55 protein-coding genes and 1 other RNA gene (2 of these 56 running past the window's edge) are annotated in these 57,176 nt (G+C 55.8%); 31 read left to right on the forward strand and 25 right to left on the reverse strand.

The annotated features are described in order from the left end of the window. The 4 genes from endA to metK form a co-directional block, all read right to left on the reverse strand. Positions 1 to 240, reverse strand: the beginning of a protein-coding gene (endA, locus tag RT197_RS06240) for a deoxyribonuclease I (protein ID WP_312948402.1). 468 nt of this gene lie to the left of the window's left edge; 240 of the gene's 708 nt are visible here — the first part of the coding sequence; its start codon is at positions 238 to 240; its stop codon lies off the left edge, out of view. An 88-nt stretch (positions 241 to 328) separates the two neighbouring features. Next, entirely contained in the window at positions 329 to 835 is a 507-nt protein-coding gene (locus RT197_RS06245; RefSeq protein ID WP_312948404.1) for a SprT family zinc-dependent metalloprotease, read from the reverse strand. Positions 836 to 910: 75 nt separating this feature from the next. Beyond that, complete coding sequence (gene galP / locus RT197_RS06250) at positions 911 to 2,305, reverse strand: galactose/proton symporter (protein WP_312948406.1); 1,395 nt, start codon at positions 2,303 to 2,305, stop codon at positions 911 to 913. 401 nt (positions 2,306 to 2,706) lie between these two features. Beyond that, positions 2,707 to 3,858: a methionine adenosyltransferase gene (metK, locus tag RT197_RS06255; protein WP_312948408.1), complete on the reverse strand. Its 1,152-nt coding sequence runs from the start codon at positions 3,856 to 3,858 to the stop codon at positions 2,707 to 2,709. A gap of 649 nt (positions 3,859 to 4,507) precedes the next feature. Between metK and yqgB the strand changes: the two genes are divergently transcribed. Beyond that, the gene (gene yqgB / locus RT197_RS06265; RefSeq protein ID WP_312948410.1) at positions 4,508 to 4,654 is read left to right on the forward strand and encodes an acid stress response protein YqgB; all 147 of its coding nucleotides are present in this window, start codon (positions 4,508 to 4,510) and stop codon (positions 4,652 to 4,654) included. Then, positions 4,647 to 6,623: a biosynthetic arginine decarboxylase gene (gene speA / locus RT197_RS06270; protein WP_312948412.1), complete on the forward strand. Its 1,977-nt coding sequence runs from the start codon at positions 4,647 to 4,649 to the stop codon at positions 6,621 to 6,623. The genes yqgB and speA overlap by 8 nt, the downstream gene beginning before the upstream one ends. Positions 6,624 to 6,665: 42 nt before the next feature. Here the strand turns inward: speA and RT197_RS06275 are convergent, their stop codons facing one another. Together RT197_RS06275 and RT197_RS06280 are read right to left on the reverse strand one after the other, a co-directional pair. Next, positions 6,666 to 7,967: a type II toxin-antitoxin system HipA family toxin gene (locus RT197_RS06275; protein WP_312948414.1), complete on the reverse strand. Its 1,302-nt coding sequence runs from the start codon at positions 7,965 to 7,967 to the stop codon at positions 6,666 to 6,668. A gap of 4 nt (positions 7,968 to 7,971) precedes the next feature. Beyond that, positions 7,972 to 8,340 carry a helix-turn-helix transcriptional regulator gene (locus tag RT197_RS06280; protein ID WP_312948416.1) on the reverse strand — a complete coding sequence of 123 codons (369 nt, stop codon included), beginning with the start codon at positions 8,338 to 8,340 and terminating at the stop codon, positions 7,972 to 7,974. 330 nt (positions 8,341 to 8,670) lie between these two features. Between RT197_RS06280 and speB the strand changes: the two genes are divergently transcribed. Continuing rightward, positions 8,671 to 9,591, forward strand: coding sequence for an agmatinase (speB, locus tag RT197_RS06285; RefSeq protein ID WP_312948418.1), 921 nt, complete (start codon positions 8,671 to 8,673; stop codon positions 9,589 to 9,591). Between the two features lie 39 nt (positions 9,592 to 9,630). On the opposite strand, the gene RT197_RS06290 is transcribed toward speB, so the two are convergent. From RT197_RS06290 to RT197_RS06310, 5 genes are all read right to left on the reverse strand, one after another. Further along, a complete protein-coding gene (locus RT197_RS06290; protein WP_312948419.1) occupies positions 9,631 to 12,216 on the reverse strand; it encodes a hypothetical protein in 2,586 nt (861 codons plus the stop codon). Next, entirely contained in the window at positions 12,213 to 12,365 is a 153-nt protein-coding gene (locus RT197_RS06295) for a hypothetical protein (RefSeq protein WP_312948421.1), read from the reverse strand. Before RT197_RS06295 ends, RT197_RS06290 begins: the two co-directional genes overlap by 4 nt. 4 nt (positions 12,366 to 12,369) lie before the next feature. Continuing rightward, complete coding sequence (locus tag RT197_RS06300) at positions 12,370 to 13,584, reverse strand: CehA/McbA family metallohydrolase (protein ID WP_312948423.1); 1,215 nt, start codon at positions 13,582 to 13,584, stop codon at positions 12,370 to 12,372. After that, a complete protein-coding gene (locus RT197_RS06305; protein WP_312948425.1) occupies positions 13,584 to 15,203 on the reverse strand; it encodes a PTS transporter subunit EIIC in 1,620 nt (539 codons plus the stop codon). Before RT197_RS06305 ends, RT197_RS06300 begins: the two co-directional genes overlap by 1 nt. A 305-nt stretch (positions 15,204 to 15,508) precedes the next feature. Next, complete coding sequence (locus tag RT197_RS06310; RefSeq protein WP_312948427.1) at positions 15,509 to 16,267, reverse strand: M48 family metallopeptidase; 759 nt, start codon at positions 16,265 to 16,267, stop codon at positions 15,509 to 15,511. Between the two features lie 283 nt (positions 16,268 to 16,550). On the opposite strand from RT197_RS06310, the gene tkt reads away from it, so the two are divergent. The 7 genes from tkt to RT197_RS06345 all read left to right on the forward strand — a co-directional run bounded on the left by tkt (position 16,551) and on the right by RT197_RS06345 (position 24,248). After that, complete coding sequence (gene tkt / locus RT197_RS06315) at positions 16,551 to 18,542, forward strand: transketolase (protein WP_312948429.1); 1,992 nt, start codon at positions 16,551 to 16,553, stop codon at positions 18,540 to 18,542. Positions 18,543 to 18,848: 306 nt separating this feature from the next. Continuing rightward, on the forward strand, positions 18,849 to 19,292 hold the full coding sequence (cmtB, locus tag RT197_RS06320; RefSeq protein WP_312948431.1) for a PTS mannitol transporter subunit IIA: 444 nt from the start codon (positions 18,849 to 18,851) through the stop codon (positions 19,290 to 19,292). Between the two features lie 27 nt (positions 19,293 to 19,319). After that, entirely contained in the window at positions 19,320 to 20,708 is a 1,389-nt protein-coding gene (gene cmtA / locus RT197_RS06325) for a PTS mannitol transporter subunit IICB (protein ID WP_312948433.1), read from the forward strand. A gap of 14 nt (positions 20,709 to 20,722) precedes the next feature. Then, entirely contained in the window at positions 20,723 to 22,000 is a 1,278-nt protein-coding gene (locus RT197_RS06330; protein ID WP_312948435.1) for a zinc-binding dehydrogenase, read from the forward strand. Next, positions 21,997 to 22,968 carry a class II fructose-bisphosphatase gene (gene glpX, locus RT197_RS06335; protein WP_312948437.1) on the forward strand — a complete coding sequence of 324 codons (972 nt, stop codon included), beginning with the start codon at positions 21,997 to 21,999 and terminating at the stop codon, positions 22,966 to 22,968. Before RT197_RS06330 ends, glpX begins: the two co-directional genes overlap by 4 nt. Positions 22,969 to 22,983: 15 nt before the next feature. Next, the gene (locus tag RT197_RS06340) at positions 22,984 to 23,493 is read left to right on the forward strand and encodes an MltR family transcriptional regulator (protein ID WP_312948439.1); all 510 of its coding nucleotides are present in this window, start codon (positions 22,984 to 22,986) and stop codon (positions 23,491 to 23,493) included. Then, positions 23,490 to 24,248, forward strand: a complete 759-nt coding sequence (locus tag RT197_RS06345) for a nucleoside/nucleotide kinase family protein (RefSeq protein ID WP_312948441.1) — start codon at positions 23,490 to 23,492, stop codon at positions 24,246 to 24,248. The genes RT197_RS06340 and RT197_RS06345 overlap by 4 nt, the downstream gene beginning before the upstream one ends. Here the strand turns inward: RT197_RS06345 and RT197_RS06350 are convergent. Genes RT197_RS06350 through RT197_RS06370 form a run of 5 tightly spaced genes read right to left on the reverse strand, consistent with a single transcriptional unit; the run spans position 24,157 to position 27,244 of the window. Further along, positions 24,157 to 24,840, reverse strand: coding sequence for an ATP-binding cassette domain-containing protein (locus tag RT197_RS06350; RefSeq protein ID WP_312948443.1), 684 nt, complete (start codon positions 24,838 to 24,840; stop codon positions 24,157 to 24,159). The genes RT197_RS06345 and RT197_RS06350 overlap by 92 nt on opposite strands. Continuing rightward, positions 24,834 to 25,511: an ABC transporter ATP-binding protein gene (locus RT197_RS06355; protein WP_312948445.1), complete on the reverse strand. Its 678-nt coding sequence runs from the start codon at positions 25,509 to 25,511 to the stop codon at positions 24,834 to 24,836. Before RT197_RS06355 ends, RT197_RS06350 begins: the two co-directional genes overlap by 7 nt. After that, positions 25,499 to 26,206: an energy-coupling factor transporter transmembrane component T gene (locus tag RT197_RS06360; protein WP_312948447.1), complete on the reverse strand. Its 708-nt coding sequence runs from the start codon at positions 26,204 to 26,206 to the stop codon at positions 25,499 to 25,501. Before RT197_RS06360 ends, RT197_RS06355 begins: the two co-directional genes overlap by 13 nt. After that, positions 26,207 to 26,785, reverse strand: a complete 579-nt coding sequence (locus tag RT197_RS06365; protein WP_312948449.1) for an ECF transporter S component — start codon at positions 26,783 to 26,785, stop codon at positions 26,207 to 26,209. A gap of 24 nt (positions 26,786 to 26,809) precedes the next feature. Then, positions 26,810 to 27,244, reverse strand: a complete 435-nt coding sequence (locus RT197_RS06370; protein WP_312948451.1) for a DNA-binding protein — start codon at positions 27,242 to 27,244, stop codon at positions 26,810 to 26,812. Between the two features lie 378 nt (positions 27,245 to 27,622). On the opposite strand from RT197_RS06370, the gene epd reads away from it, so the two are divergent. From epd to RT197_RS06390, 4 genes are all read left to right on the forward strand, one after another. Next, positions 27,623 to 28,642: an erythrose-4-phosphate dehydrogenase gene (gene epd / locus RT197_RS06375; protein WP_312948453.1), complete on the forward strand. Its 1,020-nt coding sequence runs from the start codon at positions 27,623 to 27,625 to the stop codon at positions 28,640 to 28,642. A gap of 49 nt (positions 28,643 to 28,691) precedes the next feature. Next, the gene (gene pgk, locus RT197_RS06380; protein WP_312948455.1) at positions 28,692 to 29,855 is read left to right on the forward strand and encodes a phosphoglycerate kinase; all 1,164 of its coding nucleotides are present in this window, start codon (positions 28,692 to 28,694) and stop codon (positions 29,853 to 29,855) included. An 86-nt stretch (positions 29,856 to 29,941) separates the two neighbouring features. Then, positions 29,942 to 31,018, forward strand: a complete 1,077-nt coding sequence (gene fbaA, locus RT197_RS06385) for a class II fructose-bisphosphate aldolase (protein ID WP_312948457.1) — start codon at positions 29,942 to 29,944, stop codon at positions 31,016 to 31,018. Between the two features lie 194 nt (positions 31,019 to 31,212). Next, complete coding sequence (locus RT197_RS06390; RefSeq protein WP_312948459.1) at positions 31,213 to 32,091, forward strand: small-conductance mechanosensitive channel MscS; 879 nt, start codon at positions 31,213 to 31,215, stop codon at positions 32,089 to 32,091. 41 nt (positions 32,092 to 32,132) lie between these two features. On the opposite strand, the gene dctP is transcribed toward RT197_RS06390, so the two are convergent. Next, a complete protein-coding gene (gene dctP / locus RT197_RS06395; RefSeq protein ID WP_312948461.1) occupies positions 32,133 to 33,182 on the reverse strand; it encodes a TRAP transporter substrate-binding protein DctP in 1,050 nt (349 codons plus the stop codon). A 207-nt stretch (positions 33,183 to 33,389) separates the two neighbouring features. Here dctP and argO point away from each other — a divergent pair, with 207 nt between their 5' ends. Next, positions 33,390 to 34,025 carry an arginine exporter ArgO gene (argO, locus tag RT197_RS06400; protein ID WP_312948463.1) on the forward strand — a complete coding sequence of 212 codons (636 nt, stop codon included), beginning with the start codon at positions 33,390 to 33,392 and terminating at the stop codon, positions 34,023 to 34,025. A 91-nt stretch (positions 34,026 to 34,116) separates the two neighbouring features. Continuing rightward, positions 34,117 to 34,881 carry an oxidative stress defense protein gene (locus tag RT197_RS06405; RefSeq protein ID WP_312948465.1) on the forward strand — a complete coding sequence of 255 codons (765 nt, stop codon included), beginning with the start codon at positions 34,117 to 34,119 and terminating at the stop codon, positions 34,879 to 34,881. 37 nt (positions 34,882 to 34,918) lie between these two features. Here the strand turns inward: RT197_RS06405 and argP are convergent, their stop codons facing one another. Beyond that, positions 34,919 to 35,812, reverse strand: a complete 894-nt coding sequence (argP, locus tag RT197_RS06410; RefSeq protein ID WP_312948467.1) for a DNA-binding transcriptional regulator ArgP — start codon at positions 35,810 to 35,812, stop codon at positions 34,919 to 34,921. 166 nt (positions 35,813 to 35,978) lie between these two features. On the opposite strand from argP, the gene rpiA reads away from it, so the two are divergent. Continuing rightward, positions 35,979 to 36,638 (forward strand): ribose-5-phosphate isomerase RpiA, encoded by a 660-nt coding sequence (rpiA, locus tag RT197_RS06415; RefSeq protein ID WP_312948469.1) that lies wholly within the window; start codon positions 35,979 to 35,981, stop codon positions 36,636 to 36,638. A 261-nt stretch (positions 36,639 to 36,899) separates the two neighbouring features. Next, positions 36,900 to 38,132, forward strand: coding sequence for a phosphoglycerate dehydrogenase (gene serA / locus RT197_RS06420; RefSeq protein ID WP_312948471.1), 1,233 nt, complete (start codon positions 36,900 to 36,902; stop codon positions 38,130 to 38,132). Between the two features lie 31 nt (positions 38,133 to 38,163). On the opposite strand, the gene RT197_RS06425 is transcribed toward serA, so the two are convergent. The 3 genes from RT197_RS06425 to zapA all read right to left on the reverse strand — a co-directional run bounded on the left by RT197_RS06425 (position 38,164) and on the right by zapA (position 39,331). Then, positions 38,164 to 38,760: a 5-formyltetrahydrofolate cyclo-ligase gene (locus tag RT197_RS06425; RefSeq protein ID WP_312948473.1), complete on the reverse strand. Its 597-nt coding sequence runs from the start codon at positions 38,758 to 38,760 to the stop codon at positions 38,164 to 38,166. A gap of 16 nt (positions 38,761 to 38,776) precedes the next feature. Then, positions 38,777 to 38,960, reverse strand: a non-coding RNA gene (gene ssrS / locus RT197_RS06430) — 6S RNA. Positions 38,961 to 39,001: 41 nt separating this feature from the next. Next, entirely contained in the window at positions 39,002 to 39,331 is a 330-nt protein-coding gene (gene zapA, locus RT197_RS06435) for a cell division protein ZapA (protein ID WP_049838699.1), read from the reverse strand. A 169-nt stretch (positions 39,332 to 39,500) separates the two neighbouring features. Here zapA and RT197_RS06440 point away from each other — a divergent pair, with 169 nt between their 5' ends. From RT197_RS06440 to RT197_RS06475, 8 genes are all read left to right on the forward strand, one after another. Further along, positions 39,501 to 40,079, forward strand: coding sequence for a YecA family protein (locus tag RT197_RS06440; protein WP_312948477.1), 579 nt, complete (start codon positions 39,501 to 39,503; stop codon positions 40,077 to 40,079). A gap of 21 nt (positions 40,080 to 40,100) precedes the next feature. Continuing rightward, positions 40,101 to 41,417 (forward strand): Xaa-Pro aminopeptidase, encoded by a 1,317-nt coding sequence (pepP, locus tag RT197_RS06445; protein WP_312948479.1) that lies wholly within the window; start codon positions 40,101 to 40,103, stop codon positions 41,415 to 41,417. Beyond that, positions 41,414 to 42,586: a 2-octaprenyl-6-methoxyphenyl hydroxylase gene (gene ubiH, locus RT197_RS06450; protein WP_312948481.1), complete on the forward strand. Its 1,173-nt coding sequence runs from the start codon at positions 41,414 to 41,416 to the stop codon at positions 42,584 to 42,586. The genes pepP and ubiH overlap by 4 nt, the downstream gene beginning before the upstream one ends. A gap of 65 nt (positions 42,587 to 42,651) precedes the next feature. Then, complete coding sequence (gene ubiI / locus RT197_RS06455; RefSeq protein WP_312948483.1) at positions 42,652 to 43,854, forward strand: FAD-dependent 2-octaprenylphenol hydroxylase; 1,203 nt, start codon at positions 42,652 to 42,654, stop codon at positions 43,852 to 43,854. A gap of 387 nt (positions 43,855 to 44,241) precedes the next feature. After that, positions 44,242 to 45,336: a glycine cleavage system aminomethyltransferase GcvT gene (gene gcvT, locus RT197_RS06460; protein WP_312948485.1), complete on the forward strand. Its 1,095-nt coding sequence runs from the start codon at positions 44,242 to 44,244 to the stop codon at positions 45,334 to 45,336. A gap of 23 nt (positions 45,337 to 45,359) precedes the next feature. Then, positions 45,360 to 45,749 (forward strand): glycine cleavage system protein GcvH, encoded by a 390-nt coding sequence (gene gcvH, locus RT197_RS06465; RefSeq protein ID WP_312948487.1) that lies wholly within the window; start codon positions 45,360 to 45,362, stop codon positions 45,747 to 45,749. A gap of 135 nt (positions 45,750 to 45,884) precedes the next feature. Next, a complete protein-coding gene (gene gcvP, locus RT197_RS06470) occupies positions 45,885 to 48,758 on the forward strand; it encodes an aminomethyl-transferring glycine dehydrogenase (protein ID WP_312948489.1) in 2,874 nt (957 codons plus the stop codon). Positions 48,759 to 48,830: 72 nt separating this feature from the next. Continuing rightward, positions 48,831 to 49,574 (forward strand): SDR family oxidoreductase, encoded by a 744-nt coding sequence (locus RT197_RS06475; RefSeq protein WP_312948491.1) that lies wholly within the window; start codon positions 48,831 to 48,833, stop codon positions 49,572 to 49,574. Between the two features lie 33 nt (positions 49,575 to 49,607). On the opposite strand, the gene RT197_RS06480 is transcribed toward RT197_RS06475, so the two are convergent. Both RT197_RS06480 and RT197_RS06485 read right to left on the reverse strand, forming a co-directional pair. Continuing rightward, positions 49,608 to 51,041 carry a 6-phospho-beta-glucosidase gene (locus RT197_RS06480; RefSeq protein WP_312948493.1) on the reverse strand — a complete coding sequence of 478 codons (1,434 nt, stop codon included), beginning with the start codon at positions 51,039 to 51,041 and terminating at the stop codon, positions 49,608 to 49,610. 117 nt (positions 51,042 to 51,158) lie between these two features. Continuing rightward, positions 51,159 to 51,887, reverse strand: a complete 729-nt coding sequence (locus tag RT197_RS06485) for a MurR/RpiR family transcriptional regulator (RefSeq protein WP_312948610.1) — start codon at positions 51,885 to 51,887, stop codon at positions 51,159 to 51,161. A 260-nt stretch (positions 51,888 to 52,147) separates the two neighbouring features. Here RT197_RS06485 and trhA point away from each other — a divergent pair, with 260 nt between their 5' ends. Then, positions 52,148 to 52,807, forward strand: coding sequence for a PAQR family membrane homeostasis protein TrhA (gene trhA, locus RT197_RS06490; protein WP_312948495.1), 660 nt, complete (start codon positions 52,148 to 52,150; stop codon positions 52,805 to 52,807). A 213-nt stretch (positions 52,808 to 53,020) separates the two neighbouring features. On the opposite strand, the gene ygfZ is transcribed toward trhA, so the two are convergent. Next, complete coding sequence (gene ygfZ, locus RT197_RS06495; RefSeq protein WP_312948497.1) at positions 53,021 to 54,004, reverse strand: tRNA-modifying protein YgfZ; 984 nt, start codon at positions 54,002 to 54,004, stop codon at positions 53,021 to 53,023. Positions 54,005 to 54,372: 368 nt separating this feature from the next. On the opposite strand from ygfZ, the gene sdhE reads away from it, so the two are divergent. Both sdhE and RT197_RS06505 read left to right on the forward strand, forming a co-directional pair. Then, positions 54,373 to 54,639 carry an FAD assembly factor SdhE gene (gene sdhE / locus RT197_RS06500; protein ID WP_312948499.1) on the forward strand — a complete coding sequence of 89 codons (267 nt, stop codon included), beginning with the start codon at positions 54,373 to 54,375 and terminating at the stop codon, positions 54,637 to 54,639. Then, positions 54,620 to 55,024, forward strand: a complete 405-nt coding sequence (locus RT197_RS06505; RefSeq protein ID WP_312948501.1) for a protein YgfX — start codon at positions 54,620 to 54,622, stop codon at positions 55,022 to 55,024. Before sdhE ends, RT197_RS06505 begins: the two co-directional genes overlap by 20 nt. A gap of 14 nt (positions 55,025 to 55,038) precedes the next feature. Here RT197_RS06505 and fldB read toward each other — a convergent pair whose 3' ends face one another. Beyond that, positions 55,039 to 55,560, reverse strand: a complete 522-nt coding sequence (fldB, locus tag RT197_RS06510) for a flavodoxin FldB (RefSeq protein ID WP_312948503.1) — start codon at positions 55,558 to 55,560, stop codon at positions 55,039 to 55,041. A gap of 101 nt (positions 55,561 to 55,661) precedes the next feature. On the opposite strand from fldB, the gene xerD reads away from it, so the two are divergent. Then, complete coding sequence (gene xerD / locus RT197_RS06515; RefSeq protein ID WP_312948505.1) at positions 55,662 to 56,558, forward strand: site-specific tyrosine recombinase XerD; 897 nt, start codon at positions 55,662 to 55,664, stop codon at positions 56,556 to 56,558. Between the two features lie 24 nt (positions 56,559 to 56,582). Continuing rightward, a protein-coding gene (dsbC, locus tag RT197_RS06520; protein WP_312948507.1) for a bifunctional protein-disulfide isomerase/oxidoreductase DsbC crosses the window boundary here: on the forward strand, positions 56,583 to 57,176 show its 5' portion. It continues 120 nt past the right edge of the window; 594 of the gene's 714 nt are visible here — the first part of the coding sequence; its start codon is at positions 56,583 to 56,585; its stop codon lies beyond the right edge, outside the window.

Genomic DNA, 57,176 nt, shown 5'->3' on the forward strand with positions numbered 1-57,176 from the left:
AACGCGGCTGGCGCGAGCGGCATTTTTACGCGCCTTGTAGCCACAAGATGCCAAATCAACGGTGCCTTTTTTACCTTTCCATGTGATTTTACAGCCACAGTAAAAATCGCCAGGCACATCAGCATTAACCTTTACGCTGGCGTTTTTGCCCTGCGAAAAATTGGTGATACCCACGGCCAATGCGGGGCCGGAAAGCGCTGTCGTCAAAAAAGCGACGGCAAAAGAAAAATTGCGGGACATTACGGACTCCTTGTCAAAATGAACCCGCAAAGTAACGGATGGCGCAGCGTGAAACAATCAGTCAGATCAGAAAACTTCCTGTTGTTACCTAAAGTGATGTTTCAGCGATAAGCGGCTCACCGCATTTGATGCAGCGGTAGGTTACCTCACCGCGCATCACCCGATTGTGACGACGCACGGTGAGTTGATGTTGCTGACATTTGCAGCGGTAGGGAAAGGTGTTGCTGCGCACCGATTCCAGCTCGAATTGATGGGTCCGGCGCGCGGGTACGCCAAGCACGCTTTCCATCATCCACCGCCACTCTTTTCCGTGCGGTGCCACCCGGCCAAAGTGTTTCCAGACCAGCAAATGCGCCAGCTCGTGCGGTACCACCTCGTCAATAAATGCCCGCTGGTTTTCCAGCAGCAGCACCGGATTAAGGCGAATTTCATAACTGTCGAGCCACGCCGTACCCGCCGCCGTGCCGCGCTGCTGATACACCAGCTTCGGCTCCGGGTAGTGGCGGTCGAGTTTAAGATTGGCGCGGGCAAGATTTTCCCGCAGGCTGCGCATCACGGCCTGCTGAATGGCGATGGGGAGACGGGAGGTTTTCATAAAGGCAGAGGATAGAGCGCAGGGCGGGGGAGTGCAATAAGAAGCTTCCTCCCGTGAAGGAGGAAGCGCTAAACCTTAGCTCCGTGAACCAATTTCACGCAGCTTGCGGCCTTTCATCAGATTGCGTTCGATATGTTCCAGCGACACGTGTTTGGTTTCCGGCACCAGCCACAGGGTCAGCAGGATAAACAGCACGTTCAGACCAGCGTAGACCCAGAAGGTGTTCGCGTTGCCCAGGGTGTTGAGCATCGTCAGGAACGTCGCACCGACGATCATATTGGCGATCCAGTTAGTGGCCGTTGAGCAGGTGATACCAAAATCACGGCCTTTCAGCGGCTGGATTTCAGAGCACAGTACCCAAATCAGCGGACCGGCGCTCATCGCAAAGCCAATGATAAACATCAGCAGCATGGCGATCGCGAAATACTGTGCCGACGGTGAGTGAATGCCGATATGCATCATCGTCCCCAGTATGCCCATGCCGACGGCCATGACCAGGAAGCCCAGCGTCAGCGTCGGTTTACGGCCCCAGCGGTCAACCAGACCAATGGCGATAAAGGTCGCCAGCACGTTGGTCAGGCCAACGATAACGGTGCCCCACATCTGTTCCGTGGTGTTGGTATACCCCGCCAGTTCGAAGATTTTTGGCGCGTAATACATGATCACGTTCATGCCGGTGAACTGCTGCATCACCTGAAGCAGTACGCCGAGAAACACCGCGCGGCGGAAGTTGCTGTTCTCTTTAAACAGCGCCCAGCCGCTCTGCTTCACTTTCAGGCTTTCGCGGATTTCTTCCAGTTCGTTTTTCGCTTCGGCGCTGGTATCACGAAGACGAAGCAGCACGCGCTCCGCATCGTGGAAGCGGCGTTTAGCGGCAAACCAGCGCGGGCTGTCGGGCAGGAAGAAAACGCCGATGAGCAGCAGGATCGCCGGGATGATAATCACGCCGAGCATCCAGCGCCACGCGCCGCTGTAGCTGAACGCGGTATCGGAAAGGTACGCGCCCAGAATACCGATGGTGATCATCAGTTGGTACATCGAAATCATACTGCCGCGAATTTTTTCCGGGGCAATTTCAGACAGATAGAGCGGGGCGGTGTATGAGGCAACGCCCACCGCCAGACCCAACAGCACGCGGGAGATAATCAACACTTCCACGTTCGGCGCAGCGGCGGAGAACAGCGAGCCGAGCACGAACAGGATTGCGCCGATCATCAGGCTTTTCTTACGGCCCAGCCTGAAGGAGAGCCAGCCGCTGCCAACGGCACCGACCGCAGCACCAAACATCATTGAGCTGACCACCCACTCCTGGGTGTGCGAACTAATCTGGAATTCATGGGTAATAAAGGGCAATGCGCCCGCGATCACACCAATATCAAGGCCGAACAACAGTCCCGCCAGGGCTGCAAGGAAACAGACAAAAAATGTCATCGCCTTATTAGAACGCCCGTGTTTTTTATGGTTAGGCATGGTGCCCTCCGGTTGGCTAGCTAATTTTGTTGACGTAAGGATAGGTCAGTGTGGAGTATAAAAGTGTTATGAACATCACACTAGTGTAATCGGTTACATTTACATTCATGCCAACTATTAATTATCTTATTGAAAATAAAGGATTTTAACAAAGATAGAATTTAGTGACTTCCTGTAATTCAGACAATGCTGAAGGATGATGTAACAAAACGGCATTCAGAAGGGATGGGTGCTTATTTGTAAAAATTTATTAAGCAATATCAAATGTAATCGCTTCCATTTATCTGTCAGAACCGTTCAGGGTGATGTTTAGTGTTTCATGCGGATGACAGCAACAAGCCAAAAAAAAATCCGGCCATAAGAGGCCGGATTCATTTTTATCCATTAATAGTACAACGTAATTACAGACCGGCGGCATCACGCAACAGTTGCGCTTTGTCGGTTTTTTCCCACGGGAAATGCTCGCGACCAAAGTGACCGTATGCGGCGGTTTCTTTATAGATAGGATGCAGCAGATCCAACATCTGGATCAGGCCATACGGACGCAGATCGAAAAATTCGCGCACCAGCAGGGTGAGCTGCTCGCTGGCGATTTTTTCGGTGCCGAAGGTTTCAACCATGATGGAAGTCGGTTCTGCCACGCCAATCGCGTAGGACACCTGAATTTCACAGCGATCCGCCAGGCCTGCCGCAACGATGTTTTTCGCCACGTAACGCGCCGCGTAAGCCGCTGAACGGTCAACCTTCGAAGGATCTTTACCGGAGAACGCGCCGCCGCCGTGACGAGCCATCCCGCCGTAAGTATCAACGATGATTTTACGTCCGGTCAGACCGCAGTCGCCCATCGGGCCGCCGATCACAAAACGGCCGGTCGGGTTGATGAAGAATTTGGTCGCGCTGTTTAGCCATTCGGTCGGCAGGACCGGCTTGATGATCTCTTCCATTACCGCTTCCTGGAGCGATTTCTGGTCAATATCTTCAGAATGCTGGGTGGACAGTACCACTGCGTCGATACCGACAATTTTGCCCGCATCGTACTGGAACGTGACCTGGCTTTTTGCATCCGGGCGCAGCCACGACAGGGTGCCGTTTTTACGCACTTCAGCCTGACGCTGCACCAGACGGTGAGCGTAAGTCACCGGCGCGGGCATCAGCACGTCGGTTTCATTGGTGGCATAGCCAAACATCAGGCCCTGGTCGCCCGCGCCCTGTTCCAGCGGATCGGCACGGTCAACGCCCTGGTTGATATCCGGGGACTGTTTGCCGATAGCGCTCAGTACCGCGCAGGAGTTAGCGTCAAAGCCCATGTCAGAATGCACATAGCCAATCTCGCGCACCGTATTACGGGTGATCTCTTCAATATCAACCCATGCGCTGGTGGTGATTTCACCGCCCACTAAAACCATGCCGGTTTTTACGTAGGTTTCACAGGCGACGCGCGCTTTCGGATCCTGCTCCAGGATTGCATCCAGCACGGCATCAGAGATTTGGTCAGCGATTTTGTCAGGATGCCCTTCTGAAACGGACTCAGACGTAAAAAGGTGTTTTGCCATTTTTAATTTCACCTAAGGAGAAGTCGGTTAGCTCATACTGCTGTGTGGAGTAGCCATGGCGGAAGTTTCTACCAGGACTTGCAGGTTTATGACACTGGCAGTCTGAGTGTTAATCTGTATAGATGGATTAACATCTGGATGGCTATTTTAGGTCACATCTTCACCCGATTTCCAGTTTTTTTTGAGATATGTCGCATAACCAGCGAAACGTGATGAAAATTTATGCCGCGTTATCCGGCATAACGCTGATTAATGTTTTGCATTTCAGGGATAATCCAGGTATAAATCGCCGCGCGCGGCTCATATAAAAGCGCACGGCAAATTTGCCCGTGTCGCCACTTCCAGCCGGGTTAAAACTTTAGCTTTGGCTTGTCGCTGACCATCATGGGTTGGCGTGGAGGTGATACGAAACAATGAACCATTGGACGCCGCTCATGCAGCCGCACCATTCTGGTGTGAGCTTCTTTTCTGCTATCCGCATCTCAACTATGCAAACCTGCCGATGTTCTACCCATCTCGGTGCTTCTCAGGATTCAAGAGCTGGTTACAGCCGTTGAAATCTGAACAAGGGCGCTCTTGCTAAACAAGAGTTTTCTCGTGGTTTCTCCGAACCGTCACACATAAGTTCGGGTACGTGTTTTACAATGATATGAACAAGAAACCGATCGCTCAGTCGGCGCTTCAGCATTATCTGCTGGGAAATCAGGCTGTTTATGGGTTGTTATCGCACCTTTGGGCTGCGATAGTAGTTTGCTGTTTTACACTTTCGACAAAATTTGAGGTTCGCTATGTCTGACGACATTTCTCCGGTATCGCCTTCGTCAGCAGGCGAACAGGGTGTACTACGTTCCATGCAGGAGGTTGCGATGAGCTCCCAGGAAGCCAGCAAGATGCTGCGCACATACAATATTGCCTGGTGGGGCAATAACTACTACGACGTTAACGAGCTGGGCCATATCACCGTCTGCCCGGACCCGGACGTCCCGGATGCGCGCGTTGATCTCGCCAACCTGGTGAAAACGCGTGAAGCGCAGGGGCAGCGTTTGCCTGCACTGTTCTGCTTCCCGCAGATCCTGCAACACCGTTTACGTTCCATCAACGCCGCGTTCAAGCGCGCGCGTGAATCCTACGGCTATAACGGCGATTATTTCCTCGTTTACCCGATTAAGGTCAACCAGCACCGTCGCGTGATCGAGTCGCTGATCCACTCCGGCGAACCGCTGGGGCTGGAAGCCGGTTCGAAAGCTGAACTGATGGCCGTTCTGGCGCACGCCGGGATGACCCGCAGCGTGATCGTCTGTAACGGCTATAAAGACCGTGAATACATTCGTCTGGCGCTGATCGGCGAAAAGATGGGCCATAAGGTTTATCTGGTCATCGAGAAGATGTCGGAAATCGCCATCGTGCTGGATGAAGCCGAACGTCTGAACGTCATTCCGCGCCTCGGCGTGCGTGCGCGTCTGGCATCGCAAGGCTCCGGCAAATGGCAGTCTTCCGGCGGCGAAAAATCCAAATTCGGCCTTGCGGCAACGCAGGTGCTGCAACTGGTAGAAACGCTGCGCGAAGCCGGGCGTCTCGACAGCCTGCAACTGCTGCATTTCCATCTTGGCTCGCAGATGGCCAATATTCGCGATATCGCGACCGGCGTGCGTGAGTCCGCCCGTTTCTATGTGGAACTGCATAAGCTCGGCGTGAATATCGAGTGCTTTGACGTCGGCGGTGGTCTGGGCGTGGATTATGAAGGTACGCGTTCACAGTCTGACTGTTCCGTAAACTACGGCCTGAATGAATACGCCAATAACATCATCTGGGCGATTGGCGATGCCTGCGAAGAGCATGGCCTGCCGCATCCGACGGTGATCACCGAATCCGGTCGCGCCGTTACTGCGCACCACACGGTGCTGGTGTCTAACATCATCGGCGTTGAGCGCAACGAATACACCGTGCCCGTTGCGCCGACGGAAGATGCACCACGCGCGCTGCAAAGCATGTGGGAAACCTGGCAGGAGATGCACGAGCCGGGCACCCGTCGCTCGCTGCGCGAATGGTTGCACGACAGCCAGATGGATCTGCACGATATCCACACCGGCTATTCTTCCGGCACGTTCAGCCTTCAGGAGCGTGCCTGGGCCGAGCAGCTGTATCTGGGCATGTGCCACGAAGTGCAGAAACAGCTCGACCCAAGCAACCGTGCGCATCGCCCGATCATTGACGAATTGCAGGAGCGGATGGCGGACAAAATGTACGTCAACTTCTCGTTGTTCCAGTCGATGCCGGATGCGTGGGGTATCGATCAACTGTTCCCGGTGCTGCCGCTGGAAGGGTTGGATCAGGTGCCGGAGCGCCGCGCGGTGCTGCTGGATATTACCTGTGACTCCGATGGCGCTATCGATCACTACATCGATGGTGACGGCATTGCCACCACCATGCCGATGCCGGAGTACGATCCTGAGAACCCGCCAATGCTGGGCTTCTTTATGGTCGGCGCGTATCAGGAAATCCTCGGCAACATGCATAACCTGTTCGGTGATACCGAAGCGGTAGACGTGTTCGTCTTCCCGGACGGCAGCGTGGAAGTCGAGCTGTCCGACGAAGGGGACACCGTGGCGGATATGCTGCAATACGTGCAACTGGATCCGAACACGCTGCTGACCCATTTCCGCGATCAGGTGAAACAGACCGATCTGGACGACGCGTTGCAGCAGCAGTTCCTCGAAGAGTTTGAGGCGGGACTGTACGGGTATACGTATCTGGAAGATGAGTAAATAAAATAAAAGGCCGGGCATAGTCAGGATGCCCGGCCTTATTTAAATCGTTAGTATCAGATTCTTGCTAATCTCATCTCTTAGTTCTGGAAATACGTGATTTTCTTCCGCTATTTCAGGCCAGCGGCTAACTTCCTCCAGCGTCTTATCAATAATATTATTCGCATTTTTTACGCTAAGTCGGCTTATCAGCTGGCTTACGGCCAGCAGATTATCGCGCGTAAAATGATCTCGTTTGCCATCGATGGTCATTTGATGTTGATCAACCCACGGCGAGCCGGGTTTATAGCTATAGGCAATATCATAAGCGGGTGCGAGCGCCCAGTCGAAATTATCGTCTACGTAAAATGCCGTGTTTTTTGTATGATCGTCGTGGTTGCGTGCAATAACGTTAAATACCATACGGCGGAATATTTGCTCCTGTTCTTTGACAGAGAGATTAAGCTGCCGCGCGACGGACAACAGTTCTTCGTAGCTGTATTGTCCCGGCTGGCGAAAATCAGCATGATCCATACCGCACAGCGTGAGGACGTGGTATTTCTGATTACCTTCGCGGTCAAAACGACGCGTCATAAAGTGGCTGCGGCCATGCTCGGTAAGGATTTCGCTGGCGGACATATTTATGCCGCAGCGCGTCGCCATCTGATAGTAGCTAAATTCCATCAGGCCAAAGCCTTTCGGATCGCCGAAGGTTTCTTTATCGCTGCGTTGTTCGGTTACGCCGTCAAATTTCAGCAAATAATGTTCAAAGCCTTCCGGGATAGTGACCTGCCCGGACAGAATATGCGTTCTGTCATGATTGACCGCAATCACCGCTTTTGGGCGTGCGCCTCCTGCCGAGGTGCCGACCTGCAAAAGATGTGACATGGCGTCCTGCTCGCTGGCTTCAATATCAACCCTGTCGCGGTCGTTGAGCACCTTTTGCGCCAGTTCGACCAGCGCGGAGAGTTGCAGTTCGTCATCCTTATTTTTAGGTAATTCAATCGTCTCCTGATACTCCAGCGCGCCCATGCCGCGCGTGCCGGTATAGAGAAGCCTGTCGAGCGCACCAAATTGGTTTTTATCTAATCCGCGCCGGGCGAGCCAGTTATTAATCAGCGCATTACCAAAATCATCGGGCAGAGAGTCAGCAAAAACGGCGGGCAGTCCCCGGTAAGTCTCCCTGGCCAGCGCCGGGAACTGATAAACCGCGGGTGAAAGTGGCATATGAAGAGGGGAAAGTGAGAAGCCAGCTGCAATCCACGCGGGATCGTATTCAAAAGCGACCCACGGAGAATCTTCTGTGAATGCTAATGTCCCGACATCAATGCCGGAAAATTGTACTTTGCAAGCCTTTGCGATCACGTCATCACTCTCCTGTCTTAATTTTTTTGCGCTGCTGCATCATGTTTTTGACATGATTGACCCGGCGGTGAATCTCCCTTTTCCCGGCGGGAGACCCCGACGTGACCTGTGCCCACACCTCCGTTGGCCGGATGGTAGGGTCAGGAACCAGTAAGTTCAGATTTTCCAGCAACTGAAGCTCGCGCAGTATGCTAAGAAGTATCAGCACGTTGCAGGAGCCACTTTTAAGTGCGCGATAGGTTTTTGGCGTTATTCCTACACGCTCGGCGATCCGGGCCTGGGTGATCTTCATACTTTTTCGCCGGGCTTCGATTTTACTGAATAGCGCTTCTGCTAAAGCGCTATCGGTCATAGCGGCAGAGAAGTCTTTCATGAGTCATTCCTTACCTAAAAATGCCTTTTAACGGCTATTACAGGTAGTATATTACCCCTGTTGCTGAAATCATATATTCATTTAGAAAAGGGTAATAATTTACCATTAAGTGTGCAATATGGCTATAATTAGGTAATATTTTACCTTTTATATCGAGGGTGCAATTTGATGAGTCCGTGCTACACTTTATCTATTGAATCCGGACGAAATTGCGGTGATAATCCGCGCCAATAAGCAGCATATTTACGAATACAATCCCTCCCTCGTCGGGTTTAACGACGCGGAAGGGATTTTTTTTTGACATAAATTCACTTACCAAGAGGTCAACACATGAGCACCTTAGGTCATCAGTACGATAACTCCCTGGTATCTAACGCCTTTGGTTTCCTGCGCCTGCCGCTGAACTTCCAGCCGTATGACAGCGATGCGGATTGGGTTATCACCGGCGTTCCGTTTGATATGGCGACGTCAGGTCGTGCAGGTGGTCGTCACGGTCCGGCAGCGATTCGTCAGGTGTCCACCAATCTGGCGTGGGAGCATCATCGCTTCCCGTGGAATTTCGACATGCGCGAGCGCCTGAATGTGGTCGACTGCGGCGACCTGGTTTACGCTTTCGGCGACGCGCGCGAGATGAGCGAAAAACTTCAGGCGCACGCCGAGCAGTTACTGGCTGCCGGTAAGCGGATGCTCTCTTTCGGCGGCGACCACTTTGTCACCCTGCCGCTGCTGCGTGCGCACGCCAAACACTTTGGCAAAATGGCGCTGGTGCATTTCGATGCGCATACCGACACCTACGCCAACGGCTGCGAGTTCGACCACGGCACCATGTTCTATACCGCGCCGAAAGAAGGTCTGATCGACCCGAACCACTCGGTGCAGATTGGTATCCGTACTGAGTTCGATAAAGACAACGGTTTTACCGTGCTGGATGCCTGTCAGGTTAATGACCGTACCGTGGACGATATCATCGCCCAGGTGAAACAGATCGTCGGCGATCTGCCGGTGTATCTGACGTTTGATATCGACTGTCTGGATCCGGCATTTGCACCGGGCACCGGCACGCCGGTCATCGGCGGACTGACGTCGGATCGCGCGATCAAACTGGTGCGCGGCCTGAAAGATCTGAACATCGTGGGGATGGATCTGGTGGAAGTGGCTCCGGCTTACGACCAGTCAGAAATCACCGCGCTGGCCGCCGCCACGCTCGCGCTGGAAATGCTGTATATCCAGGCGGCGAAGAAGGGCGAATAAGCCGTGAACAGCAGGAGCGTGGCTCCTGCTGTTGCTTTTTTATCCGGCGGGGGTGACGTTGATCGTCAGATGATCGCAGCTTCCGACCGCGCTTTTCTCCAGCGCTTCGCCCAGCGCGTTACAGACTTTTGAGCGCCAGCCTGGCGGTACGGTAATGACATTTTCGCCGGGATTGTACAGGCGGATCAGCGTCATGCCGTAAAGCACATCCACCCCGCTAATGATCAGCCCCTGCGGGATCTCTTCCAGCAGCCGCCAGCCGTGGATTTCCCGCTGCGGAATATGCAGATCGAAATTATCCAGCCGCTGCAAACACGCCCGCTCGCGTTGCCACTGCCACAGGCAGGGATTAAAGCTGTAGCGTTGCTGGTGGATGGCCACCTGCGCCGGAGAAAGTGCCGCCAGACACAGCGCAAATTCAAAGCGTAATTCGCCCGGCAGATTGGCTTCGGGCGCGGTCATCCGCTGGCCGGATGCGCGTCCGGGACGGTAGAGCAGATCGTCTTTGCCCAGGTGTTCCGCGCCGCGAAACAGCGTTACGCGCAGCTGGCTTTGCTGATATTCATACTCTTTCAGCCCGCGAGCAAAAAAATGAAAATCACGGTGGGCGCTGAGCTGATGCATAAACGGCTCGGTATCCACGGGTTTTTCCGCGTAGTCATCCCACGCCGTAATGGCCTGATTACGCCGCGTCAGGCTACCAAAGGGGACATCCGCAGTCACGCCATCCAGCGGTTTTCCGGTGTTGATCAACAGCTGCATTCGGTGCTCGCGCACCTGATTATTGATGAGCATTTCACCACGCAGCATGTCGGCTTCAAGGCTTATCGTCAGCGTGACCGGCACCGGCACACAATGTTCGCTGCGCGCGCGGCGGTCTTCGCGCAGCGCTTCAGGCAGCAGCAACGTGGCGCTTAAGTGCATTTCAGCGAGATGCTCGTGCTGATGAACCGCCCGGCATTCGAACTGCGAGAACGTTAAGCCATCGTCGCCCGCCAGCGGTGAAAAATCATACAGATCGCCATCGTTGCTGATGTCATGTAATTGCAGCAGGTTGTCAATCGTCCGCCGGTTGATTTTATCTTCCAGCCGCAGCCCGTCCGGGTGCCAGCTGAGTTTGTAGCAGGCGTTCTCAATCGCGGTGCTTCCTTCCGCCGCCGGTAACAGTGCGGAGGGCGCTCCGCCGGGCGTGACGTAAAAGACCTCCATTCCCAGCGGTGGCACCGGCACGTCGGGCAGGTCGATAATATTTTCGTAGTAAAAGGCTTCCTGCGCGGTTTCAACTTCGCCATCCGGCGTCAGCAATACCTTGCGCGGCAGCTGGATTTTTTGCTGTTCGCGTAGCACGAAGGCCACCGCGTCGTCCGTTTCATGGCGGGTGAGGGTGAAATCTGCCGTCGGCGTGATGAGCGTCTGCCGCCGGGCGGTGAGGCGCGGGCTGCTGGTGCCATTGGTCAGCAAAAATCGCCAGGGGCGATCCGCGCTGATGTTCGCCAGCAACTGCCTGGCATGCAGGCTGTAAATCGCCTCGCCGATTTGCTGCGCCTGCCGACAACGGTGCAGCACATCCCGGTTTGTTTCGTCGCTGTTACAGCCGCCCATACTGTCATGCGCGTGCGATTCCACCAGCCAGCGCCACGCCTGCTCCAGCATTTCCTCACCGTGCGCCAGGCCGTTTTGCCGGGCGATCGCCAGCATCGGCTCAGCCAGCCGGATCAGACACTCTTCCGCATCGTAGTTGGCTTTTTTAATATCGTAGCGAGAGGAGCCAATGCTTTTATGCACTCTGGCAATTCTGGGAATGCGGAACTCTCCGCGCCAGACCGGCAGGGTTTTAGCGGCAAGCGCGGCGAAATACTGTTCATAACTGCTGACGATCCAGCGGTCGTCGCTGCGACGATCGATTTCAGCAATCAGCCGATCGAAATCGGCATCGCAGCTGACCTGATCGCCGCCGACAGGGCAGAGCAGATCCGTTTGATCGGTCAGGGTTTTCATCCGCGCCACCAGCGGGAAGGTTTCTTCATCGAGATGCGCCGCCGAGAAATTGCGCATCCGCCCGCCGCGTTCAGGATGCGCCAGCGAATAGCCGAAGGGGGTGATGGCGGTGGTGACGCGCTCGCCGTTCAGCGCCTCCCAGCTAAGCTCGGTCGGCCCCATCACCTGCGGATCGTAGCCGCGACGCAACAGAATATGGCGCAGCCCAAAAGCGCGAGCCACCTGCGGTAGCTGGGCGTGGCTGCCGAAGGTGTCAGGCAGGTAAAGCACGTCCATACAATACCCGGCCTCGCGGGCATAATGAATGCCGATGCGCAGGTTACGGAACAGCGATTCGGTGGTGATATTAAACAGGTCCGGCTGGGTGTACCACGGGCCTATCAGCAGCCGTTTTTCCTGTACCAGCCTGCGCGCGCGGGTGGCAACGGCAGGTTTTGACTGGATAAAATCGTTGAAAATGGAGCTTTGCCCGTCGAGATGAAAAACAAAGCGCGGATTGGCTTCCAGCGCGTCAATCAGTTCGCTAAAGGCCTGTAACGCAAAAAGCTGGGTGTCGAGGCTGGAGAAGTACCATTCCCGATCCCAGTGGGTATGCGATACCGCATGGATTGTACGTACGTCAGTCATTGCACATCCTTGTCCGTGTTGAAATGAAGCCGGTATTCGGCATGGATATCTTCGTCGTCCCACTTCGGGAAGTTGGTTCCCCGAATGTTGTTGTACAGCGGGCTGTAGAGGCTTTCGCCGGGGGTAAAGGCGTCGCCGAAACGTTGCATATTGTCACTCCCGGAAAATGGGGTTAGTGATCAGCCGGGCAGAGCGGGCGTGATTAACGCGTAAAAACGCAAACGCGCTTTCGCGACAGTCCACCGTCTGACTCACGTGCCCTCGCCAGTTATTAAGCAGATGAATTTTTTGGTCGGTATATAACAGAACTGTATTATCCGGCTCGGTCTCAAGCTCTATTTGTAACAGGGTTTCGGTAGTGATATCGCCGGGTCCGGCTGCGCCGATGGCAAATTGATGCAGCCGGGTGCGGGTATCGCACTGCATATAGCTTTTGCCGTGTTCGAGCGCAAAGAGAATATCTTCCTGCTCCGCGCTATTTGCCCATACCACCGCACAGGGCAGGGACTGGTGTTTCTCTTTATGAAAGTCGCTGCCCGCCGTCACCGGAATTCTTGCTCCTTCAGACAGCCGCTGAAGCCAGAACTGAAACGCGGCTTCGTTATCCACCCCTTCCCACGGGCCGTTCCAGATCTCCAGCCAGTGATGACCACTGAACGGCAGCAGCCACGGGCAGTGGTGGCAGAAGGGATGATTAATGCCGATACGCGCCCCGTTGTGCCGGGCTTCGTTGATTTTCGCCATCACATCCTGCTCGCTGAAATGCGGCAGAAAGCGCTGTACCGGCTCGCCAAGGCCAAGAAAGTTAACGTGGCCCAGCCCGGTGGTCAGTTCCATGCCGGGGATCAGGCACAGCGAGCTGTTGATGCCGCTAATGACCCGATTCTGCGAGGTGGTGTTGTGGTCGGTAAAACACAGAAAATCATAATCTGACGCCAGCGCGCGCTCGATCAGCGCTTCCACAGAGAGCCTGCCGTCGCTGTGCTCAGAGTGAACGTGAGTATCGCCGCGCAGCCAGCGGGGCGTTTTGCGCCGGAAGGTGATGTGGATATCAATCAGGCAGGCGCTGGTGATTTTATACAGCCCCAGCAGCACATAGCCGCGCCCCTGGCGAGGCCGCATCCGGCGATAGCCCGGCGTGGCGACGTTTTCGCTGATGACAATTTCCCGCCGCGCGCCGCCGCTCCAGCCCACCACGTCATCATTGATTTGTAAGCCTAAATCGACAACGCAGCCCTCGCTAAACTGATAGGCGATCTCCAGCCGCTCCACATCGTCGTCGAGGGGAAACTCAATGGAACGAAGCTGTTTTTCATCGGCCGGGAAGACCCGGCACTGCTGGTGAAACGTATTATTCGCCCTCTCCATCAGGCGTCCCCTAACAGTTCTTTGCAGTCACCGGCAATCATTACCACTTCCGGGCCATAGATAATCTGAAAGCCCTTGTCGCTGACATGAACCACGCCTTTCGCGCGCAGCGTTTTTTTCCAGACGTCATCGGCGGCGACGTGCGACGCATCGACGACTTCAACCCGCAGGCGTGAAATACAGTTATCGAACTGAACAATATTTTCCGGCCCGCCAAAGGCGTTAATAATTTGTCGGGCAAAGCTGTTCTCTTCACCGGCTTTATTTTTGAAATCCTGCTTGCTGAATAATTTAATCTCTTCCTCGCTGGCTTCTTCCTCTTCGCGCCCCGGTGTCATTACATTAAAGCGGGTGATCAAAAGGCGGAACAGACAATAATAAATGACGAAGAAAAGCGGGATTAACCATAAATAACCCCACAGATTTAACTTATTCGGCTGTAATAACACCGGCAGGATATCTTTCAGGCATCCGCCATAAATAGAAATATTGGCCATTTCGGTCAGCACGAAAATCAGACCGGTCAGCGGAACGTGGACCAGATAAAACAGCCACGGTGCAACGAATAAAAAGGTGTATTCAATCGGTTCGGTCACGCCAAACAGGATCATGGTCGCCACCACCGGCAGCAGCAGACCGGCGACCACTTTTTTATGCTGCGAGCGGGAACAGTGATACATCGCCAGCGCCGCACCGGGCAGCGCGCCAAAGTGAATGACCACCCGGCCAGACTGAAAACCGCGCACCAGCAGCGCTGGCGTTTCTTCACAGCCTAACTGCGCCATATAGATGTTGGTCGTGCCGCTGACCAGTTGACCGCAGACGTCCATGGAGCCGCCCAGATCGGTCAGGCGAATTGGCGTGGTGATCAGATGGTGCAAGCCGACCGGCAGCAGCGATTTATCGGCTACCGCCCAGATAAAGGTGCCGAACAGCCCGGAACTGCCGATCATTTGACTGAAACTGGCGAGCATTCCGCCTATCGGCGGCCAGGCGAAAAACAGCGCCACGCCCATCAGCGAGCCTACCACCAGGGTGACAATCGGCACGGTGCGCGTTCCGGCAAAAAACGAGAGTACCAGCGGCAGCTTTACGTTATACAGGCGGTTATGCAGCCACGACGTCACCAGCCCGACCGCCATTCCGCCGAATACGCTCATCCGGTAGGTGAACATGCCCAGTTCGGTGGTGTAAACCGAGGCTTTTTGCACCGCGCTGACCGGGTCAAGTTGTTGATTTTTCATCAGCCAGTCAGCGGTGGTGGTCTGGGCGGTGATACCCTGTGAATCCAGCAGGGTGTTGAGGATAAAATGCATCGACATAAAGCACACCGCGCCGGAAAACGCGGCCCAGGCTTTTTCTTTTTTCGCCAGTCCGAAGGCCACGCCGATTGAAAAGAAAAGGGGCAGATTGCGAAATACCACGTCGCCGGTTGCTTTCATCACGCTAAAGGCGATATAGCCGACCGAGCCTTTACTCAGAAGGGTGCCCAGATGCAGGGCGTCGAGGGTTTCTTTATTAGTGAATGCACTACCTAATCCCATAAACATTGAGCCAATGGTGATGATGGATATGGGCACCAGCATCGCCTGACCAATCATTTGCATTTGTTGCTTCATAGATTTTCCTTGTGAAAGTTTATTTTCCTGTATATTCGGTGAATAAAATCAATTCACGCAAAATAAGCGACAAAGAATTTATGCGATGAATATGGCTGTCGGTTTTTTATTTGCCTGATTTATATTTTTGTGCTGAATAATATTTTCGCGGCAATTATCACGTTACGCGCATCGGCGATAATTATTTGCGGCATTGACAGCGGAAAAACAGGGGGAAGTCTACCATCACAGAAATATGATTTTGTGACAGGGGCCATGATAAATAATCATTGGCCCCAAAATGCTGAAGAGGTCAGGATATTAACTTACTTAATTCCGTCGGCCGCCATGCGCTCACGAATATGCTGGGCGCGCGCTTCAGAAGCCGGGTGATCGTCAAACATGGAGCTTTGCCGTCCCGCTTCGAGCTTAGCCAGTTTTTCGAAGCTGGTGGCGAGACCCGCCGGGCTGATACCACGTTTGCGCAACAGATCGTAGGAGTAGTCATCCGCTTCGGATTCCTGGCGCTGGGAGAACTGCGAGTTGACCAGTTTTTCACCCAGATCGCCAATCTGCGACTGCGACAGGCTGCCGACGACGCCGCCCGCAGAGGTCGCCGCACCGCGCACTGCATTGGTGCCAAGCGCGACCTGCATCCCTTTTTTCACGTGTCCAAGCGCAACGTGGCCCATTTCGTGCCCAATCACCGCTTCGACTTCGTTATCATTCATCATGTCCATCAGTCCGCTATACACGCGGATGCAGCCGTTGGCCATCGCAAAGGCGTTTACGTCTTTGGTTTGATAAACCTTGTAATTCACCGGCTGGCCGTTGATGTTATCGCCGAGCGCGTTAGCAATGGTCGCAAGGCGCTTGCTGTATTCGCTGCTGGCAGGGGCGATGCTCGCTTTGCTGTCCATCTCTTTACAAGCTTCATCGCTGAGTTCTTTGACCTGTGCGTCGCTTAAGGTATAAGCCTGGAACGCTTCTGCGCCAGACGTTAAAAAGCCGTTAGAGTCCATGTTCTGGCAACCGGTCAATACGGTCGCGATCCCAAGAGCAAGCAAGACTGGACGAAGTTTCATTTATTCTCTTCCGCATGAGTGAATTATTTATTTTGGTGATGAAATGGATTCACAGGGATCCATAGCGGAATAAGTATAAGTAAAACAACCCGACGTGAGCGAGAGATTGCGCAACCTGTGTTCACGATCCAGAGATTTCTGAATTCATAAAAGGATGCTCCATGTACATGGCTTGTCGCTTGGGTTACATTGTTGGCACTTTTTTCCGGCGTAGCCCAAAACGCGCTGTCGTCAAGTTCGTTAAGGGCATGGCCTTCAATTTAACATCCGATCTGGAGTCAAAATGTCCTCACGTAAAGAGCTTGCCAATGCTATTCGTGCGCTGAGCATGGATGCAGTACAGAAAGCCAAATCCGGTCATCCGGGTGCCCCGATGGGTATGGCTGACATTGCCGAAGTTTTGTGGCGTGATTTCCTGAACCACAACCCGAGTAACCCATCATGGGCCGACCGCGACCGCTTCGTGCTGTCCAACGGTCACGGCTCCATGCTGATCTACAGCCTGCTGCACCTCACCGGCTACGACCTGCCGATCACTGAGTTGCAAAACTTCCGCCAGCTGCATTCCAAAACACCTGGCCACCCGGAAGTGGGTTATACGGCGGGTGTTGAAACGACGACCGGCCCGCTGGGTCAGGGCATTGCCAACGCGGTCGGCATGGCGATTGCAGAGAAGACCCTGGCCGCGCAGTTTAACCGTCCGGGTCACGATATCGTTGACCACCATACCTATGCTTTCCTCGGTGACGGCTGCATGATGGAAGGGATCTCGCACGAGGTCTGCTCTCTGGCCGGTACGCTGAAACTGGGTAAACTGGTCGCGTTCTATGACGATAACGGCATCTCCATTGACGGTCATATTGAAGGCTGGTTTACCGACGATACCGCGAAACGTTTTGAAGCCTACGGCTGGCACGTTGTGCGCGGCGTTGACGGTCATGATGCCGACGCGATTAAACGCGCCGTTGAAGAAGCGAAAGCCGTCACCGACAAACCGTCCCTGCTGCTGTGCAAAACCATTATCGGCTTTGGCTCGCCGAACAAAGCCGGTTCCCACGACTGCCACGGTGCGCCACTGGGCGACGCTGAAATCGCCGCAACCCGCGAACAGTTAGGCTGGAAACACGCGCCGTTCGAAATCCCGTCTGAAATCTACGCCCAGTGGGATGCGAAAGAAGTCGGCCAGGCCAAAGAATCCGCCTGGAATGAAAAATTCGCCGCCTATGCGAAAGCCTTCCCGCAGGAAGCCGCTGAATTTACCCGCCGTATGAAAGGCGATATGCCGTCTGATTTCGACGCGAAAGCCAGCGAATTCATCGCTAAACTCCAGGCTAATCCGTCAAAAATCGCCAGCCGTAAAGCTTCGCAGAATGCTATTGAAGCCTTCGGACCGTGGCTGCCGGAATTCCTCGGCGGCTCCGCTGACCTGGCACCGTCTAACCTGACCATCTGGTCTGGCTCCAAAGCGATCAATGAAGACGCGGCCGGTAACTATATCCACTACGGCGTGCGCGAATTCGGTATGACCGCGATTGCCAACGGTATCTCCCTGCACGGCGGTTTCCTGCCGTACACCTCTACCTTCCTGATGTTTGTCGAATATGCCCGTAACGCGGTGCGTATGGCGGCGCTGATGAAACAGCGTCAGGTGATGGTCTACACCCACGACTCCATCGGTCTGGGCGAAGACGGCCCGACTCACCAGCCGGTAGAGCAGGTGGCTTCCCTGCGCGTGACGCCGAACATGTCAACATGGCGTCCGTGTGACCAGGTGGAATCCGCCGTGGCGTGGAAATATGGCGTTGAGCGTCAGGACGGCCCGACCGCGCTGATCCTCTCCCGTCAGAATCTGGCGCAGCAGGAGCGTAGCGAACAGCAACTGGCTGATATCGCGCGCGGTGGCTACGTGCTGAAAGACTGTGACGGTCAGCCGCAAATCATCTTCATCGCCACCGGTTCTGAAGTGGAACTGGCCGTTGCCGCATGGGAAAAACTGTCTGGCGAAGGCGTGAAGGCGCGCGTGGTTTCCATGCCGTCTACCGACGCATTCGACAAGCAGGACGCCGCTTACCGCGAATCCGTGCTGCCGAAAGCCGTTTCTGCCCGCGTTGCGGTGGAAGCAGGTATTGCCGACTACTGGTACAAATACGTTGGCCTGAACGGTGCGGTTATCGGAATGACCACCTTCGGCGAGTCTGCCCCGGCAGAATTGCTGTTTGAAGAGTTCGGTTTCACCGTTGAAAACGTGATCGCGAAGGCGAAAGAACTGCTGTAATCACCTGAGTGCTATTATCGGGTCGCTACGGCGGCCCGTTTTTTTTATGCTTCAGATCACTAATTTTAAGCATGGCAAGCACATTAAAGTGATTTGATTCACAAATATTGTTTTTAGATTTGTGCTGTATTTGTGGGCTATATCACGTTTATTGTATTGTTATTTTTTAACTTATTGTTTTTAAAGCAGAGAAAAAGACGCCGCCGTTGTTTTTCCTTCCCCGCCCCCCGATTGCTTTCGCTTCTGGCTACGAGTATTTTATTTTTACCGTTAAACGGTATCCGATAATAATATAAGGGGCGCATTATGCGGCTAAGGGATTATTTCCCCGATGGGGCTGTTGTAATAAAAAAATCAGCAAAAGACTGGCAGCAGGCCATCGAATTTTCGATGGAAGCCTTACTGAAAAACCACTATATCAACGAACACTATGTTCAGGCGATAAAAGACTCGACGCTAAGTAACGGGCCTTATTATATTCTCGCGCCCGGCGTCGCTATGCCACATGCCAGACCGGAATGTGGCGCATTAAAAACAGGACTGTCATTAGTTTTACTGCAGAAACCGGTAAGTTTTGACGAGGGAAACGATCCGGTTAAATTACTGATTGGCTTAGCCGCAGCGCAGGCTAATTCACATATTGAGGCGATTCAGGCACTCAGCGAATTACTGTGTGAGGAAGAACATCTTGCCGCAATGCTAAATGCCGACAGTATTGAACAGCTGAAGGATATTATCGCGCTCGCGTAATCATTCTCTCCTTTACAGGAACATATCATGGAAAATAAGTCTGCTCGCGCAAAGGTCCAGGCTTTTGGGGGATTTTTGACCGCAATGGTCATCCCCAATATCGGCGCTTTTATTGCCTGGGGTTTTATCACTGCATTATTTATTCCGACCGGCTGGATGCCCAATGAGCATTTCGCCAAAATTGTCGGCCCGATGATCACCTATTTACTGCCGGTCATGATCGGCTCTACCGGTGGGCATCTGGTCGGCGGTAAGCGTGGCGCGGTGATGGGCGGCATCGGGACCATCGGCGTGATCGTGGGTGCCGATATCCCGATGTTTCTTGGCTCAATGATCATGGGGCCGCTGGGCGGTTTGATGATCAAATACATTGATAAGGCGCTGGAAAAACGCATTCCCGCTGGCTTTGAGATGGTCATCAATAACTTCTCGCTCGGTATTGCCGGGATGCTGCTGTGCCTGCTCGGTTTTGAAGTCATCGGCCCGGCGGTACTGATTGCCAATAATTTCGTTAAAGAGTGCATTGAAGCGCTGGTCCATGCGGGCTACTTGCCGCTGCTCTCGGTCATCAATGAACCGGCGAAAATTTTGTTCCTCAATAATGCCATTGACCAGGGCGTTTATTATCCGCTGGGGATGCAGCAGGCATCGGTAGACGGTAAATCGATCTTCTTTATGGTGGCGTCGAATCCGGGGCCGGGCCTGGGATTGCTGCTGGCCTTCACTTTCTTCGGCAAGGGAATGAGTAAACGTTCTGCGCCGGGGGCGATGATTATTCACTTCCTCGGCGGCATCCATGAGCTTTATTTCCCGTATGTGCTGATGAAGCCGCTGACCATTATTGCGATGATTGCGGGTGGGATGTCCGGCACCTGGACCTTTAACCTGCTGGATGGCGGCCTGGTCGCCGGGCCAAGTCCGGGATCGATATTCGCTTACCTGGCGCTGACGCCGAAAGGTGCGTTCCTCGCCACCATCGCCGGTGTGACGGTCGGGACGCTGGTCTCCTTCGCCATCACCTCGCTGATCCTGAAAATGGAGAAAACGGCAGAGACGGAGGGCGAAGATGAATTCGCTGAGTCAGCCAGTGCGGTGAAAGCCATGAAGCAGGAAGGCGCATTTTCGTTAAGCCGCATGAAGTTCATCGCCTTTGTTTGCGACGCGGGGATGGGCTCCAGCGCCATGGGCGCAACCACTTTCCGTAAGCGTCTGGAAAAAGCCGGGCTGAATATTGAAGTAAAACATTATGCGATAGAAAACGTGCCGCAGGAGGCCGATCTTGCCGTCACCCATGCCAGTCTTGAAGGCCGCGTTAAACGCGTAACTAATAAGCCGCTGGTATTAATTAACAATTATATTGGCGATCCAAAACTCGACACGTTATTCAATCAGTTAACCGCTGAACATAAAAACTGACCGCAGAGGTAAATATGAAAACGAAAGTGGCTGCCATTTATGGCAAGCGGGATGTCCGACTCCGCGAATTTGAGTTACCGGAAATTACCGATAATGAACTGCTGGTCAGCGTTATTTCCGACAGCGTCTGTTTATCTACCTGGAAAGCGGCGCTGCTGGCCAGCGATCATAAACGCGTGCCGGACGATTTAGAAAACCATCCGGTGATCACCGGTCACGAATGCGCCGGAATTATTGTCGAGGTCGGTAAAAACCTTAGTGGGAAATATAAAAAAGGGCAGCGTTTCGTTCTGCAACCGGCAATGGGATTACCGAGCGGTTATTCTGCGGGCTACAGTTATGAATATTTCGGCGGTAATGCCACTTATATGATTATTCCCGAAGTGGCGATTAACCTCGGCTGCGTTTTACCGTATCACGGTTCTTATTTCGCGGCGGCGTCGCTGGCGGAACCGATGTGCTGCATTATCGGCGCCTATCACGCGAACTATCACACCACGCAATACGTTTACGAACACCGGATGGGCGTGAAGCCGGGCGGCAATATCGCGCTGCTGGCCTGCGCCGGGCCGATGGGCATCGGCGCGATCGATTACGCCATTAACGGCGGGATCCATCCGTCACGGGTGGTGGTGGTCGATATCGACGAAAAACGCCTGGCGCAGGCGCAGAAACTGCTGCCGGTCGAACTCGCCGCCAGCAAAGGTATTGAGCTGGTGTATGTGAATACGCAAGGGATGACCGATCCGGTACAGACGCTGCGCGCGCTGACCGACGACGCGGGTTTTGACGACGTATTCGTGTATGCGGCGGTGCCTGCGGTGGTCGAAATGGCCGACGAACTGCTGGCGGAAGACGGCTGCCTGAACTTCTTCGCCGGTCCAACGGATAAAAACTTTAAGGTGCCGTTCAACTTCTACAACGTGCATTACAACAGCACCCATGTGGTCGGCACCTCCGGCGGCTCCACGGATGATATGCAAGAGGCCATTGCCCTGAGCGCCTCCGGTCAGTTGCAGCCTTCCTTTATGGTGACGCATATCGGCGGGCTGGATGCCGTCCCGGACACCGTGCTGAATCTGCCGGATATTCCGGGTGGCAAAAAGCTGATCTACAACGGCGTTACCCTGCCGCTGACGGCGATTGCCGACTTTGCCGAAAAGGGAAAAACCGATCCGCTGTTTAAAGAGCTGGCGCGGCTGGTGGAAGACACCCACGGCATCTGGAACGAAAAGGCAGAGAAATATCTGCTGGCGCAGTTCGGCGTGGATATCGGGGAGGCGGCGGAATGATGTCACTGGCGTGGCCGCTCTTTCGCATTACGGAACAGGCAGCCCTGGCTGCCTGGCCGCAAACCGGCTGTGGCGACAAGAATAAAATTGACGGGCTGGCGGTCACGGCGATGCGCGAGGCGCTGAACGGGATCGCGATGCGGGGCAATATCGTCATCGGGGAAGGGGAAATTGACCGCGCGCCGATGCTCTATATCGGGGAGAACGTAGGGACGGGTCAGGGCCCGGCGGTAGATATTGCGGTCGATCCTATCGAAGGAACGCGAATGGTGGCGATGGGGCAGAGCAACGCGCTGGCGGTGATGGCCTTCGCCCCGGCAGGGAGTCTGCTTCATGCCCCGGATATGTACATGAAGAAGCTGGCGGTCAACCGGCACGCGCGCGGGGCCATTAATCTGGCGCTGCCGCTGGAGGACAATCTGCGCAACGTGGCGGCGGCGCTCGGCAAACCCCTGGATGCGCTGCGGATGGTAACGCTGGATAAACCGCGCCTGCAACCGGCAATACAGCAGGCAACCCGGCTGGGCGTGAAGGTCTTCGCCCTGCCGGACGGTGACGTGGCCGCCAGCGTACTGACCTGCCAGCCCGATAACCCGTTCGACGTGATGTACACCATCGGCGGCGCGCCGGAAGGCGTCATTTCTGCCTGCGCGGTCAAAGCGATGGGGGGAGAGATGCAGGCTGAACTGATCGACTTCCGCGAGGCCAAAGGCGACAGCGCCGCGCATGGTGACATCGCCCGCGATGAACGCCGCCGCTGCGCCGAAATGGGCGTTGAGGTGAATCGTATCTATGGCCTGGATGAACTGGTGCGCAGCAACGATATCCTGTTCTGCGCAACCGGAGTGACGGATGGCGATCTGCTTAACGGCGTTCATGAGTACCGGGGCAATGTCCATACGCAAACATTGCTTATCAGTGGGGCAGACCGAACGTGTAATATAATAGATTCCCTTCATCCCAGGTGATCTATCGAGAGACGAATGACGACGCTGACAGAAGATGATGTGCTTGAGCGGTTAAATGCTCAGCCGGATTTACGCGCCTTCATGACGGCGGCGAATGACATTTTGCTACGTGCAATCAGGCAGTTTCTGCCGTCGTTGTTCGTCAACAATGATGCTGAAATCGTTGAATATGCTGTAAAACCTCTGCTGGCGCAGAGTGGGCCGCTCGATGATATTGATGTGGCGTTGCGTCTGATCTACGCGCTGGGGAAAATGGATAAGTGGCTGTATGCCGACATCATTCATTTTTCCCAGTTCGGTCAGTATCTGGCGGAACAGGAGCCGATCCCCGGTTTTGCTGATGAAGTTAGCTGGGATTTTATCTGCAATATCAATAGCGTGACGGATAATACAACGTTGTATAACGCGCTGAAATCAATGAAGTTTGCCGATTTCTCCGTTTATTCAGAGACGCGGTTCATCGCAATGGTCAAAACGGCGCTGGCATTAGCGGTAACATCGATATTAAAGGAACTCACGCCGTGAACATAAACCTGAGGATCAATGGGCTGGAGACGACGGTGGTGTACGCCGACAGTGAAATTGAAACCGTCCACAAGCCGCTGCTTCGCCGTCTGGCCGAAATTGACGCGGCATCACCTTACCCCCGCACGATTGTTTTTTTAAGCGCCCCGCCGGGCACCGGAAAATCCACCTTAACCACGTTCTGGGAATATCTCTGCCGCCAGGACGCCACGCTACCCGCGATCCAGACGCTGCCGATGGACGGCTTCCATCACTACAACCACTGGCTTGATGAGCACGGCCTGCGCCCGTTTAAAGGCGCGCCGGAAACGTTCAACGTCGAAAAGCTGGCGCAAAATCTGCGACACATTCGCGCAGGGGAGGGAAGCTGGCCGCAGTATGACCGGCAAAAACACGATCCGCAGGAACAGGCGATTCAGGTCACTGCGCCCATTGTGATTGTCGAAGGCAACTGGCTGCTGCTGGACGACGCCCGCTGGCGCGGCCTGCGCGAGTTTTGCGATTTTTCGATCTTCATCAAAGCGCCGCCGCAGGTGCTGCGCCAGCGGCTGATCGCCCGCAAAGTGGCTGGCGGGCTGTCTCTGGACGAAGCGGAAGCGTTTTATCTGCGTACCGACGGCCCTAACGTTGAACGCGTGCTGGCGGGCAGTCTGCCTGCGGACGTTACGCTTGCGATGATGCCGGACGGCGGGTATCGCGAATGTCGGCTTTGCCCTCTGCCAGACGGATCGTCCGGGGAAAATGGCGGCGGGTAAACCCGGCGTCATGACTGATCGCCAGTACCGTTGTGCCACGCTGGCGGCAGGTGGCGAGCCAGCGCTCGAATACGCCCAGCCAGTATTCGTCAAAATCGCGGCTGGGTTCATCAAGCAGCACCAGCGGCGGAGCCATCGCCGCGAGGCTGGCAACGGCGACCATCCGCCGCTGCGCGGTATGCAGATCCAGCGGATGCGCGTCGGCAACGTCTTCTAATTCACACAGCGCCAGCGCATCGGCGGTACGTTGCGCAATTTCTTCGGCGGGCAGGTTTTGCAGACGCAGACCAAACGCCACCTCTTTTGCCACCTGACTGTGGAAAATCTGATTTTCCGCCTCCTGAAAAAGCACGCCAATGGCGGCGGCGCGCTGACGGTTTTTCATCTGCGCCAGCGGTGTGCCCTGCAAGGTAATACGGCCCGCAGAGGGCGTCAGTAACCCGGCCATCAGGCGCAGCAGCGTGGATTTTCCGGCTCCGTTATCGCCGGTCAGCGCCAGCCATTCACCGCTGGCAAGGGTCAGCGAAACGCCGCGCAGGCAGTCGTCCGGCGCATCCGGCCAGCGGAAGGTGACATCATCGAGCGTTAGCATATAGACACCAGCTCCCCGGCGGACAGTTGCCAGCCGTGCTGACAATAATGAAGGAAAGGATCGCGCTTGCGCTCCAGCAGCACGATCAGCGCCTGTGCGTCGGCGGCCCACGCCTGAAGGCGTTCGAGCAGCCGTCGGGTGGCCTGAGGTGTCAGGCGGCTGAAGGCTTCGTCCAGCAGCAGCAGGCGCGGCTGCATTGCCAGCGCACAGGCGATCACCACCCGCTGGGTTTCTCCGCCGGAAAGGGTTCCCGGATGGCGATGGCGCAGCGACTGGCAATCGGTCAGCGTTAGCGCGGCGTCAATGCGCGCGAGGATCTCCGCTTCCGGCAGGCACAAATTTTCCGGGCCGAAAGCCACTTCTTCTTCCACGCTGAAGGTACAGCCGGAAAGTTGCAAATACGGTGACTGCTGGACCAGCTGAATGGTTTGCGCCTGCTCAGCCAGTGAACGTTTACCCACCGGCTCGCCCAGCAACGTCGCCAGACCGCTGATGCTGCCCGGCAGAAAATCGGGATACCACCCGGCCAGCAGTTGCGCCAGCGTGCTTTTACCGCTGCCGTTGCCGCCGACAATCAGCACCATGCCGGGCTGCGAATACTGCCAGTTCAGCACGCGCGGCGGCTGGGTGCCGTGAAGGGGCTGAAAACAGAAATTCTCTAGCGTAACCATAGCCATACTCCTGCCTCAGCCAGCGCCGCGACGACCATGCCATAGCGTAACAGCCGTTGCCAAAGGGGATCTCGCGGTGCCCAGAGCGTCGTGCGACGCGGATGCAGGCGAAAGGCGCGCATGTCCAGCGCCGCGCCGCGTACCGCCAGATCGTTCAGCGCGTTATGGGTTAACGGCACAATCAGCGCCGGGATCGCTTTCAGCCGCTGATACCAGCGCCCGTCGAGCGGCACGCCGCGCGCGCGTTGCGCTTCATAAATCGTGGCAAGCTGCTGCTTTAGCTGCTCGACGACCAGCAACGGCCCGGCGAACAGATAGGCCATGCCCGGCGGCAGGCGCGAGGCGAACAGCGCGCGAATAAACTGGCGAACCGGCACATACTGCATCCATAGCTGGGAAGTGGAGACGATAGCCAGAATGCGCAGCCAGAGGGTAATCGCGTGCGCCCAGCGCTGCGGATCGCGTGGCTGCCCGCCGATCCACGCCGTCACCCAGCCACCGTGAACCAGCCACAGACCCGCGCCGAGGGAAAACATCAGCCACGCCACATAGCGCGCCCGGCGGCGGGTGGCGGGCAACAGCAGCAGCGCCAGAAAGGTTGCCGCGCTGTAGAACATCAACAGATTACCCGCTGGCATCAGCAGTGTGGTACATGCCGCCAGCGCCCACAGTGTCAGCGAGGTAAACGGATGCATTTAGCGTACCGCCGCCGTGCCGGGGAAATGGCGCACGGTACGCAGCGGAAGCTGGCGCAGCAGCACCCAGACGATAATGGCAGTTAGGATCTTATCCACCAGATTCGCCCCCAGGACGGTGATCGCCACCGACTCCAGCAGGTCTTGACCCATCGAGTGCATCCACGCGACGAACAGATCCGCGCCGCTGCCGGTCACGCCGCCAAACAGCGCGGTGCGCAGCGGGACGGCAACGATGGTCACCGCCAGGGTAATGATCACGCCGCTCACGATGACTTTCGGCAGCGTGCGGAACCCACCGAGGCGCGCCAGCCAGCCTGCGACCAGGCCAATGACCATCGCCACCGGCGCAAAGGCGGCGGCGATAGGATCGGTGAGCAGACCCCAGAGCAGATTGGTCAGCAGCCCGGTTAACATGCCGATCCACGGACCAAGCAGCACGGCGGCGATCAGCGTACCAATCGAATCAAGAAAAATGGGCAGCTTCAACATGCTGACCAGTTGACCGCCAATCATGTTGATGGCGATACAAATCACAATCAGTGCCAGAGCCTGGCTGGAAAAACGGCGCGCGGCCATATAAACCTCTTCTGTTTTGCGGTGTTAACGTGGCGAAATGACTAATTCGTCATAGCCGGAAAGGGGGCAGGGCTGGCGGCTAAAGGCCAGTGTCGTAAGCTCGCCGATCACCAGTTCCAGCGTGGTGCGCACGGTACAGCCGGGCATCATATGCCCGCCGAGCATCGCGCCTTGCGGATCGGAAATGGACAGGTGCAGATGCTCGCCGGTCAGCTCCAGCGTGCCGCTAAGCGAGATCACTTCAAACGTGCCGGTGAGCAGGGTGGTTTCCTCCTGCCCCGCATAGCGCAGCGCGGCATTCGTCAGGCTACCGGTACAGCCTGCTATCCAGCCCGCGCGAACAGACTGCGCCTGAATAAAGGCGTGCAGGCGGGAAAAGACCTCTTCACCGGGCAACAGGCGCAGGGCATAAAAGCGCGCGTCAGAGGCGGTAAACTGAGTGGTAATGTTCTGTATCATGACGGGTGATTACTCCGAAACTCGGACGTGGCGCGGATTTTATAAGCGCGATCCCTGTGCGTCTCTGATATAAATCAGGAAAAGGAGGCGGCGGCAAACAAAAGATCTGACAACGCTTATGCGCAATCCGGCAGATGGAATAATCGCCCGTTTTATGCAGGCAAAAAATGTGACCCAGATCAGATAAATGTGCTAAGCCAGGCGGCAATAATTCCTTTTATTCCCCGATTCGCTTATTCTAGCTGAACCGTTTCAGTCGATTAAGTGTTCGACAATTAACCAATCAGTCGCAGTTTGTGACAGGCAAGGTTTCCCTCAACGTGTGGCTGCATTACTCTGTCTGCTTCACGAGATCCGGGAAAGCTTTGCAGGAGATCTATGACCGTACGCGTAGCGATTAATGGCTTCGGTCGCATCGGGCGCAACGTGGTTCGTGCTTTATATGAATCCGGGCGTCGGGCGGAAATCACCGTAGTGGCAATCAATGAACTGGCCGACGCTGCGGGCATCGCACACTTATTGAAATACGACACCAGCCACGGTCGTTTTGCCTGGGATGTCCGCCAGGAGCGGGAACAGCTATTCATTGGTGATGACGCCATTCGTCTTCTGCACGAGCGCGCTATCAATCATCTCCCGTGGCAAGAGCTGGGCGTTGACGTGGTGCTGGACTGTACCGGCGTTTACGGCAGCCGCGAACACGGCGAAATGCATCTGGCCGCTGGCGCGAAGAAGGTGCTCTTTTCTCATCCCGGCAGCAACGATCTCGACGCGACGGTGGTCTTTGGCGTCAATCACGACGCACTGCTTGCGGAACACCGCATTGTTTCCAACGCCTCCTGTACCACAAACTGTATAATTCCGGTGATCAAATTGCTGGATGATGCCTTTGGCATTGAGTCCGGTACGGTCACGACCATTCACTCTGCGATGCACGATCAGCAGGTGATTGACGCGTATCACCCGGATCTGCGCCGCACGCGTGCGGCCAGCCAGTCAATTATTCCGGTTGATACCAAACTGGCTGCCGGGATCGCCCGCATTCTGCCGCAGTTTACCGACTGCTTTGAGGCGATAGCGGTGCGCGTGCCGACGATTAACGTGACGGCAATCGACCTTAGCGTCACCGTGAAAGCGCCGGTAAAAGCCTGTGAAGTCAATCTGTTGCTGCAAAAAGCAGCGCAGGAAGCATTTCATGGTATAGTTGATTATACGGAATTACCGTTGGTCTCAACTGATTTTAACCACGATCCGCACAGTGCCATTGTTGACGGCACGCAAACGCGAGTAAGTGGCGCGCACCTGATCAAAACGCTGGTCTGGTGTGATAACGAATGGGGCTTTGCTAACCGAATGCTCGACACGACGTTAGCCATGGCCGCAACAGGTTTCAGGTAAGACGCTTATTGCGTCTGCAAAACTTTAAGAATCAACGAGAGGATTCACCATGTCTGTAATTAAGATGACCGATCTGGATCTGGCTGGAAAACGCGTTTTTATTCGTGCCGATCTGAACGTACCTGTTAAAGAAGGGAAAGTCACCAGCGACGCGCGTATCCGTGCTTCCCTGCCGACTATCGAACTGGCCCTGAAACAGGGTGCAAAAGTGATGGTCACTTCCCACCTGGGTCGCCCTACCGAAGGCGAGTACAACGAAGAATTCTCTCTGCTGCCGGTTGTTAACTACCTGAAAGACAAACTTTCCAGCCCGGTTCGCCTGGTAAAAGATTACCTCGATGGCGTTGAAGTTGCTGCTGGCGAGCTGGTGGTTCTGGAAAACGTTCGCTTTAACAAAGGCGAGAAGAAAGACGACGAAGCACTGTCCAAAAAATACGCCGCACTGTGCGACGTGTTCGTAATGGACGCATTCGGTACGGCTCACCGCGCCCAGGCGTCTACGCACGGTATCGGCAAATTTGCTGATGTTGCCTGCGCAGGCCCGCTGCTGGCTGACGAACTGGACGCGCTGGGTAAAGCGCTGAAAGAACCGGCTCGTCCGATGGTCGCTATCGTGGGTGGCTCTAAAGTGTCCACCAAACTGACCGTGCTGGACTCCCTGTCCAAAATCGCTGACCAGCTGATCGTTGGCGGCGGTATCGCTAACACCTTCGTTGCCGCCCAGGGCCACAACGTAGGTAAATCCCTGTACGAAGCAGATCTGGTAGACGAAGCCAAACGCCTGCTGACTACCTGCGACATCCCGGTTCCGACGGACGTTCGCGTAGCGACTGAATTCTCTGAATCCGCAACGGCAACGCTGAAATCCGTTAACGACGTAAAAGACGATGAGCAGATCCTGGATATCGGCGACGCATCTGCACAGCAGCTGGCTGAAATCCTGAAGAATGCCAAAACCATTCTGTGGAACGGTCCGGTTGGCGTGTTCGAATTCCCGAACTTCCGCAAAGGCACTGAAATTGTCGCTAACGCTATCGCTGAGAGCGAAGCGTTCTCTATCGCAGGCGGCGGTGACACTCTGGCAGCTATCGACCTGTTCGGCATCGCTGACAAGATCTCCTACATCTCCACTGGCGGCGGCGCATTCCTCGAATTCGTGGAAGGTAAAGTTCTGCCTGCAGTCGCCATGCTCGAAGAGCGTGCGAAGAAGTAAAACGCGTTCAGGCGGGAGTCATCCCGCCTTTTTATCCGCTTGCGATCGTTTCCACGGTTGAAGATACAGATACAGGACTCATAAACATGTCTAAAATTTTTGATTTCGTAAAACCAGGCGTAATCACTGGTGATGACGTACAGAAAGTATTCCAGGTAGCAAAAGAAAACAATTTTGCTCTGCCAGCGGTTAACTGCGTGGGTACTGACTCCATTAACGCCGTTATTGAAGCAGCTGCGAAAGTAAAAGCGCCGGTTATCGTTCAGTTCTCTAACGGTGGTGCTGCATTCATCGCCGGTAAAGGCTTCAAAGGCGAAGGCCAGCAGGCTGCTATCCTCGGTGCAATCTCTGGTGCGCACCACGTTCACCAGATGGCTGAACACTACGGCGTGCCGGTGATCCTGCACACTGACCACTGCGCGAAAAAACTGCTGCCGTGGATCGACGGCCTGCTGGACGCGGGTGAAAAACACTTTGCTGCTACCGGCAAACCGCTGTTCTCTTCTCACATGATCGACCTGTCCGAAGAGTCTCTGGAAGAAAACATCGAGCTGTGCTCTAAGTACCTGGCGCGCATGGCGAAAATCGACATGACTCTGGAACTGGAACTGGGTTGCACCGGCGGTGAAGAAGACGGCGTGGACAACAGCCACATGGACGCTTCTGCACTGTATACCCAGCCGGAAGACGTTGATTACGCGTACACCGAGCTGAGCAAAATCAGCCCGCGCTTCACCATCGCAGCGTCCTTCGGTAACGTACACGGTGTGTACAAGCCGGGTAACGTTAAGCTGACCCCGACTATCCTGCGCGATTCTCAGGAATATGTTTCTAAGAAACATAACCTGCCGCACAACAGCCTGAACTTCGTATTCCACGGCGGTTCCGGTTCTACTGCTCAGGAAATCAAAGACTCTGTAAGCTACGGCGTAGTGAAAATGAACATCGATACCGATACCCAATGGGCGACCTGGGAAGGTGTTCTGAACTACTACAAAGCGAACGAAGATTACCTCCAGGGCCAGCTGGGTAACCCGAAAGGCGCTGACCAGCCGAACAAAAAATACTACGATCCGCGCGCATGGCTGCGTGCTGCCCAGGTCACTATGGTGACTCGTCTGGAGCAGGCTTTCAAAGAACTGAACGCGATTGACGTTCTGTAATTTAAGCCGTTAACGTTTGTAGTACACAGGCTCGCTTCGGCGGGCCTTTTTTGTGCATATTCAACGCACTAACCCTGTGGTCTTTGCGATCGGTTTGGCATTTTCTCCGCTTTGTGTTTACCCTTTATTAACTTGCTTCACTCCGTTGGGGATGGTTGACCTTTTTCTTTTTGAGTAACCAGAAGGATTGCTGAATGGAAGATTTGAATGTCGTCGATAGTATTAACAACGCCGGTTCATGGCTGGTGACCAATCAGGCGCTGCTGCTGAGCTATCTGGTCAATATTGTTGCCGCTATCGCCATTATTACCGTGGGGGTGATTGTGGCGCGGATGGTATCAAGAGCGGTGGATCGCCTGATGCTCGCCCGGCACATTGATGCGACGGTCGCAGACTTTCTCTCTGCGCTGGTACGCTATGCGATAATCGGTTTTACCCTGATCGCCGCCCTCGGACGCGTCGGGGTACAAACGGCTTCGGTGATTGCCGTGCTGGGTGCCGCAGGTCTGGCAGTAGGTCTGGCCCTGCAAGGCTCGCTGTCTAACCTTGCGGCAGGTGTACTGCTCGTCACCTTCCGCCCTTTCCGCTCCGGTGAGTACGTGGATTTGGGCGGCGTTGCCGGAACCGTGCTGCATGTGCAAATTTTCTCGACCACACTGCGTTCAGCGGACGGCCGCTATGTGGTGATCCCGAACGGTAAAATCATCTCCGGCAACATTATTAACTTCTCCCGCGAACCGGTGCGCCGTAACGAACTGGTGATCGGCGTCTCTTACGATGCGGATATCGATCAGGTGAGAAAAATCATCACCGATATTATCGAATCCGACGATCGCATCATTAAAGATCGCGAGATGACGGTGCGCATGAACGAGCTGGCGGCCTCTTCCGTAAACTTTGTGATCCGTATCTGGAGCCAGAGCGGGGATCTGCAAAACGTTTACTGGGATGTACTGGAGCGGATCAAGCGCGAGTTTGATGCGCAGGGGATCAGCTTCCCGTATCCGCAAATGGATGTGAATTTCAAACGCGTCCACGAGAAAAAAGAGGACGAAGCGGTAGCACCGCGCTAAGGGCAGTGAGCGCCCACGGACGACGTGGGCGCAACGCTGTTTTAACGCAGGGTTTCATCCAGCAGCGCGCTGACTTTTTCCATCACTTCTCCGGCATTGTTCACGCCTTCACTTTTCTGCTTTTCAACCCATTGTGCCCGGACCTGCGGGGACTTAATCGCTTTCTGCCACGCGTTCAGCTCGGCGTTGCTCAGATAGCGAACGTGCGCACCTCCCTGCTCCAGCGTTTTCACCATCGCAGTGAGATTATCGTCCAGCGCATTACCCAGCGCTTTCTGCGTGGTGGCAGCGGCACGCTGAATAGCCTCGCGATCCCGGACGTCGAGGCCGTCCCACGTTTTTTTATTCATTGTCAGCAGGTAAACGTGACCCAGCCACAGGGAAGGAGAGAGCAGCACGTTCGGCGCGGCACGTTCGGCATGAATATCGTAGCCGCTGTCCAGATTGACCATCAGGCCGTCCAGCCGACCGTCTTTCAGGGCGGTGGTGATTTGTTCATTCCACGGCATCGTCACCGTTTTTGCGCCAGTGTTGGTCAGATAAGCCTGATGCCAGAAGCTGGCGGTACGCCACTGGGTGCCACTTAAATCCGTGAGTGACTGCAGCGGTTTGGCGGTAAAAAAGCCGACCGGATAGCCAAGGAAAAATTGCAGATTTACCAGGTTATTGCGCGCAAGCTCGGCGGAAAATTCAGGACGCTCCGCGTAGACGCGGCGAAAAAACTCGACCTGTTTGACGCCGCGATCCGGGCCGAGAGCAAAACTCTTGAAGATTTGGTGCAGCGGTAGCTGTTTGGCGGTGTATTCAGGCACCACAATGCCCATATCGGCCTTGCTGCCGTCGCTGATCGTTGCCAGCGCATCGTAACTGATGGCGGTTTCGCCGTTCCAGTGCGGCTCAATTTTCAGGCGTCCCTGCGACTCTTTTTCTATTTCGGCAAAAAAGACGTTTTTAATCAATTGGGTGCGCATACCGCCGTAAGGTTCATGGTCGGTATAGCGAAGGATTTTCTCTGCGGCAGAGCCCGTGAAAGGAAGGAGAAGCAGGAGGGAGCCTGCCAGAAGTGAATGAATAAAACGCTGAGTGGGCATACCTGATCCTTAGGTTACATGAGCCAGGCGGACAGTTTACGCCGTAGTGAAGGTAAACATTGGAGATTATCCCTTAATAAATTCTGAAAAAATGCCGGGCGGCATCCTCATTAAATTCACTAATAGTTGATTAAAATTTTCAATTTCCGCTAATAAATTTCCTGCGTTATAGTCTGCGCTAAACAGTAATAGTACGGGAATGTTAACGTGTTATCTTATTATTTTCAGGGGCTTATCTTAGGCGCTGCGATGATCCTGCCGCTGGGTCCGCAAAATGCCTTTGTGATGAATCAGGGCATTCGCCGCCAGTATCACATTATGATCGCTTTTCTTTGCGCGCTGAGCGATATGGCGCTGATTTGCGCGGGTGTCTTTGGCGGCAGCGCCCTGCTGATGCAGTCGCCGTGGCTGCTGGCCATCGTGACCTGGGGCGGGGTGGCGTTTCTGTTGTGGTATGGTTTTGGCGCGCTGAAAACGGCCCTGAGCAGCAATCTGGAACTGGCAAGCGCTGAGGTCATGAAGCAGGGGCGCTGGAAAATTATCGCCACCATGCTGGCCGTGACGTGGCTCAATCCGCACGTTTATCTTGATACCTTCGTGGTGCTGGGCAGTCTCGGCGGACAACTGGAAAGTCTTCCCCGACGCTGGTTTGCGCTGGGGACGATCAGCGCCTCGTTCCTGTGGTTCTTCGGCCTGGCGCTGCTGGCGGCATGGCTGGCACCGCGATTGCGCACCGCTAAAGCGCAGCGCATTATTAATCTTCTGGTAGGCTGCGTGATGTGGGTTATCGCCTGGACGCTGGCGAAAGAGGGCGTTCATCATTTCCAGGCGCTGGTGAACTAAGCGTTGTCTGATGGACTTTCCGTCGTCACAGGCTAAGCTTGCTGGCATCTGCTCTTTTATCGGGCGCATAACGCAACATGGAGGAAAGACAGTGAAGTTTAAAGTGATGGCCCTGGCGGCATTGGTAGGTTTAAGCGCGATGACGGTCACGGCAAATGAACTGCCGAATGGTCCGCATATTGTCACTTCCGGCACGGCCAGCGTTGATGCCGTACCGGATATTGCTACGCTGGCGATTGAAGTCAATATTGCGGCTAAAGATGCGGCATCGGCCAAGAAACAGGCTGACGATCGCGTGGCGCAGTATCTCTCTTTCCTCGACCAGAATGGCGTTGCCAAAAAAGACATTCGTTCTGCGAACCTGCGTACCCAGCCTGATTACGATTATCAGGAAGGGAAAAGCATTCTGAAAGGGTATCGGGCGGTGCGCACAGTAGAAGTCACCCTGCGCGAGCTGGATAAACTCAACGCCCTGCTGGATGGTGCGCTGAAAGCCGGACTGAATGAAATCCGCTCCGTATCGCTGGGCGTGGCAAAACCGGAAGCCTATAAAGATCAGGCACGCAAAGAAGCTATTGACGACGCGGTACGTCAGGCACAACAGCTGGCCTCTGGCTTTAAAGGCACCCTTGGTCCGGTCTATAGCGTGCGCTACCACGTCTCCAACTATCAGCCCAGCCCGATGGTACGGATGATGAAAGCGGATGCCGCTTCTGCATCCGCGCAGGAGACTTACGAGCAGGCAACGATTCAGTTTGATGACCAGGTTGACGTAGTGTTCGAGCTGCAACCGGCGCAGGGGCAGCAGGCTGGCGCTGCTCCCGCTAATGCTGATACAGCTGATAAAACCCAATAATATCCCGCCCCGCGTCGCTCCGATGCGGGGTTCTTTCTTAAACCTGCCGCAGTACCCGATGCCCGTGCTCCAGCAGCGCGTCGGTCACTTTGCGCATCATCCGGCTTTCCGGGGCGAAGCGGTGCCAGTAGAGCATCCGCCGCTGGTACAGGCCCGGCGTCAGATCAATCAGTTCGCCCGTCTCTAATTCTTTCTCAATTTGCAGATGCGGGATCATACAGCAGGTCGTTCCCTGCCGCGCCAGTTGCACAAATGCTTCCGATGAATTGACGATATGACAGGGCACGCTGCCCGGTGGCAGATCGAAATTCTGTTGCAGGAAAGCCTGATGCATATCATCCAGATGATCGAAGGCGACGGCAGGTGCTTTCAGCAGGGCGGAGCGGGTAACGCCGTTGGGGAAGTAACGGGCGGCAAATTCTTTAGAGCCGACAAACAGATAATCGAGCGCGCCGAGCTGATCGACCAGGCAACTGGGCAGTGCCTGCGGCTGGATACTCACCGCGCCGACCACTTCACCGCGCCGCAGGCGTTCCTGGGTCCGGGTTTCGTCTTCGACCTGTAAATTCAGGCGAATAGGGGAATCGACCAGCACCGGAGCCAGCGCGGGTAAAAGCCAGGTCGCCAGGCTGTCGGCGTTCACCGCCAGCGACAATAACAGCGGCGTGGAGCCGGTTTGTTCATCACCCAGCCACTCATCTTCCAGCATCTCAACCTGACGCAGCAGCGCCAGCAGTTTTTGACCCTGTTCAGTGGGGCGGGGCGGAACGGTGCGCACCAGCAGCGGCTGCCCGAACATGTTTTCCAGTTGCTTGATGCGCTGCGAGACGGCGGACTGGGTGATGCAAAGCTTTTGCGCTGCGCGTTCAAATCCGCGTTCGCGAATAACCGCATCAAGCGCCTGTAACGTTCTGTAGTCCGGGCGTTTCATGGATCTGGCTGGCTCCTTAATGGTTTTCTATCCAGCACTATGACATAAATTAGCGTTGGGTACAGACGAAATTCTCGTGTGCATTTCTGTGACGCGGGTCACAGGGACATCGCCGGGCCTTATGTTCTATAATGCGCGCAGGATTATCACTCCACAGGCAAACATCATGACGCAGGATGAACTGAAAAAAGCAGTAGGCTGGGCCGCCCTTCAGTATGTTGTTCCGGGCACTATCGTTGGCGTGGGCACCGGCTCTACCGCCGCACATTTTATTGATGCACTGGGCACAATGAAGGGGCAAATCGAAGGTGCCGTTTCCAGTTCGGATGCTTCTACCGCCAAACTGAAAAGCCTCGGCATTACGGTATTCGATCTTAACGAGGTCGATCGTCTGGGCATTTACGTAGACGGCGCGGACGAGATCAACGGCCAGATGCAGATGATCAAAGGCGGCGGCGCAGCGCTGACGCGCGAAAAGATCATCGCCTCCGTGGCGGACAAGTTCATCTGTATCGCGGATGCCTCCAAGCAGGTTGATATCCTCGGCACCTTCCCGCTGCCGGTTGAAGTCATTCCGATGGCGCGCAGTGCGGTCGCTCGCACGCTGGTGAAGCTGGGCGGACGCCCGGAATATCGTCAGGGCGTGCTGACCGATAACGGCAACGTGATCCTCGATGTGTACGGTCTGGAGATTATCGATCCGATTGCCACCGAAAACACCATTAACGGCATTCCCGGCGTTGTCACCGTGGGGCTGTTCGCCAACCGTGGCGCGGATGTTGCCCTGATCGGCACCGCCGATGGCGTTAAAACCATCGTGAAATGATCTGACGGGGGAGACGCTCCCCCGAATAAAATTTCAGAATTTATAAATTTAGTGACTTGTGTCACGCTCTGCTCACCGACATGGCGATCTCACCGCAAAAAACCTTACCACCAGCATTTTGCTCTGCTATTTCCCGCTGCATGACATTTCCTCAGTTTGGCTGCGCAAACGTTCATATTGCCGCGATAGTTTTTTTTGATATGTTGCTAAGAGGAAATTTCATATAGCACCACATCCGTTAAGCAAAAACAGGGTCGGGAAATGGCAAAGGTATCACTGGAAAAAGACAAGATTAAGTTTCTGCTGGTCGAAGGCGTGCATCAGAAGGCGCTGGATAGCCTGCGTGCGGCAGGCTACACCAACATCGAATATCACAAAGGCGCACTCAGCACCGAACAACTGAAGGAGTCGATCCGTGATGCGCATTTTATCGGCCTGCGCTCCCGTACTAATCTGACCGAAGAGGTACTCGCAGCGGCTGAAAAACTGGTCGCCGTGGGCTGTTTCTGTATCGGCACTAACCAGGTCGATCTGAATGCGGCAGCCAAACGCGGCGTGCCGGTATTCAACGCGCCATTCTCAAATACCCGCTCGGTGGCGGAACTGGTGATTGGCGAACTGCTGCTGCTGCTGCGCGGCATTCCCGAAGCCAATGCCAAAGCGCATCGCGGGATCTGGAACAAGCTGGCGACCGGCTCGTATGAAGCGCGTGGTAAAAAGCTGGGTATTATCGGCTACGGTCACATCGGCACCCAGCTCGGTATTCTGGCGGAGTCGCTGGGGATGTACGTTTACTTCTACGACATCGAAAACAAACTGCCGCTGGGAAATGCGACTCAGGTTCAGCATCTCTCCGATCTGCTTAACATGAGCGACGTGGTGAGCCTGCACGTGCCAGAAAATGCCTCCACCAAAAATATGATGGGTGCGGAAGAGCTGGCGCTGATGAAGCCTGGCGCGCTGCTGATCAACGCCGCGCGTGGTACGGTGGTTGATATTCCCGCGCTGTGCGATGCGCTGGCGAGTAAACATCTGGCGGGCGCGGCCATTGACGTTTTCCCGACCGAACCGGCGACGAACGCCGAACCCTTCGTTTCTCCGCTGTCCGAATTCGACAACGTGCTGCTGACGCCGCATATCGGCGGTTCGACTCAGGAAGCGCAGGAAAACATCGGCCTCGAAGTGGCGGGCAAGCTGGTGAAATATTCCGATAATGGCTCGACGCTGTCGGCGGTGAATTTCCCGGAAGTTTCGCTGCCGCTGCACGGCGGGCGTCGTCTGCTGCATATCCACGAAAACCGTCCTGGCGTGCTGACCGCCATCAACCAGATCTTCGCCGAGCAGGGCGTCAACATCGCCGCGCAGTTCTTACAGACCTCGCCGATGATGGGTTATGTGGTGATCGACATTGAAGCCGAAGAAGAAGTGGCGCAGCGCGCGCTGCAAAGCATGAAGGCGATCCCCGGAACTATCCGCGCTCGCCTGCTGTACTGATGTTAGCTGCCCTTCCCGCCAGGGGAGGGCTTCACCATTCCCACACCGTTGACGGCGTGATCACCGCAGGCAGCGGAATATCCCATTGCTCCACCGGCAGCGCCTCTACCCGCTGGCAATCATGCGCGTAGCCAACCGGCTGCAGGCGGTACTGCTGCCAGTGTTGCAGCGTCCGGTCATAAAATCCGCCGCCCATCCCCAGCCGCTGTCCCTGCGCGTCAAACGCCACTAACGGCGTCACCAGTACGTCGAGCTGGCTAAGCGGCAGCACGTCGCGAACGTCCAGTTTTGGCTCATGAATTTTCAGACGATTCACCACCAGTTCGCTTTGCTGATGGTAGTGTAAAAACAGCAGATTACCGGGGCTGAACGGATGCAGGACCGGCAGATAAACACGTTTACCCGCGCGCCAGAGTTGCTCAATCAGCGGGCGGGTATCAAGTTCGCCGTCAAACGAGAGAAACAGCGCCACGGTATGCGCCATCACCATCGGCGGATACGCCATCATGCGGGCAGCGGCCTGCTGAGCAAACTGCGTTTGTTGTTCCGGGGAAAGCGCATGACGAAGCTGCCTGATATGGCGGCGAATTTCTTGTCGTTGAAGGGACGTAACGCTGGGTTTGGTCATGGTAGTAAAAAAGAAGGGAATCTCCGAGATGCCGCCGCAGGCTGTAACCCTTGAACCCTTGGTTCAAGGTGAATGTGTCGTCACAGTTTTAAGGCTTCTCGGACGAACCGAGCGTGCTCACCAACCGTGGAGCGCCACATTCTTGTGGTATGAAATATCGGCTCAGGGGACTGGCCCGCTTGCGAACATCTCAGAGAAATTTTGTCTTCACGATAACTCTACCATAGTTGATCGCAAAGTGTTATTCAAACTTCGGCCCCGATCTTTCGGATATGCGACCCTGCTCAAGTAACGCCTGCTCGATGGTCTGCTGCAACATCCGAATACGCTGCTCCATGCTGGCGGCGTAGTCACGGGTTTTCGCCTTTTCCTGAGTTAACTCATAGCTGATGTTCAACGCGGCGATGAAAACCAGCTGCTCAGTATTTGTGACTCTAGTGCGTTCTTTCAGATCTTGCAACCGCTGATTCAGATCGTCCGCAGCCTGATTCAGGGCATCCCTTTGTTCAGGCGGGCAATTCACTCGCAGTGAACGGCCAAAAATATGGATATCGACGGGTTGTGCAGACATGCCACCTTCCTGCTGAATTGACTGCGCGGCCTTCACGCCCGAATCCGGGGCTGGCGAAGGGGCGACACTATAGCTACCCTGGTGTGCAGATACAAGCCCTTTTCTGGTATCACCAGGGTCCAAAGTGGTAGCATATCATGAATATTCCCCTCAACGATGACGAATGCGCATGTCTATACAGAACGAAATGCCTGGTTACAGCGATGTGAACCAGTTACTGAACCAACAGGGCGTGGGACTCACCCCCGCCGAAATGCATGGTTTGATTAGCGGCATCCTCTGCGGCGGCACCGTTGATTCCTCGTGGCAGCCGCTGCTCCACGATCTGACTAACGAGGGCCTGGCGTTCGGTCACGAACTGGCGCAGGCGCTGCGTAACATGCATTCCGCCACCAGCGACTCGCTGGAAGACGACGGCTTTCTGTTTCAGCTCTACATGCCGGAAGGCGATGACGTCAGCGTGTTCGATCGCGCCGACGCGCTGGCAGGCTGGGTGAACCATTTCCTGCTGGGCCTTGGCGTCACGCAGCCTAAACTCGACAAAGTCACCGGCGAAACCGGCGAAGCCATTGACGACCTGCGCAATATTGCCCAGCTTGGCTATGACGTTGAGGAAGATCAGGAAGAGCTGGAGATGTCGCTCGAAGAGATTATTGAGTACGTGCGCGTCGCCGCGCTGCTCTGCCACGATACCTTCACGCGCCAGCAGCCCACCGCACCGGAAGTGAAAAAACCGACCTTACATTAAGAAAATACTCATGGAGGCGTCATGACCCAGCAGGAGTTTCTTCGTCGTCGCCAGGCGCTTCTGGCTCAGATGCAGCCAGGCAGCGCGGCGTTGATCTTTGCCGCGCCCGAAGCCACGCGCAGCGCAGATACCGAATATCCGTATCGCCAGAGCAGCGACTTTTGGTACTTCACCGGCTTCAACGAGCCGGAAGCGGTACTGGTACTGATTAAAAGCGATGACACCCACAATCACAGCGTGCTGTTTAACCGCCTGCGCGATGTGACCGCAGAAATCTGGTTTGGTCGCCGTCTGGGGCAGGAAGCCGCGCCGGAAAAACTGGGCGTTGACCGCGCGCTGGCTTTTAGCGAAATCAACACCCAGCTTTATCAGCTTCTCAACGGCCTGGATACGGTCTGGCACGCCCAGGGTGAATACGCCTGGGCCGATGACATCGTTTTTACCGCCCTGGAAAAGCTGCGTAAAGGCTCGCGGCAGAATCTCTCTGCGCCCGGTAATATCGCCGACTGGCGTCCGCTGGTGCATGAAATGCGCCTGTTTAAATCGGCGGAAGAAATCGCTGTTCTGCGGCGGGCGGGCGAAATCACCGCGCTGGCGCATCGCCGGGCGATGGAAAAATGCCGCCCCGGCATGTTCGAGTATCAGCTTGAAGGGGAAATTCACCACGAATTTACCCGCCACGGCGCGCGCTATCCTTCCTATAACACCATTGTTGGCGGTGGTGACAACGGCTGCATCCTGCACTACATCGAAAACGAGAGCGAGCTGCGCGACGGCGATCTGGTGCTGATTGACGCGGGCTGCGAGTACCACGGCTACGCGGGAGATATCACCCGCACCTTCCCGGTTAACGGCAAATTTTCCCCGGCGCAGCGCGAAATCTACGATATCGTGCTGGCATCGCTGGATGCCGCCCTGCGGCTGTATCGTCCCGGCACGTCGATGCAGGAAGTCACCACGGAAGTGGTGCGCATCATGATTACCGGGCTGGTGAAACTGGGCATCCTGAAAGGGGACGTGGAGGCGTTAATCGCCGAAAACGCGCATCGTCCGTTCTTCATGCATGGTCTGAGTCACTGGCTGGGGCTGGACGTTCACGATGTCGGCGCCTATGGCGTGGATCGCTCCCGGAAGCTGGAGCCGGGCATGGTGCTGACCGTGGAGCCGGGGCTGTATATCGCGCCGGACGCCGACGTTCCCGCACAGTATCGCGGCATCGGTATTCGTATTGAAGATGACATCGTCATCACCGACGACGGCAATGAAAATCTCACTGCCAGCGTGGTGAAAAAAGCCGATGAGATTGAGGCGCTGATGGCGGCGGCGCGCCAGCAATGAGCGTGATTATTACAGGCGGCGGGATGACCGGCGCAACGCTGGCGCTGGCAATATCTCATCTGACGCAGGGCGCGCTGCCGGTTCATCTGGTTGAAGCCGTGGCACCTGCCACGGTCGCTCACCCCGGCTTCGACGCGCGGGCGATTGCACTGGCGGCGGGCACCTGTCAGCAACTGGCGCGCATTGGCGTCTGGCAGGCGATTGCCGACTGCGCCACCGCCATTAAAACGGTTCATATCAGCGATCGCGGGCACGCCGGAGCGGTGATGTTGGAGGCCAGAGATTACGCGATCCCGGCGCTCGGTCAGGTTGTCGAACTGCACGACGTCGGCCAGCGTTTATTTGCCCTGCTGCGCAAAGCGCCCGGCATCACGCTACACTGTCCGGCAAGCGTAGTCAGTTTCACCCGCAGTGAGAATGACGTCAGCGTCACGCTCGACAGCGGCGAAACGCTGCAAGGTCAGCTACTGGTCGCCGCCGACGGTTCCCGCTCCCCGCTGGGCGAACGCTGCGGCGTGCAGTGGCAGCAGGAGCCGTATCAGCAGCTGGCGGTCATAGCCAACGTCACCACCGCCGTAGCGCATCAGGGGCGCGCGTTTGAGCGCTTCACGCCGCACGGGCCGCTGGCGATGCTGCCGATGTCCGGTGGCCGCAATTCGCTGGTGTGGTGCCATCCGCTCGAGCGGCGTGAAGCGGTGCTGGGCTGGTCAGACGCGCGTTTTTGCGATGAACTCCAGCGCGCCTTTGGCTGGCGGCTGGGGCGCATTACCCACGCCGGGCAGCGTGCGGCGTATCCGCTGGCGCTTAACACCGCCTCGCGCGCTATCTCTCACCGGCTGGTGCTGGTCGGCAACGCGGCCCAGACTCTGCATCCGATTGCCGGACAGGGATTTAACCTTGGCCTGCGTGATGCCATCAGCCTTGCGGAAACGCTGGCGGATGTGGCGGCGGGCGATCCGGGCGATTATGCGGTTCTCAGCCGCTATCGCGAACGCCGGATAGCCGATAAAACCGCGACGATTGGCGTCACTGACGGGCTGGTGCATCTGTTCGCTAACCGCTGGTCGCCGCTGGTCGCCGGACGCAATGCGGGGCTGATGGCGATGGAATTCATAACGCCCGTTCGCGACGCGCTGGCCCGGCGCACGCTGGGCTGGGTGGAACGCTAGGCTAACTTTTTTTCAGTCCACGGGCTGCAACCATTATGGCCGGATCAGGCTTCAGGAGTGAAACAGTGCAAAATGTTGACGTAGCGATTGTCGGCGGTGGGATGGTCGGGCTGGCGATTGCCTGTGGTCTGCAGGGCAGCGGTCTGCGCGTGGCGGTACTGGAGCAAAAAACGGTACAGCCACCGGCGGCAGATGCCCCTTATGCGCTGCGCGTCTCGGCGATTAACGCCGCCAGCGAAAAGCTGCTCTCGCACCTTGGCGTCTGGTCCTCCATTACTGCGCATCGCGCCAGTTGCTATCACGGGATGGAAGTCTGGGAAAAAGACAGTTTTGGGCACATCCGTTTTGATGACCGCAGCATGGGGCACACTCATCTCGGTCACATCGTTGAAAACGACGTCATTCACGCCGCGCTGTGGCAAAAGGCGCAGCAGTGTCAGGACGTTACGCTGATCGCCCCGGCGGAAGTGCAGCAGGTGGCGTGGGGTGAAAACGAAGTATTTATCAGCCTGAAAGACGGCACGATGATGACCGCGCGGCTGGTGGTCGGCGCGGACGGCGCGAATTCCTGGCTGCGCGACAAAGCCGACATTCCGCTGACGTTCTGGGACTATAACCATCACGCGCTGGTGGCGACTATCCGCACCACCGAGCCGCATCAGGGCGTGGCGCGTCAGGTATTCCACGGAGAAGGCATTCTGGCTTTCCTGCCGCTAAGCGATCCGCATTTATGTTCAATTGTCTGGTCGCTTGCCCCGGATGACGCCGCGCGAATGCAGCAGGCGGACGAAGCGGAATTTAACCAGGCGCTGACGGTGGCCTTTGATAACCGGCTTGGCCTGTGCCAGGTAGAAAGCGAGCGTCAGGTTTATCCGCTGACCGGGCGCTACGCACGGCAGTTTGCCGCTCACCGGCTGGCGCTGGTCGGCGATGCGGCGCACACCATCCATCCGCTGGCCGGGCAGGGCGTGAATCTCGGCTTTATGGATGCGGCTGAACTGATTAACGAACTGCGCCGTCTCAGCCTGCAGGGCAAAGATATCGGGCAGCATATGTATCTGCGTCGCTTTGAGCGCAGCCGTAAGCACAGCGCTGCGCTGATGCTGGCGGGAATGCAGGGTTTTCGCGAACTCTTTGCCGGACACAACCCGGCGAAAAAACTATTGCGCGATATCGGCCTGAAAATGGCGGACACGCTCCCGGGGGTTAAGCCCCAGCTCATTCGCCAGGCGATGGGGCTGAACGATCTCCCTGACTGGTTACGTTAACTGCGTCACACTTCTGCTCCCGGCCTCTGCGCCGGGATCTTTTCCTCGTTTGAAAAATTCTAATTTCACTCCTTTTTTCGCATTAGATTTTTTAATCTTTTCCATTTTGGACTGCGGAAATTCCACCGCTTTTTCCCTCTTAAATATCACTATTCAGCAAAATGAAGAGGCCAAACTTTATTTTCTGTTTGTTGAATCCCATTTTGGCAGTCAAAAATTCTGTAGTCTCTTTAGTGCATTATCGTCATAAGCTAATGTGATGACCTTCTTTAGCTTATGGTTAACCTGCGGTTTCAATGATAAGTTCAGGCCAAAGATAACGTTTGCGTCGCTGCCGTTTTGCGGGCGTAAAACGGATGACAGCCCGGCATATTCAACGAGGAAAAGATGACTCAACAGACTCCGTTGTATGAACAGCACACCCAGTGTGGCGCGCGCATGGTGGATTTCCACGGCTGGATGATGCCGCTGCATTACGGCTCACAGATTGATGAGCACCACGCGGTGCGCACCGATGCGGGCATGTTTGATGTGTCGCACATGACCATCGTTGATTTGCGCGGCAGCCGCACCCGCGAGTTCCTGCGTTATTTGCTGGCGAACGACGTGGCGAAGCTCACCAAACCCGGCAAGGCGCTTTACTCCGGGATGCTCAACGCTTCCGGCGGCGTGATTGACGATCTGATCGTCTATTTCTTTACCGAAGATTTCTTCCGCCTCGTCGTTAACTCCGCAACCCGTGAAAAAGACCTCGCCTGGATCACCCAGCACGCTGAATCGTATGCCATTGACCTGACCGTGCGTGATGATCTGTCGCTGATAGCGGTGCAGGGACCGAATGCCCAGGCGAAAGCCGCCACCCTCTTTAATGAACAGCAGCGTCAGGCCGTTGCCGGAATGAAGCCTTTTTTTGGCGTTCAGGCTGGCGATTTGTTTATTGCGACCACCGGGTATACCGGCGAAGCCGGTTATGAGATCGCGCTGCCGAATGAACAGGCGGCGGCGTTCTGGCAAGCGCTGGTGGACGCAGGCGTAAAACCCTGCGGGCTGGGCGCGCGCGATACGCTGCGTCTGGAAGCGGGCATGAACCTGTACGGTCAGGAAATGGACGAAGGCATTTCCCCGCTGGCGGCCAACATGGGCTGGACGATTGCCTGGGAGCCTGCCGACCGTGATTTTATTGGCCGGGAAGCGCTGGAATCCCAGCGTGCGAAAGGCACCGAAACGCTGGTTGGTCTGGTGATGACCGAAAAAGGCGTGCTGCGTAACGAACTGCCGGTGCGTTTCACCGACGCGCAGGGCAATCCACGGGAAGGCGTGATCACCAGCGGCACGTTTTCGCCGACGCTTGGCTACAGCATCGCGCTGGCCCGCGTTCCGGCTGGCATTGGCGACACGGCTATCGTGCAGATCCGCAACCGTGAAATGCCGGTGAAAGTGACCAAACCCGTTTTTGTGCGTAATGGCAAAGCCGTTGCGTAATGTACTTTTCTGGAGAATGAGCGATGAGCAATATCCCTGCTGAACTGAAATACAGTAAAGAACACGAGTGGCTGCGCAAAGAAACTGACGGCTCTTATACCGTCGGCATCACCGAGCACGCGCAGGAACTGCTGGGCGACATGGTGTTTGTCGATCTGCCGGAGCCTGGTGTGACCGTTAGCGCGGGCGACGACTGTGCGGTAGCGGAATCGGTGAAGGCAGCGTCCGATATTTACGCGCCCATCAGCGGTGAAATCGTGGCGGTCAACGAGGCGCTGGGGGATTCCCCGGAACTGGTTAACAGCGAGCCTTACGCGGGCGGCTGGATCTTCAAAATTCGCGCCAGCGACGAAGCCGAAATCGACGCACTGCTGGACGCCACCGCTTACCAGGCACTGCTGGAAGACGAGTAATCGGTGCCGGTCCCTCTCTCTGCCGGAGAGGGACGCCTCAGTTCTCCTTCTCCTGCCGGGAGAAGGCTGGGGCGAGGAAAATCGCTTTTCCTTGCCCTGATTGACATTCACAGCACGTTTCAGGAACCCTCGCTCATGACACAGACGTTAAGTCAGCTTGAAAATAGCGGCGCATTTATTGAACGCCACATCGGGCCGGATGCTCAACAGCAGCAGGCAATGCTGCAAACCGTCGGCGCAGAATCGCTGAACGCCCTGACCGGCCAGATTGTCCCGCAGGATATCCAGCTTGCCACTCCGCCGCAGGTGGGCGAGGCGGCAACGGAATATACCGCGCTGGCAGAACTGAAGGCCATTGCCAGCCGCAACAAGCGCTTTACCTCTTTCATCGGCATGGGCTACGCCGCCGTACATCTGCCGCCGGTGATCCTGCGTAATATGCTGGAAAATCCGGGCTGGTACACCGCCTATACGCCGTACCAGCCGGAAGTCTCCCAGGGGCGTCTTGAAGCGCTGCTCAATTTCCAGCAGGTGACGCTGGATCTGACCGGGCTGGAGATGGCCTCCGCCTCATTGCTGGACGAAGCGACCGCCGCCGCAGAAGCGATGGCGATGGCAAAACGCATCAGCAAACTGAAAAACGCCAACCGCTTTTTCGTCGCCGCCGATGTGCATCCGCAAACGCTGGACGTGGTGCGTACCCGTGCTGAAACCTTTGGTTTTGACGTGATTGTTGATGATGCAGAGAAAGCGCTCGATCACCAGGATCTGTTTGGCGTGCTGCTTCAGCAGGTCGGGACAACGGGTGAAGTCCATGATTACAGCCCGCTGATTGCCGAGCTGAAAGCGCGCAAAATCGTGGTTAGCGTGGCGGCTGATTTTATGGCGCTGGTGCTGCTGACCTCGCCGGGCAAGCAGGGCGCGGATATCGCTTTTGGCTCCGCGCAGCGCTTCGGCGTACCGATGGGCTACGGCGGCCCGCACGCGGCCTTCTTTGCGGCGAAAGATGAATTTAAACGTTCCATGCCGGGGCGCATTATCGGCGTCTCAAAAGATGCGGCGGGCAACACCGCGCTGCGCATGGCGATGCAGACTCGTGAGCAGCATATCCGCCGCGAGAAAGCCAACTCCAACATTTGTACCTCGCAGGTGCTGCTGGCTAACATCGCCAGCCTGTACGCGGTGTATCACGGTCCGGCAGGTCTGAAGCGGATTGCCGATCGCATCCATCGTCTGACCGATATCCTGGCGACGGGCCTGCAACAAAAAGGGCTGAAGCTGCGCCACGCTCACTACTTCGACACCCTGTGCGTTGAGGTAGCGGATAAAGCCGCCGTGCTGGCGCGCGCCCAGACTGCTGAAATCAACCTGCGCAGCGACATTCACAACGCGGTCGGTATCACGCTTGATGAAACCACCACCCGCGAGCAGGTGCAGACGCTGTTTGCGGTGATTGTGGGTGACGACCACGGGCTGGATATTGACGCGCTGGATAAAGACGTGGCGCACGACAGCCGCTCTCTTGCGCCAGCTATGCTGCGCGACGACGCGATCCTCACGCATCCGGTTTTCAACCGCTATCACAGTGAAACCGAGATGATGCGTTACATGCATTCGCTTGAGCGCAAAGATCTGGCGCTGAATCAGGCGATGATCCCGCTCGGCTCCTGCACCATGAAGCTGAATGCGGCTGCGGAGATGATCCCCATCACCTGGCCGGAATTTGCCGAACTGCACCCGTTCTGCCCGGCAGAGCAGGCTGAAGGTTACCATCAGATGATCAATCAGCTTGCGGACTGGCTGGTGAAGCTGACCGGCTACGATGCGCTGTGTATGCAGCCCAACTCCGGCGCGCAGGGCGAATATGCGGGCCTGCTGGCGATCCGTCATTATCATGAAAGCCGCAACGAAGGGCACCGTGACATCTGCCTGATCCCCAGCTCCGCGCACGGCACCAACCCGGCCTCGGCGCAGATGGCGGGTATGCAGGTCGTCGTGGTGGCCTGCGATAAAAACGGCAACATCGATTTAAACGATCTGCGCGCTAAGGCGGAGCAGTCGAGCGCTAATCTTTCCTGCATCATGGTGACCTATCCGTCCACCCACGGTGTGTACGAAGAAACCATCCGCGAAGTGTGCGAGATTGTGCATCAGTTCGGCGGTCAGGTGTATCTCGACGGGGCTAATATGAACGCCCAGGTCGGTATCACCTCGCCGGGCTTTATCGGTGCGGACGTCTCGCACCTTAACCTGCATAAAACCTTCTGCATTCCGCACGGCGGCGGCGGGCCGGGCATGGGGCCGATTGGCGTCAAAGCGCATCTGGCCCCGTTTGTACCGGGCCACAGCGTGGTGCAAATCGAAGGGATGCTCACCCGTCAGGGTGCAGTTTCTGCGGCCCCGTTCGGCAGCGCGTCCATTCTGCCGATTAGCTGGATGTACATCCGCATGATGGGCGCGGAAGGGCTGAAGCAGGCCAGTCAGGTCGCAATCCTCAACGCTAATTACATCGCCAGTCGCCTGAAAGACGCGTACCCGGTGCTGTATACCGGGCGCGATGGTCGCGTGGCGCACGAATGTATTCTCGACATTCGCCCGCTGAAAGAGGCGACCGGTATCAGCGAGCTGGATATTGCCAAGCGCCTGATCGACTACGGTTTCCATGCGCCAACCATGTCTTTCCCGGTGGCAGGTACGCTGATGGTGGAACCGACCGAATCGGAAAGCCAGATGGAGCTGGATCGCTTTATCGACGCGATGCTCTCTATCCGTGCGGAAATTGACCGCGTACAAAACGGCGAGTGGACGCTGGACGATAACCCGCTGGTCAACGCGCCGCATACTCAGCACGAACTGGTCGCGGAGTGGAACCACGGCTATAGTCGTGAAGAGGCGGTATTCCCGGCGGGATCGGTCAACAAATACTGGCCGACCGTGAAACGTCTGGATGACGTATGGGGTGACCGTAATTTGTTCTGCTCCTGCGTGCCGCTAAGCGATTATCAGTAATTAACGCACTGATGATGAAACCAGCCGGGTAAGCGTTAGCGCTGCCCGGCTTTTTTTTGGGGAGAAAATACATTGGCTATCGCACTGGTTACTGGCGCAAGCCGGGGAATTGGCAGGGCTACCGCGCGGCAACTCGCGCATGAAGGCTACACCGTGGCAGTAAATTATCAGCACAATACCGAGGCGGCGCTGGCGGTCGTCGCCGGGATTGAGCAGGACGGTGGCAAGGCGTTTGCGGTGCGCGCCGACATCAGCGATGAAGAGCAGGTGATGGCGATGTTTGCGGCCATTGACCGTGAAGCCGGGCCGCTGACCGCGCTGGTGAACAACGCGGGTATTCTGTTCGCGCAAAGCCGCATTGAGGATCTGACGGCAACGCGGATTAATCAGGTGCTGTCGACTAATGTGACCGGGTATTTTCTCTGCTGCCGGGAGGCGGTAAAGCGGATGTCGCACCGGCACGGCGGGCAGGGCGGGGCGATTGTTAACGTCTCGTCGGCGGCCGCGCGGCTTGGAGCGCCGGGGGAATATGTGGATTATGCGGCGTCAAAAGGCGCGGTGGATACCTTAACGACCGGTCTGGCGCTGGAGGTGGCGGCGCAGGGTGTGCGTGTCAACGGTGTGCGGCCGGGGTATATCTACACCGATATGCACGCGTCAGGCGGTGAGCCGGGGCGGGTAGATCGCGTCAAGTCAGTATTACCGATGCAGCGCGGCGGGCAGCCGGAAGAGGTCGCGCAGGCGATTGCCTGGCTGCTTAGCGAGAAGGCGTCGTACGTCACGGGAAGTTTTATCGATCTGGCGGGCGGAAAATAAGCGAATGCGCCCCGGCTCGCGGGGCGCAATGGGTTAAAGCTGCTCGCCGTTGCTGGCAATCACCGCTTTATACCAGTTGAAGCTCTTCTTGCGGGAGCGCGACATATCGCCGGTGCCGTCATCATGTTTGTTGACATAAATGAACCCGTAGCGCTTGCTGTACTGCCCGGTGGTGAAGGACACGCAGTCGATGCAGCCCCACGGGGTGTAGCCCATCAGATCCACGCCATCGTAAGTCACGGCCTTGATCATCTCTGCCACGTGCGCGCGCAGGTAGTCGATGCGATAGTCATCGTTGATGCTGCCGTCTTCTTCCACGTTGTCGTAAGCGCCAAAGCCGTTTTCTACAATAAACAGCGGCTTCTGATAGCGCTCGTACATTTCGCACAGCGCGTAACGCAGGCCTACCGGGTCAATCTGCCAGTCCCAGTCGGAGGATTTGAGATGCGGATTAGGAATGCTGCCTTCAAAGCCTGAGAGCGCATCGCCGGTGCCGCCGCCCGCTTTCACCGCGTTGGTCATGTAGTAGCTGAAGCCGAGATAGGCGCAGGTGCCGTCGCGCAGGATCTCGTCATCGCCCGCTTCCATTTTGATGTTAAACCCGCGACGCTCCCATTCGTTCAGCACGTAGGATGGGTAGTAGCCGCGTAGCTGAACATCGGTAAAGACGTAGCGCTCGCGCATCGCTTCCTGGGTCAGCATCACGTCTTCGGGTTTGCAGGAGAACGGATACAGCGCCACCATCGCCAGCATACAGCCAACCTGCATTTCCGGGTTGATCTGCCGCGCCGCTTTCACCGCCAGCGCGCTGGCAACGAACTGGTGATGCAGCACCTGGTACATGGTTTCTTCCGGGTTATCGTGCTGGGTATAAACCACGCCGGAGCAGCAGTAGCCAAACAGCCGCGCACGCCAGTTGCGCTGGTTGTTGATCTCATTAAAGGTCATCCAGTATTTGACCTTGTGCTTGTAGCGTTCGAAAACCACTTGCGCAAAGCGGACAAAGAAATCCACTATTTTACGGTTGGTCCAGCCGCCGTATTGCTGAACCAGATGCAGAGGCATTTCGAAGTGGGAAAGGGTGACCACCGGCTCGATATTGTATTTGAGCAGCTCATCGAACATATCGTCGTAGAACTTCAGCCCTTCTTCATTAGGCTCCAGCTCATCACCCTGCGGGAAAATGCGTGACCAGGCAATGGAAGTGCGGAAGCATTTGAAGCCCATTTCGGCAAACAGTTTGATGTCTTCTTTATAGCGGCTGTAGAAGTCTACCGCTTCGTGATTGGGATAATATTTGCCCGGCACGACTTCCTGAGTGATTTCACGGGAGACGCCGTGCGCGCCGCCGGTCAGCACGTCGCAAATGCTTGGTCCTTTACCGCCTTTGTTCCAGCCGCCCTCAACCTGGTGTGCGGCGACCGCACCACCCCAGAGGAAATCTTTTGGTAACGTTAGTTTTTTCATCTTTGTCAGTCTCGCTTATTACTTTCTGATCCGAGTCTAACAAAGCGATAATAAATGTCACGATATAACAAAATAGCCACAGAGGTGATTTGTTACATTGAAAAAACACATTGTTTTTCAGCCGATTTTATTTGCCAGCTTTCTGCCAAGCGCTTCCAGAATATAAATTACCGGCACCTGGGTGGTGACATCGTACACCCCGCCGATGCGCGTCTGGGAGATATGCCACGACAGGTTAAAATCCGCCAGCTTCGTCAGTCGGGAGTGCTCATGGCTGGTAATCGACAGCACCTTACAGTGGTGCAGGCTGAACTGGCTGGCAAAACGCAGGATCTCTTCCGTTTCGCCAGAGACCGACAGTACGATCGCCAGCGCGTTTTTTGCCATATCGTTCGTCACCGGAAAATAGGGATCGTCAATATGATTGCTGAATTTCCCGACGTTAGAAAAGAAACGCGCGCCATATTTTGCCAGCGCGCCGGAGGTGCCTGCACCGACAAATATAATGCGCTCGGAAGAGAGAATAATATCAACCGCGCGATCTAATAACCCATCAAATTCATCATTATTCACGCTTTTAAAAAAGCTGATAATTTCGCTGGCACCAAATTTAGGCTGTGGCGGTTCATTTTGCTCTAAATAAAGCTTAAAGCGCACGCGAAACTCGGAATAGCCCTCGCAATTCAGCTTGCGGCAAAAGCGCAGCACCGTGGTTGTTGACACGCCCGCCGCATCCGCCAGCTCGCGAATGGTCATGTACATCACCGCATCCCGGTTTTTAATGACGCAGTGATAGACCTGCATTTCGAGGTCGTTAAGCGTGGCGACAGCAGCGTGGGAAAAGATGCTCACAGTGGCGTAAATCCTGGATAAAGAGAGTGACGCTATTATGCCGCGTAACTTTCAGCAACGGAAATGGCTATGTCGCTGATTTGTCTGGATATAAAAATAAAACATGTGTTAGTCGAAAATCTGTTATTAATCTTTTGATTTTATTGGAATTTAAAATATGAGCAACTTTATTTTAGCTAACAGGTGTTCACTGAAACTATTCTCAGTTACCCTGTAAAGGCATCGGGCGCATTGTGCGCTCAACAGGAGTTTTTATGGTTCGCAAGCCGGTAATGACCCAGGGATATTCACTGGCAGAGGAAATTGCCAATAGTATCAGCCACGGCATCGGGCTGGTGTTCGGGATCGTCGGGCTGGTTTTACTGCTGGTGCAGGCCACAGACAGCCACGCCAGCGCAACGGCGATTACCAGCTACAGTCTTTATGGCGGCAGCATGATCCTGCTGTTTCTGGCTTCCACGCTCTATCACGCCGTCCCGCATCCGCAGGCCAAAAAATGGCTGAAAAAACTCGACCACTGTGCGATTTATCTGCTGATTGCCGGAACCTATACGCCCTTTCTGCTGGTGGGGCTGAATTCTCCCCTGGCGCGCGGATTGATGGTTGTCATCTGGAGCCTGGCGCTGCTGGGAATATTGTTCAAGCTGACTATTGCGCACCGTTTTAAGGTGCTGTCGCTGGTCACTTACCTGGCGATGGGCTGGCTGTCGCTGGTGGTGATTTATGAAATGGCGGTCAAACTGGCAGTGGGAAGCGTGACCCTGCTGGCGGCAGGCGGCATTATCTATTCCCTGGGCGTGATTTTTTACGTGTGTCGACGCATCCCTTATAACCACGCCATCTGGCACGGCTTTGTCCTCGGCGGCAGCGTGTGCCACTTTTTGGCAATTTATCTGTATATCGGGCAGGTGTAAGAGGTGGCACATAGCGTGCCTGTGAGATCATAATCGTTTGATCGGTCAGATCGCACGGCCGGTATGGATGCTGACTTCGTCAATTGTGAACTGACGCAGGGCTGTAACCCTCACAATCCAGGCCATGTCTGATACCCCATCTCCTTTCTGTTTAGCACCACCCGCCAGCGCTTAATTTAAAATCATTGACGCTAGCGAGTGGCGTATTGTCGTTTACTGCTCTTCCAGTGAATACGGCAGCGGCTCGATATGCAGCGTATTGACGTCATCGCGCACGCGGAAAACGCTGTCCGGCTCCATATCATTGTTCATTACCGCCTGGACCAGCAGCCGTCCGTCGTCAAGCTGAACGGCAGCGAGTACCGTGCCGGTGCGACGCCAGTTCTCGCCCATTTTGAGTTCCAGATCTTCTCCCGCTTCCGGCACGCGGCTGGCCTGGCCTGCCAGCGACCACAGTGCGCGCTTGTTAGCCCCACGGAATTTAGCGCGAGCCACCATTTCCTGCCCGGTATAGCAACCTTTTTTAAAGCTGATGCCGCCAAGCGCCTGGAGGTTGGTCGCCTGCGGAATAAACTGCCCGCTGTTGGCGGCGTCGATAACCGGCAGGCCCGCTTCAATATTCAGCGCCAGCCACTGTTGGCTGTTGTTGAGCTGCGCTTCACCACGCAGGGCATCGGTGACACGCTGGGCGGTGGCGACGTCAGTCACCAGCAGAAAGCGCTCGGCAGGATGAGCAAACCACAGCAGTGAAGTTTCACCTTCCGTCACGACCGGTTTTTCTTCGTCTGGCAGCACGCTGAACAGATTCGCCAGCGCCGCGCGCGCCTGAAAACCGGCGATACCCAGCAGTACCGATTCGTCATCAATGGCAATGGTGACTTTAGAAAAAACCGCGTATTTTTTCAGTTCCGTCACCTGCGCATCACGCAGGCTGCGACGTTCAATCCAGGTATAACCCCCGGCGCGCTGGAACAGGCGCATATTGCTCCACATCTTGCCTTTCGCGTCGCAATGGGCCGCCAGCAGATGCTGATGTTCAGTCAGCTGCGCCACATCGGCGGTCACCTGACCCTGTAAATATTTTTCGCTGTCCGCGCCGGTAATGGTAGCCAGCGCCCAGTCATCAAGCGTCATAAGCGTCAGCGGCAGACGCGCAGAGGCGGAAGGCTGGCGCGGAGGAAACGGAGTAAAGGCCATAATGTTATCCTGGTTACGTAACGCGATAAGTTTATACCCGCCATACTTCAAGTTGCCTGTGCGTTGGCTTCCTCGCTCATCCCGGTCACTTACTGGCGTAAGCTCCAGGGGATTCACTGCGTCGCCGCCTTCCTGCAACTCGAATTCTTCAGGGTTCAGGTCATGGTAAAAGAGCCATTGACCAATGCAAGTGCTTTTAACGCGCCTTTTGTGCCGTTTTTGTCGCGCAATGGGAAAGGGAATATCGAGGAAATCGTTCATATTGCAGGATTTTAAGTGGAATCCAGCTCGCAGAGCGCAATAATCCTGTAAAGTAAGCCCTTAAAACGCGTTACACTAATCGGATATAGCAACGCAGGACTGAATTCATGGATATTAATAATAAAGCCCGTATCCACTGGGCGTGCCGACGCGGAATGCGCGAGCTCGATATTTCCATCATGCCTTTTTTCGAATACGAGTACGACACGCTGAGTGACGATGACAAAAAAACGTTCATTCGTTTGTTAGAGTGCGACGATCCAGATTTATTTAACTGGTTGATGAATCACGGAAAACCCGCTGACGCTGACCTCCAGCGCATGGTGCAATTAATTCAAACACGGAATCGGGAACGTGGTCCTGTGGCAATCTGATCTGCGCGTCTCCTGGCGCTCGCAGTGGCTCTCGCTTCTGCTGCATGGCATCGTTGCGGCCATTGTTCTGCTAATGCCGTGGCCGTTAAGTTATATGCCGCTCTGGCTGCTGTTGTTATCGCTGGTGGTTTTCGACTGCGTGCGTAGTCAGCGGCGTATTAATGCCCGTCAGGGTGAGATAAAACTGATGATGAATTACCATTTGCGCTGGCAGGAGCAGGAGTGGGAAATTATCGGCGCACCGTGGATGTTAAAAAGCGGCATGATGCTGCGGTTGCGCAGGGTGGGCAGCCGCCGGAAACAGCATCTGTGGCTGGCGGCGGATAGCATGGAAAGCGGCGAGTGGCGCGATCTGCGCCGGATGCTATTACAGCAACCGGCGTAGCATTGACCAGGGGATCAGGAGAAATGCCCGGCCATTTCGCCGAGGATCTGTTCGCACCACGTCTGAATGCGTTCATCGCTAAGATCGTACTGATTGGTTTCATCCAGCGCCAGCCCGACGAACAGTTTGCCATCGGCAACGATGGGCTTGCGGCTGGTAAACTCATAGCCTTCGGTCGGCCAGTAGCCGATGAATTTCACTCCGCTTGTCGCGAGCTGGTCGTGAAGCATACCGAGCGCGTCGAGAAACCATTCGCCGTAGCCCAGCTGATCGCCCATGCCATACAGCGCCACCGGTTTGCCCGCCAGGTTTAATGCGCTGAGCTGTTCCCAGACGGCTTCCCAGTCTTCCTGAATTTCGCCGAAATCCCAGGTCGGGATGCCAAGGATCAGCACATCGTACTGTTCCATCAACGTGGGGGAGTCATCTTTCAGGTTGTGGAGCGTGACCAGTTCCGGGCCAATAATGTCGCGGATTTTCTCCGCCGCCATCTCGGTATAGCAGGTGCTGGAGCCGTAAAAAAGACCAATGTTCATTGCGTAAACGTCTCAATTCTTCTCATGACTTTGCGCCCAGTGTACCAGAAACGGAAAAAAATCAGGCATAATGCAGCGAATGGGCAGGCTAAGAGGCACAGATGGAGCAGGATCTCGCACGCATAGAACAGTTTCTTGACGCCCTCTGGCTGGAGCGCAATCTGGCGGAAAATACGCTTAGCGCCTACCGTCGGGATTTAACCATGCTGGTCGAATGGCTGCATCATCGCGCACTGTCGCTGGAGACCGTGCAGCACGACGATCTCCAGTCGCTGCTGGCGGAGCGGCTGGCGGGGGGCTACAAAGCCACCAGTTCGGCCCGACTGCTGAGCGCGGTGCGGCGATTGTTCCAGCATCTGTATCGGGAAAACGTCCGCGCGGACGATCCCAGCGCGCTGCTGGCGTCTCCAAAGCTGCCGCAGCGGCTGCCGAAAGATTTATCCGAGCAGCAGATCGAACGCCTGCTGCAATCGCCCGTGACCGACCAACCGCTGGAGCTACGCGACAAAGCGATGCTGGAGTTGCTGTACGCCACTGGCCTGCGCGTCTCGGAACTGGTCGGGCTGACGATGAGCGATATCAGCCTGCGTCAGGGCGTGGTGCGCGTCATCGGTAAAGGCAATAAAGAACGGCTGGTACCGCTGGGCGAAGAGGCGGTGTACTGGCTGGAGACGTATCTGGAGCACGGCAGGCCGTGGCTGCTGAACGGTGTTTCCATTGACGTATTGTTTCCCAGCCAGCGCGCGCAGCAGATGACGCGGCAGACATTCTGGCACCGGATCAAACACTACGCGCAGCTCGCGGGTATCGACAGCGAAAAGCTGTCGCCGCACGTACTGCGCCACGCGTTTGCCACCCATTTACTTAATCACGGCGCAGATCTGCGCGTCGTGCAGATGCTGCTGGGCCATAGCGATCTCTCCACGACGCAAATTTATACCCACGTAGCGACCGAACGTTTGCGGCAATTACACCAGCAGCATCATCCGCGCGCGTAATTGCCCGATATAAAAGGATAAGTGATGAAAAAAGGTTTATTGCTCCTCTCTCTTCTGACTTCCGCCATCAGCGGACTGGCCCATGCTGACGATGCGGCGATCAAACAGGCGCTGGCAAAACTCGGCGTGCAAAGCAGCGATATTCAGCCTGCGCCGGTCGCGGGGATGAAAACCGTGCTCACCAGTAGCGGCGTGCTGTACGTGACCGACGACGGCAAGCACATGATCCAGGGGCCGATGTACGACGTCAGCGGCGGAAAGCCGGTCAATGTGACCAATCAACTGCTGCTTAAACACCTGAACGCGCTGGAAAAAGAGATGATTATCTACAAAGCGCCGCAGGAAAAATATCTCATCACCGTCTTTACCGACATCACCTGTGGCTACTGCCATAAGCTGCATGAAGATATGAAAGACTATAACGCGCTGGGGATCACCGTGCGCTATCTGGCCTTCCCGCGCGCGGGCATTCAGAGCCAGCCGGAGCAGGATATGAAAGCGATCTGGTGTGCGAAAGATCGCAACAAAGCCTTTGACGATGCGATGAAAGGTAAGGACGTGCCGCCTGCGTCCTGCGATATCAACATTGCCGATCACTACGCGCTTGGCGTGCAGTTT

The organism is Superficieibacter sp. (assembly GCF_032071645.1).
Classification (GTDB): Bacteria; Pseudomonadota; Gammaproteobacteria; order Enterobacterales; family Enterobacteriaceae; genus Superficieibacter.

Coding starts and splice junctions, on each gene's coding strand:
- RT197_RS06245 (WP_312948404.1), bottom strand. CDS start 835: ATGAAAACCTCCCGTCTCCCCATCGCCATTCAGCAGGCCGTGATGCGC.
- galP (WP_312948406.1), bottom strand. CDS start 2,305: ATGCCTAACCATAAAAAACACGGGCGTTCTAATAAGGCGATGACATTT.
- metK (WP_312948408.1), bottom strand. CDS start 3,858: ATGGCAAAACACCTTTTTACGTCTGAGTCCGTTTCAGAAGGGCATCCT.
- yqgB (WP_312948410.1), top strand. CDS start 4,508: ATGAACAAGAAACCGATCGCTCAGTCGGCGCTTCAGCATTATCTGCTG.
- speA (WP_312948412.1), top strand. CDS start 4,647: ATGTCTGACGACATTTCTCCGGTATCGCCTTCGTCAGCAGGCGAACAG.
- RT197_RS06280 (WP_312948416.1), bottom strand. CDS start 8,340: ATGAAAGACTTCTCTGCCGCTATGACCGATAGCGCTTTAGCAGAAGCG.
- speB (WP_312948418.1), top strand. CDS start 8,671: ATGAGCACCTTAGGTCATCAGTACGATAACTCCCTGGTATCTAACGCC.
- RT197_RS06290 (WP_312948419.1), bottom strand. CDS start 12,216: ATGACTGACGTACGTACAATCCATGCGGTATCGCATACCCACTGGGAT.
- RT197_RS06295 (WP_312948421.1), bottom strand. CDS start 12,365: ATGCAACGTTTCGGCGACGCCTTTACCCCCGGCGAAAGCCTCTACAGC.
- RT197_RS06300 (WP_312948423.1), bottom strand. CDS start 13,584: ATGGAGAGGGCGAATAATACGTTTCACCAGCAGTGCCGGGTCTTCCCG.
- RT197_RS06305 (WP_312948425.1), bottom strand. CDS start 15,203: ATGAAGCAACAAATGCAAATGATTGGTCAGGCGATGCTGGTGCCCATA.
- RT197_RS06310 (WP_312948427.1), bottom strand. CDS start 16,267: ATGAAACTTCGTCCAGTCTTGCTTGCTCTTGGGATCGCGACCGTATTG.
- tkt (WP_312948429.1), top strand. CDS start 16,551: ATGTCCTCACGTAAAGAGCTTGCCAATGCTATTCGTGCGCTGAGCATG.
- cmtB (WP_312948431.1), top strand. CDS start 18,849: ATGCGGCTAAGGGATTATTTCCCCGATGGGGCTGTTGTAATAAAAAAA.
- cmtA (WP_312948433.1), top strand. CDS start 19,320: ATGGAAAATAAGTCTGCTCGCGCAAAGGTCCAGGCTTTTGGGGGATTT.
- RT197_RS06330 (WP_312948435.1), top strand. CDS start 20,723: ATGAAAACGAAAGTGGCTGCCATTTATGGCAAGCGGGATGTCCGACTC.
- glpX (WP_312948437.1), top strand. CDS start 21,997: ATGATGTCACTGGCGTGGCCGCTCTTTCGCATTACGGAACAGGCAGCC.
- RT197_RS06340 (WP_312948439.1), top strand. CDS start 22,984: ATGACGACGCTGACAGAAGATGATGTGCTTGAGCGGTTAAATGCTCAG.
- RT197_RS06350 (WP_312948443.1), bottom strand. CDS start 24,840: ATGCTAACGCTCGATGATGTCACCTTCCGCTGGCCGGATGCGCCGGAC.
- RT197_RS06355 (WP_312948445.1), bottom strand. CDS start 25,511: ATGGTTACGCTAGAGAATTTCTGTTTTCAGCCCCTTCACGGCACCCAG.
- RT197_RS06360 (WP_312948447.1), bottom strand. CDS start 26,206: ATGCATCCGTTTACCTCGCTGACACTGTGGGCGCTGGCGGCATGTACC.
- RT197_RS06365 (WP_312948449.1), bottom strand. CDS start 26,785: ATGGCCGCGCGCCGTTTTTCCAGCCAGGCTCTGGCACTGATTGTGATT.
- RT197_RS06370 (WP_312948451.1), bottom strand. CDS start 27,244: ATGATACAGAACATTACCACTCAGTTTACCGCCTCTGACGCGCGCTTT.
- epd (WP_312948453.1), top strand. CDS start 27,623: ATGACCGTACGCGTAGCGATTAATGGCTTCGGTCGCATCGGGCGCAAC.
- pgk (WP_312948455.1), top strand. CDS start 28,692: ATGTCTGTAATTAAGATGACCGATCTGGATCTGGCTGGAAAACGCGTT.
- fbaA (WP_312948457.1), top strand. CDS start 29,942: ATGTCTAAAATTTTTGATTTCGTAAAACCAGGCGTAATCACTGGTGAT.
- RT197_RS06390 (WP_312948459.1), top strand. CDS start 31,213: ATGGAAGATTTGAATGTCGTCGATAGTATTAACAACGCCGGTTCATGG.
- dctP (WP_312948461.1), bottom strand. CDS start 33,182: ATGCCCACTCAGCGTTTTATTCATTCACTTCTGGCAGGCTCCCTCCTG.
- argP (WP_312948467.1), bottom strand. CDS start 35,812: ATGAAACGCCCGGACTACAGAACGTTACAGGCGCTTGATGCGGTTATT.
- rpiA (WP_312948469.1), top strand. CDS start 35,979: ATGACGCAGGATGAACTGAAAAAAGCAGTAGGCTGGGCCGCCCTTCAG.
- serA (WP_312948471.1), top strand. CDS start 36,900: ATGGCAAAGGTATCACTGGAAAAAGACAAGATTAAGTTTCTGCTGGTC.
- RT197_RS06425 (WP_312948473.1), bottom strand. CDS start 38,760: ATGACCAAACCCAGCGTTACGTCCCTTCAACGACAAGAAATTCGCCGC.
- zapA (WP_049838699.1), bottom strand. CDS start 39,331: ATGTCTGCACAACCCGTCGATATCCATATTTTTGGCCGTTCACTGCGA.
- RT197_RS06440 (WP_312948477.1), top strand. CDS start 39,501: ATGTCTATACAGAACGAAATGCCTGGTTACAGCGATGTGAACCAGTTA.
- pepP (WP_312948479.1), top strand. CDS start 40,101: ATGACCCAGCAGGAGTTTCTTCGTCGTCGCCAGGCGCTTCTGGCTCAG.
- ubiH (WP_312948481.1), top strand. CDS start 41,414: ATGAGCGTGATTATTACAGGCGGCGGGATGACCGGCGCAACGCTGGCG.
- gcvT (WP_312948485.1), top strand. CDS start 44,242: ATGACTCAACAGACTCCGTTGTATGAACAGCACACCCAGTGTGGCGCG.
- gcvH (WP_312948487.1), top strand. CDS start 45,360: ATGAGCAATATCCCTGCTGAACTGAAATACAGTAAAGAACACGAGTGG.
- gcvP (WP_312948489.1), top strand. CDS start 45,885: ATGACACAGACGTTAAGTCAGCTTGAAAATAGCGGCGCATTTATTGAA.
- RT197_RS06480 (WP_312948493.1), bottom strand. CDS start 51,041: ATGAAAAAACTAACGTTACCAAAAGATTTCCTCTGGGGTGGTGCGGTC.
- trhA (WP_312948495.1), top strand. CDS start 52,148: ATGGTTCGCAAGCCGGTAATGACCCAGGGATATTCACTGGCAGAGGAA.
- ygfZ (WP_312948497.1), bottom strand. CDS start 54,004: ATGGCCTTTACTCCGTTTCCTCCGCGCCAGCCTTCCGCCTCTGCGCGT.
- sdhE (WP_312948499.1), top strand. CDS start 54,373: ATGGATATTAATAATAAAGCCCGTATCCACTGGGCGTGCCGACGCGGA.
- fldB (WP_312948503.1), bottom strand. CDS start 55,560: ATGAACATTGGTCTTTTTTACGGCTCCAGCACCTGCTATACCGAGATG.
- xerD (WP_312948505.1), top strand. CDS start 55,662: ATGGAGCAGGATCTCGCACGCATAGAACAGTTTCTTGACGCCCTCTGG.